55 protein-coding genes and 1 riboswitch are annotated in these 57,671 nt (G+C 33.0%); of the genes, 20 read left to right on the top strand and 35 right to left on the bottom strand.

The window, feature by feature from the left end:
* Positions 1 to 106: 106 nt before the first annotated feature.
* Entirely contained in the window at positions 107 to 658 is a 552-nt protein-coding gene (locus tag DFR54_RS11330; protein ID WP_114290322.1) for a GNAT family N-acetyltransferase, read from the top strand.
* Between the two features lie 46 nt (positions 659 to 704).
* Here the strand turns inward: DFR54_RS11330 and DFR54_RS11335 are convergent, their stop codons facing one another.
* Together DFR54_RS11335 and metK are read right to left on the bottom strand one after the other, a co-directional pair.
* Entirely contained in the window at positions 705 to 2,174 is a 1,470-nt protein-coding gene (locus tag DFR54_RS11335) for an MDR family MFS transporter (RefSeq protein ID WP_114290323.1), read from the bottom strand.
* 66 nt (positions 2,175 to 2,240) lie between these two features.
* Positions 2,241 to 3,428, bottom strand: a complete 1,188-nt coding sequence (gene metK / locus DFR54_RS11340; protein ID WP_114290324.1) for a methionine adenosyltransferase — start codon at positions 3,426 to 3,428, stop codon at positions 2,241 to 2,243.
* Positions 3,426 to 3,509, bottom strand: a riboswitch (SMK box riboswitch). It overlaps the preceding gene by 3 nt.
* A gap of 102 nt (positions 3,510 to 3,611) precedes the next feature.
* Here metK and DFR54_RS11345 point away from each other — a divergent pair.
* From DFR54_RS11345 to DFR54_RS11355, 3 genes are all read left to right on the top strand, one after another.
* Entirely contained in the window at positions 3,612 to 4,370 is a 759-nt protein-coding gene (locus tag DFR54_RS11345) for a hypothetical protein (protein ID WP_114290325.1), read from the top strand.
* Positions 4,371 to 4,569: 199 nt separating this feature from the next.
* Positions 4,570 to 5,388 carry a MerR family transcriptional regulator gene (locus tag DFR54_RS11350; RefSeq protein WP_114290326.1) on the top strand — a complete coding sequence of 273 codons (819 nt, stop codon included), beginning with the start codon at positions 4,570 to 4,572 and terminating at the stop codon, positions 5,386 to 5,388.
* Positions 5,389 to 5,904, top strand: coding sequence for a ClbS/DfsB family four-helix bundle protein (locus DFR54_RS11355; protein WP_114290327.1), 516 nt, complete (start codon positions 5,389 to 5,391; stop codon positions 5,902 to 5,904).
* A gap of 28 nt (positions 5,905 to 5,932) precedes the next feature.
* On the opposite strand, the gene deoD is transcribed toward DFR54_RS11355, so the two are convergent.
* The 17 genes from deoD to pplA all read right to left on the bottom strand — a co-directional run bounded on the left by deoD (position 5,933) and on the right by pplA (position 23,345).
* The gene (gene deoD / locus DFR54_RS11360) at positions 5,933 to 6,637 is read right to left on the bottom strand and encodes a purine-nucleoside phosphorylase (protein ID WP_086340719.1); all 705 of its coding nucleotides are present in this window, start codon (positions 6,635 to 6,637) and stop codon (positions 5,933 to 5,935) included.
* 11 nt (positions 6,638 to 6,648) lie between these two features.
* The gene (locus tag DFR54_RS11365) at positions 6,649 to 7,464 is read right to left on the bottom strand and encodes a purine-nucleoside phosphorylase (RefSeq protein ID WP_114290328.1); all 816 of its coding nucleotides are present in this window, start codon (positions 7,462 to 7,464) and stop codon (positions 6,649 to 6,651) included.
* A 13-nt stretch (positions 7,465 to 7,477) separates the two neighbouring features.
* The gene (gene deoB / locus DFR54_RS11370) at positions 7,478 to 8,650 is read right to left on the bottom strand and encodes a phosphopentomutase (RefSeq protein ID WP_114290329.1); all 1,173 of its coding nucleotides are present in this window, start codon (positions 8,648 to 8,650) and stop codon (positions 7,478 to 7,480) included.
* Between the two features lie 73 nt (positions 8,651 to 8,723).
* On the bottom strand, positions 8,724 to 9,683 hold the full coding sequence (locus DFR54_RS11375) for an ABC transporter permease (protein WP_086340722.1): 960 nt from the start codon (positions 9,681 to 9,683) through the stop codon (positions 8,724 to 8,726).
* Complete coding sequence (locus DFR54_RS11380) at positions 9,680 to 10,756, bottom strand: ABC transporter permease (protein ID WP_282957111.1); 1,077 nt, start codon at positions 10,754 to 10,756, stop codon at positions 9,680 to 9,682. The genes DFR54_RS11375 and DFR54_RS11380 overlap by 4 nt, the downstream gene beginning before the upstream one ends.
* Complete coding sequence (locus tag DFR54_RS11385; RefSeq protein WP_114290366.1) at positions 10,749 to 12,272, bottom strand: ABC transporter ATP-binding protein; 1,524 nt, start codon at positions 12,270 to 12,272, stop codon at positions 10,749 to 10,751. The genes DFR54_RS11380 and DFR54_RS11385 overlap by 8 nt, the downstream gene beginning before the upstream one ends.
* Positions 12,273 to 12,347: 75 nt before the next feature.
* Complete coding sequence (locus tag DFR54_RS11390) at positions 12,348 to 13,406, bottom strand: BMP family lipoprotein (protein WP_086340723.1); 1,059 nt, start codon at positions 13,404 to 13,406, stop codon at positions 12,348 to 12,350.
* 48 nt (positions 13,407 to 13,454) lie between these two features.
* A complete protein-coding gene (locus DFR54_RS11395) occupies positions 13,455 to 13,856 on the bottom strand; it encodes a cytidine deaminase (protein ID WP_086340724.1) in 402 nt (133 codons plus the stop codon).
* Positions 13,857 to 14,351: 495 nt separating this feature from the next.
* Positions 14,352 to 15,653: a pyrimidine-nucleoside phosphorylase gene (locus DFR54_RS11400; protein ID WP_114290330.1), complete on the bottom strand. Its 1,302-nt coding sequence runs from the start codon at positions 15,651 to 15,653 to the stop codon at positions 14,352 to 14,354.
* A gap of 121 nt (positions 15,654 to 15,774) precedes the next feature.
* Complete coding sequence (locus DFR54_RS11405) at positions 15,775 to 16,773, bottom strand: LacI family DNA-binding transcriptional regulator (protein WP_086340726.1); 999 nt, start codon at positions 16,771 to 16,773, stop codon at positions 15,775 to 15,777.
* A gap of 147 nt (positions 16,774 to 16,920) precedes the next feature.
* Positions 16,921 to 17,133, bottom strand: coding sequence for a zinc ribbon domain-containing protein (locus DFR54_RS11410; protein ID WP_114290331.1), 213 nt, complete (start codon positions 17,131 to 17,133; stop codon positions 16,921 to 16,923).
* 80 nt (positions 17,134 to 17,213) lie between these two features.
* Entirely contained in the window at positions 17,214 to 17,876 is a 663-nt protein-coding gene (locus tag DFR54_RS11415; protein ID WP_114290332.1) for an L-fuculose-phosphate aldolase, read from the bottom strand.
* 27 nt (positions 17,877 to 17,903) lie between these two features.
* The gene (locus tag DFR54_RS11420; RefSeq protein WP_114290333.1) at positions 17,904 to 18,959 is read right to left on the bottom strand and encodes an S-methyl-5-thioribose-1-phosphate isomerase; all 1,056 of its coding nucleotides are present in this window, start codon (positions 18,957 to 18,959) and stop codon (positions 17,904 to 17,906) included.
* 12 nt (positions 18,960 to 18,971) lie between these two features.
* On the bottom strand, positions 18,972 to 20,174 hold the full coding sequence (mtnK, locus tag DFR54_RS11425) for an S-methyl-5-thioribose kinase (protein WP_114290334.1): 1,203 nt from the start codon (positions 20,172 to 20,174) through the stop codon (positions 18,972 to 18,974).
* A 67-nt stretch (positions 20,175 to 20,241) separates the two neighbouring features.
* Entirely contained in the window at positions 20,242 to 21,183 is a 942-nt protein-coding gene (gene menA, locus DFR54_RS11430) for a 1,4-dihydroxy-2-naphthoate polyprenyltransferase (protein WP_114290335.1), read from the bottom strand.
* Between the two features lie 13 nt (positions 21,184 to 21,196).
* Positions 21,197 to 22,312, bottom strand: coding sequence for an FAD:protein FMN transferase (locus DFR54_RS11435; protein ID WP_086340732.1), 1,116 nt, complete (start codon positions 22,310 to 22,312; stop codon positions 21,197 to 21,199).
* Between the two features lie 109 nt (positions 22,313 to 22,421).
* On the bottom strand, positions 22,422 to 23,345 hold the full coding sequence (gene pplA / locus DFR54_RS11440; protein ID WP_086340733.1) for an extracellular electron transfer flavoprotein PplA: 924 nt from the start codon (positions 23,343 to 23,345) through the stop codon (positions 22,422 to 22,424).
* 285 nt (positions 23,346 to 23,630) lie between these two features.
* On the opposite strand from pplA, the gene DFR54_RS11445 reads away from it, so the two are divergent.
* The 5 genes from DFR54_RS11445 to DFR54_RS11465 all read left to right on the top strand — a co-directional run bounded on the left by DFR54_RS11445 (position 23,631) and on the right by DFR54_RS11465 (position 30,214).
* Positions 23,631 to 25,544, top strand: a complete 1,914-nt coding sequence (locus tag DFR54_RS11445; protein WP_114290336.1) for an NAD(P)/FAD-dependent oxidoreductase — start codon at positions 23,631 to 23,633, stop codon at positions 25,542 to 25,544.
* A gap of 142 nt (positions 25,545 to 25,686) precedes the next feature.
* A complete protein-coding gene (locus DFR54_RS11450; protein WP_114290337.1) occupies positions 25,687 to 26,211 on the top strand; it encodes a Gx transporter family protein in 525 nt (174 codons plus the stop codon).
* A gap of 29 nt (positions 26,212 to 26,240) precedes the next feature.
* Positions 26,241 to 27,227, top strand: coding sequence for a polyprenyl synthetase family protein (locus DFR54_RS11455; RefSeq protein ID WP_114290338.1), 987 nt, complete (start codon positions 26,241 to 26,243; stop codon positions 27,225 to 27,227).
* Positions 27,228 to 27,480: 253 nt separating this feature from the next.
* The gene (locus DFR54_RS11460) at positions 27,481 to 28,422 is read left to right on the top strand and encodes a sortase domain-containing protein (protein ID WP_114290339.1); all 942 of its coding nucleotides are present in this window, start codon (positions 27,481 to 27,483) and stop codon (positions 28,420 to 28,422) included.
* 166 nt (positions 28,423 to 28,588) lie between these two features.
* A complete protein-coding gene (locus DFR54_RS11465; protein WP_114290340.1) occupies positions 28,589 to 30,214 on the top strand; it encodes an ABC-F family ATP-binding cassette domain-containing protein in 1,626 nt (541 codons plus the stop codon).
* A gap of 60 nt (positions 30,215 to 30,274) precedes the next feature.
* On the opposite strand, the gene DFR54_RS11470 is transcribed toward DFR54_RS11465, so the two are convergent.
* The 14 genes from DFR54_RS11470 to dnaA all read right to left on the bottom strand — a co-directional run bounded on the left by DFR54_RS11470 (position 30,275) and on the right by dnaA (position 45,596).
* Positions 30,275 to 31,015 (bottom strand): C39 family peptidase, encoded by a 741-nt coding sequence (locus DFR54_RS11470; protein ID WP_114290341.1) that lies wholly within the window; start codon positions 31,013 to 31,015, stop codon positions 30,275 to 30,277.
* A gap of 85 nt (positions 31,016 to 31,100) precedes the next feature.
* Positions 31,101 to 31,973, bottom strand: coding sequence for a DegV family protein (locus tag DFR54_RS11475; RefSeq protein WP_114290342.1), 873 nt, complete (start codon positions 31,971 to 31,973; stop codon positions 31,101 to 31,103).
* A gap of 80 nt (positions 31,974 to 32,053) precedes the next feature.
* Positions 32,054 to 33,346: an adenylosuccinate synthase gene (locus tag DFR54_RS11480; RefSeq protein WP_114290343.1), complete on the bottom strand. Its 1,293-nt coding sequence runs from the start codon at positions 33,344 to 33,346 to the stop codon at positions 32,054 to 32,056.
* A gap of 119 nt (positions 33,347 to 33,465) precedes the next feature.
* The gene (gene dnaB, locus DFR54_RS11485) at positions 33,466 to 34,827 is read right to left on the bottom strand and encodes a replicative DNA helicase (RefSeq protein WP_086340742.1); all 1,362 of its coding nucleotides are present in this window, start codon (positions 34,825 to 34,827) and stop codon (positions 33,466 to 33,468) included.
* 23 nt (positions 34,828 to 34,850) lie between these two features.
* Positions 34,851 to 35,303 (bottom strand): 50S ribosomal protein L9, encoded by a 453-nt coding sequence (rplI, locus tag DFR54_RS11490; RefSeq protein ID WP_114290344.1) that lies wholly within the window; start codon positions 35,301 to 35,303, stop codon positions 34,851 to 34,853.
* Between the two features lie 145 nt (positions 35,304 to 35,448).
* Positions 35,449 to 35,691, bottom strand: a complete 243-nt coding sequence (gene rpsR, locus DFR54_RS11495; RefSeq protein ID WP_086340744.1) for a 30S ribosomal protein S18 — start codon at positions 35,689 to 35,691, stop codon at positions 35,449 to 35,451.
* Between the two features lie 21 nt (positions 35,692 to 35,712).
* Positions 35,713 to 36,237, bottom strand: coding sequence for a single-stranded DNA-binding protein (ssb, locus tag DFR54_RS11500; RefSeq protein ID WP_114290345.1), 525 nt, complete (start codon positions 36,235 to 36,237; stop codon positions 35,713 to 35,715).
* A gap of 45 nt (positions 36,238 to 36,282) precedes the next feature.
* Positions 36,283 to 36,585 (bottom strand): 30S ribosomal protein S6, encoded by a 303-nt coding sequence (rpsF, locus tag DFR54_RS11505; RefSeq protein WP_086340746.1) that lies wholly within the window; start codon positions 36,583 to 36,585, stop codon positions 36,283 to 36,285.
* Positions 36,586 to 36,944: 359 nt separating this feature from the next.
* A complete protein-coding gene (gene gyrA, locus DFR54_RS11510) occupies positions 36,945 to 39,431 on the bottom strand; it encodes a DNA gyrase subunit A (protein WP_114290346.1) in 2,487 nt (828 codons plus the stop codon).
* A gap of 22 nt (positions 39,432 to 39,453) precedes the next feature.
* Complete coding sequence (gene gyrB / locus DFR54_RS11515) at positions 39,454 to 41,400, bottom strand: DNA topoisomerase (ATP-hydrolyzing) subunit B (protein WP_114290347.1); 1,947 nt, start codon at positions 41,398 to 41,400, stop codon at positions 39,454 to 39,456.
* 2 nt (positions 41,401 to 41,402) lie between these two features.
* Entirely contained in the window at positions 41,403 to 42,524 is a 1,122-nt protein-coding gene (recF, locus tag DFR54_RS11520) for a DNA replication/repair protein RecF (RefSeq protein ID WP_114290348.1), read from the bottom strand.
* Between the two features lie 4 nt (positions 42,525 to 42,528).
* Complete coding sequence (yaaA, locus tag DFR54_RS11525; protein WP_086340750.1) at positions 42,529 to 42,762, bottom strand: S4 domain-containing protein YaaA; 234 nt, start codon at positions 42,760 to 42,762, stop codon at positions 42,529 to 42,531.
* Positions 42,763 to 42,967: 205 nt separating this feature from the next.
* The gene (gene dnaN, locus DFR54_RS11530) at positions 42,968 to 44,098 is read right to left on the bottom strand and encodes a DNA polymerase III subunit beta (protein ID WP_086340751.1); all 1,131 of its coding nucleotides are present in this window, start codon (positions 44,096 to 44,098) and stop codon (positions 42,968 to 42,970) included.
* Between the two features lie 154 nt (positions 44,099 to 44,252).
* Positions 44,253 to 45,596 (bottom strand): chromosomal replication initiator protein DnaA, encoded by a 1,344-nt coding sequence (gene dnaA, locus DFR54_RS11535; RefSeq protein ID WP_114290349.1) that lies wholly within the window; start codon positions 45,594 to 45,596, stop codon positions 44,253 to 44,255.
* A 469-nt stretch (positions 45,597 to 46,065) separates the two neighbouring features.
* On the opposite strand from dnaA, the gene rpmH reads away from it, so the two are divergent.
* From rpmH to mnmG, 8 genes are all read left to right on the top strand, one after another.
* The gene (rpmH, locus tag DFR54_RS11540) at positions 46,066 to 46,200 is read left to right on the top strand and encodes a 50S ribosomal protein L34 (RefSeq protein ID WP_086340753.1); all 135 of its coding nucleotides are present in this window, start codon (positions 46,066 to 46,068) and stop codon (positions 46,198 to 46,200) included.
* Between the two features lie 121 nt (positions 46,201 to 46,321).
* Entirely contained in the window at positions 46,322 to 46,660 is a 339-nt protein-coding gene (gene rnpA, locus DFR54_RS11545) for a ribonuclease P protein component (protein WP_086340754.1), read from the top strand.
* Positions 46,661 to 46,674: 14 nt separating this feature from the next.
* Positions 46,675 to 47,493, top strand: a complete 819-nt coding sequence (locus tag DFR54_RS11550; RefSeq protein WP_114290350.1) for a YidC/Oxa1 family membrane protein insertase — start codon at positions 46,675 to 46,677, stop codon at positions 47,491 to 47,493.
* 36 nt (positions 47,494 to 47,529) lie between these two features.
* Positions 47,530 to 48,267, top strand: coding sequence for an RNA-binding cell elongation regulator Jag/EloR (jag, locus tag DFR54_RS11555; RefSeq protein ID WP_114290351.1), 738 nt, complete (start codon positions 47,530 to 47,532; stop codon positions 48,265 to 48,267).
* Positions 48,268 to 48,594: 327 nt separating this feature from the next.
* Positions 48,595 to 50,289 carry an arginine--tRNA ligase gene (gene argS / locus DFR54_RS11560; RefSeq protein WP_114290352.1) on the top strand — a complete coding sequence of 565 codons (1,695 nt, stop codon included), beginning with the start codon at positions 48,595 to 48,597 and terminating at the stop codon, positions 50,287 to 50,289.
* A 62-nt stretch (positions 50,290 to 50,351) separates the two neighbouring features.
* The gene (locus DFR54_RS11565) at positions 50,352 to 50,786 is read left to right on the top strand and encodes a GNAT family N-acetyltransferase (protein ID WP_114290353.1); all 435 of its coding nucleotides are present in this window, start codon (positions 50,352 to 50,354) and stop codon (positions 50,784 to 50,786) included.
* Between the two features lie 151 nt (positions 50,787 to 50,937).
* The gene (gene mnmE, locus DFR54_RS11570) at positions 50,938 to 52,335 is read left to right on the top strand and encodes a tRNA uridine-5-carboxymethylaminomethyl(34) synthesis GTPase MnmE (RefSeq protein WP_114290354.1); all 1,398 of its coding nucleotides are present in this window, start codon (positions 50,938 to 50,940) and stop codon (positions 52,333 to 52,335) included.
* 14 nt (positions 52,336 to 52,349) lie between these two features.
* Positions 52,350 to 54,236: a tRNA uridine-5-carboxymethylaminomethyl(34) synthesis enzyme MnmG gene (gene mnmG, locus DFR54_RS11575; RefSeq protein WP_114290355.1), complete on the top strand. Its 1,887-nt coding sequence runs from the start codon at positions 52,350 to 52,352 to the stop codon at positions 54,234 to 54,236.
* Positions 54,237 to 54,268: 32 nt separating this feature from the next.
* Here the strand turns inward: mnmG and DFR54_RS11580 are convergent, their stop codons facing one another.
* Entirely contained in the window at positions 54,269 to 54,628 is a 360-nt protein-coding gene (locus tag DFR54_RS11580) for a hypothetical protein (protein ID WP_114290356.1), read from the bottom strand.
* A gap of 196 nt (positions 54,629 to 54,824) precedes the next feature.
* Entirely contained in the window at positions 54,825 to 55,070 is a 246-nt protein-coding gene (locus DFR54_RS13415; RefSeq protein ID WP_227289537.1) for a hypothetical protein, read from the bottom strand.
* A 162-nt stretch (positions 55,071 to 55,232) separates the two neighbouring features.
* Here DFR54_RS13415 and rsmG point away from each other — a divergent pair, with 162 nt between their 5' ends.
* Genes rsmG through DFR54_RS11600 form a run of 3 tightly spaced genes read left to right on the top strand, consistent with a single transcriptional unit; the run spans position 55,233 to position 57,631 of the window.
* Positions 55,233 to 55,952, top strand: a complete 720-nt coding sequence (gene rsmG, locus DFR54_RS11590) for a 16S rRNA (guanine(527)-N(7))-methyltransferase RsmG (RefSeq protein ID WP_114290357.1) — start codon at positions 55,233 to 55,235, stop codon at positions 55,950 to 55,952.
* 37 nt (positions 55,953 to 55,989) lie between these two features.
* Complete coding sequence (locus DFR54_RS11595) at positions 55,990 to 56,757, top strand: ParA family protein (protein WP_086340764.1); 768 nt, start codon at positions 55,990 to 55,992, stop codon at positions 56,755 to 56,757.
* Positions 56,744 to 57,631, top strand: coding sequence for a ParB/RepB/Spo0J family partition protein (locus tag DFR54_RS11600; RefSeq protein ID WP_114290358.1), 888 nt, complete (start codon positions 56,744 to 56,746; stop codon positions 57,629 to 57,631). Before DFR54_RS11595 ends, DFR54_RS11600 begins: the two co-directional genes overlap by 14 nt.
* Positions 57,632 to 57,671 lie beyond the last annotated feature (40 nt).

Genomic DNA, 57,671 nt, shown 5'->3' on the forward strand with positions numbered 1-57,671 from the left:
ACGGATGACCTCTATCTGCTTAATACAATTCTAAAACACAAAGTGATTTGAATATACATAGAATCAAAAAATGATTCTAATAATACTATACGAGGAGGTCGTTCTTATGAAACACCGTTTAACATTACCTGTAGCAGAGAATATTTTCTTTGTTCAACCAACGATTCAAATGGCTGAGGAGCTTTTTAATTTAGTAGATAGTGATAGAAAGCATTTAGGGAAATTTTTAGATTTTGTCGAATTAACAAAATCTGTAGAAGATGAAGCTGATTTTCTAAAAATGAAAATCACTGGCGAGGGATTAGGAACTGATCGTTTCTTTTTAATTTATTATAAAGACCAATTAGCAGGAACTATTGACTTACATATGATTGACTCAAAAAATAAGCGTGCTGAAATTGGTTACATGATCCATTCTTCTTTTGCTGGTAAAGGGATTATGACCAAAGCAGTTCGTAAAATTACTGAAATTGCCTTCGATGATTTAGGCTTAAACAAAGTAGCAATTATCGCTATTGTAGAAAATATTGCCAGTAACAAAGTAGCTCAAAAAAGCGGCTTTGAATTTATAGCAACTTTAAAAGAAGAGCAATTTTTATATGGTGAGTTTAGAGATATTAATCGATATGCTTTATTAAAAAGAGATTTTGAAAAATAATAAAAAGGGTGTGACAAAAGCTGAACACTTCTGCTACAACCTTTTTTTATGATAATGTTTCTTCTCTTTGGAAATAGTTTAAAATAAATGAAATAGCTACTAAAGTAATACCTACTAGGTAAACTTGATGTAAGTTATTAAATAAAATCTCTCTTAAATCGCCTACTAAATTACTTGGTAGTGACTTAACAGTTTGCGGATTAATCAATTTATTCATCATGTCTTTTGTCACGCCTAAATCACTTTTAGCTTCTAAACCTTTGTTCATTGAAGCATTTAAAACTAAGCCAAAGATCGAAATCATAATGGTCTGACCAATCGTACGAGATAGTGTGAAGAATGATGTAGCAACACCAATATGTTCATTATCAACTGACGTTTGAGCTAACACAGTTAAAATCGTCATTGTCATTCCAAAACCAATTCCTAAAACAGCTGAGTAGGCAAAAAACATGCCATAAGGTGTATCAATTTTAGAAAAAGCTAAACAAATCGCCCCCACTAAAACTGGTAACATACTAATAAAAATTGCCTTTTTAGCTGACCATTTTTGCATTGCTTTTCCACCAGTGAAAGAACCAACCATCCAAATAACAGACATTGGTGCTAACACAATACCACCTAAAGCTGCAGGTTTCCCTAAAATTCCTTGCATCCACATTGGAATGTAAACTTCTACTCCCATTAAGAAACCACTAATTAGAGCTGCAATTAAGTTTACAATGACATACGTTCTATTTTTAAATAATTCTAGTGTAATAATTGGATCTACTGCTCGCTTTTCCACTTGAACAAACAAGATAAAACCACTAATAAAAATAATAAATGACACAATCGTTACAAAGCTGAATCCTTCACTTACTGTTTGGAAACCATAAAGTAAAGCTAACAACATAAAGACTAAACAAATACTTCCTAAATAATCAATTGATGCTTTTTCAACTTCTTTTTTCTCTTCGTTTAGATACATCCAAACAAGTAACATTAACACTAAACCAATTGGCACATTGATTAAGAAAATCCAGTGCCAGCTAAGAGCATCTACAATAAATCCACCAGCAAGAGGTCCTACTATACTCGCAATTCCCCAGGCTGCACTATTCAATCCTAAAATACTTGCTCGTTTTTCAACGGGATACATGTCAGCAATAATAATTAAGGACACTGGTACAATTGAACCAGCCCCAATTCCTTGAATAGCCCTAAAAATAATTAACTGAATCATGTTTTGACTGATACCAGAAAGTGCCGAACCGATAATAAAAATAATAATTCCGATTAAGAAAATTGGCTTACGACCAATCTTATCTGCTAACTTCCCGTAAATAGGTGTCATCATAGCATTTGTTAATAAATAAATTGAAAATACCCAGTTCATAATAGAAATACCTTCTAAAGAACCGACAATAGTTGGCATCGCTGTTGATACGATTGTTCCTTCGACAGCCGTCATAAATGTAGCTATAAACACACAGGCTGTAATAATTTTAATGCTTGTTTCTCTTTGTTTTATCATCATTTACCTCCCAAAACTTATAAAAAAACTCCTTGCTAGAGAAATATCTCTAACAAAGAGCGCTTTCTACTTACCTAAACTCGTTTTTAAATCTGCTACTTTATCTAATTTTTCCCATGTAAAGTCAGCATCTTCACGACCAAAATGACCATAAGCAGCTGTCTTTTGATAAATTGGACGTTTTAAATCTAGCATTTCAATAATTCCGACTGGTGACAGGTTAAAGTTTTCTCTAATAGCTTTAATTAAATCAGCCTCAGATACTTTACCAGTCCCAAAAGTTTCAACTGAAATAGAAACAGGTTGTGCAACACCAATCGCATAAGCTAATTGAACTTCACATTTATCTGCTAATCCTGCTGCTACAATGTTTTTAGCAATGTATCTTGCAGCATAACTTGCTGAACGGTCAACTTTAGTAGCATCTTTTCCTGAGAAAGCTCCACCACCATGTCTTGCGTAACCACCGTAAGTATCAACGATAATCTTACGGCCTGTTAAACCTGAATCTCCTTGAGGTCCACCAATTACAAAACGGCCTGTTGGATTAATAAAATATTTAGTATTTTCATCAAGTAATTCACTTGGAATGACTTCATTGATGACTAATGTTTTCACATCATTAATAATCTTTTCTAAAGTAACGTGCTCATCATGTTGTGTACTAACCACAATCGTATCAACTCTAACAGGTTTTCCTGCTTCATCATACTCAACTGTTACTTGAGATTTAGCATCTGGACGTAAATACTCTAGCGTCTCATTTTTTCTAAGTTCTGCTAACTTTTCAGTAATTCTGTGACTTAAGGCAATTGGTAAAGGCATTAATTCTGGTGTTTCATTAATTGCAAACCCAAACATCAACCCTTGATCTCCTGCACCTAAATCTTCTTGCTCAGCTTTTGTTTCTCTTTTTTCAAAAGAAGCATCCACACCTTGAGCAATATCTGGTGACTGCTCATCAATTGCTACCATAACAGCACAAGTATCGCCATCAAAGCCATATTTCGCTCGTGTGTAGCCAATTCCTTTAATCGTTTCACGAACAACTTTTTGAATATCCACATAAGCAGTTGTCGTAATTTCTCCAAATACAAGAACTAAACCTGTTGTAACAGAAGTCTCACAAGCCACTCTTGCCTCTGGATCTTTTGCTAGAATCGCATCTAAAATCGCATCACTGATTTGGTCAGCAACCTTATCTGGATGTCCTTCTGATACTGATTCTGATGTAAATAATTTTCTTTCTAACATTTCTATTCCCCCTAAAGTATTAGTCGGTTACAAGGAATCTTTACGCGTATAGTAAATCCTATCGGGAATCTTGCAACATTGACAGTATAACAGATAAAAATCTTTTTACCTACCTAAATATATTGACCTTTCTTTCTTCTTACAATAAAGTAAAGTCATAAGACTAAAAAAGAGGTTAGTACATTGAACAAGACTAAAAAAAATCTATTCACTTTGCCGTTTTTAATCATAACTATGTTGACACAAACTCTTATCTCCCTCTTACCAGGAATTCTTTTTTTAAGAGATAGTAGCCGAGGTCCATCGATTTTAACTTATATGGTGATTTACTTATTAATAAGTGATTTTTTCCATTTAATTGGGAAATCCTCCTACAAAAAAGGCTCTTTCATTTCACTTCCGGTTTATGGAGTTAAGCTGATTATTGCCACAATACTGATTTTTCTAATCGCCAAACAAACTGCCTATCAATTTGCTGTGATTTTAATTGCCTATGAGGCTTTCCAGTTACTTATTTTTTCAAAACAATTTTTCTATATTGACTCAATTCTTTATTCCTTACTAAATGCTTTTTTCAAAGGAATTGTGTTTAATCAACTATTAACAATTAATTATCCTTTTGATTACAAGTTTGATTTAGTTAAACCATTTATTTTTTCCTTTGTTTTAATTTTGTTTATTACCATTTTAACTCAAGGGATGTATTCATTCTTAAAAAGACATGGCTGGTTTTTACTCCTAGCTGCACTATGTTTGATCTTACTTTACTATCTACTCTTTACCCAATATGCAGCTCATGAAACAGCTCTTTGGAAAATCATTATTTTTATTCTATGCAATGTCAGTGCGATTTATTTCTTCATTAAATCAAAAGATAGTCAGAAAAAGGAAGTCGTTCTTAACTTATTTGCACTTGCAAGCTTGTTTATTTACTATTTCTAATTTAAAGGAGTACTAATAAATGGATAAGAAAAAAGAAATAATTATCCGTGTGGTTTCTCTAACCATTGGAATTATTATTGCCTTACTAATTTTAAAATATTTTTAACTGAAAAAGAAAATTCCGGATGGGATTTTCTTTTTTTATTGACCTTAACACAGTGTTATCCTTTATAATATATATTAATGGAGGGAATAACAAATGAAAATAAGTGATTTTTCAAAGCTCTCAAATACAAGCACACGCATGTTACGTCACTATGAAAAAATGGGTTTATTAAATGTCGAACGAACAAATACTAATAATTACCGTGACTATGCCCCAGAAGAATTAAAAAGAGTGGCTAACATTAAGTTCCTACAGGCTTTAGGTTTTTCACTAGCAGCCATTAAAGAAATTTTAAATGCCGAAACATCTGAAGAAATGTCTATTTACTTTGAAAAGCAAAAAAATGAGTTACAAACTGCCTTAGAGAAAGTTCAATCTCAGCAAAGTTTACTGGATTCTATCGCAAGTACATTAGCTGACAATACTAAACATCTAGACTATTATGTGAGTTTAAAAGAAATTCCTGAAAGACAAGTCATGAGTTTAAGAGAAGTTGTTTCAACTTATGAAGAAGAACAAACTCTTTGGCAAAAATTGTACCAAGAATTTGTCCGTCAAGAAGTTATTTTTGCTAATCCTCCACTAGGTATTAGTTTATACCACAATGATAGCTACGAAGAACAAGATATTGATATTGAAATTCAAAGTAGTATTATAGGCTATTACCAGGATACCGATGAAGTTATTTTTAAAACTGTTCCTAAAATGACAGTTGCTACCACAACATTTCAAGGTGATTTTTCTCAAATGCCACTTGTTATGGAGGCAATCGGTTTTTGGCTTGAGGCTAACAAATTAGAAATTGCTGGACCTATGATTAATATTTTCCATGTTACTGCAGCAGTTGACCCAAATCCTGACAATTGGATTACAGAGGCTTGCGTTGTTATTAAAGAAAAGGAGCTGAATTAAATGGCTAGACCACAAACCAAAGATGATTTACTAGAACAAGCACAAACAAATTACGACAAATTAATCAATTTAACCAATTCACTTTCACCAGAAGAACAACTTAGTGAGTTTCCTTTTGAAGGACGTGACCGTCAAATAAGGGACTGTTTAGCTCATCTCTACGAATGGCACCAACTCTTTATAGTATGGGTTGAGAAAAATCAACAAGGAGAACTGACTCCTTTCCTACCAGCACCGTATAATTGGAAAAATTATCCTGAAATGAACCAAAAATTTTGGGAGAAACATCAAGATACTTCTTTAGAAACAGCGAAGGAACAACTTGCTGAAAGTCATTTAGCCTGTTTAAAGATTATCAAAGAATATACTAATGAAGAACTATTTACTAAGAAATACTTTAACTGGACTGGTACAACAAGTTTAGGTAGCTACGGTGTTTCTGCAACTTCCTCTCACTACGATTGGGCACTTAAAACCATTCATAAATATAAAAGAAGTCTACCAAAAAACGATTAGGGGATAATCCTAACCGTTTTTTAGTTTACTATTTAATTAGTGTTTCAAGACCTACAATCATCATCTCATCAAATGTTGATTGACGCTCTTCTGATGTTGTTTCCTCACCAGTAATCATATGGTCACTTACAGTCATTAAAGCTAATGCTTGAACACCATATTTAGAAGCTAGATAGTACATTACTGCAGCTTCCATCTCAACACCAAGTACTCCGTGTTCACCTAATTTAAATGTGTCTGATAAATCATCTTTATAGAAACTATCATCAGATAATACATTTCCAACATGAATATTAAAGCCATGCTCTTTAGCAATACCATAAGCTGTTGATAATAATTCATAATCAGCAATTGGTGCAAATGTATGATTTGGGAAATCAGCTTTCATAAAGTTAGAATTTGTTACTGCTCCTTGAGCTAAAACTAAATCACGAACATGAACATCCTTTTTAAGAGCACCACATGTTCCAACACGCATTAATTTTTTCACATCATATTCACGAATTAATTCATTCACATAAATAGATGCTGATGGAATTCCCATACCAGTTCCTTGAACTGATACTTTAACTCCTTTGTAAGTTCCTGTATAGCCTAACATTCCACGAACTTCATTATAACAAACTGGATTGTCTAAGAATTTTTCAGCAATATATTTTGCTCTTAAAGGATCTCCAGGTAATAAAATTTTATCTGCAATCTCGCCTTTTTTGGCTCCAATATGTACGCTCATTTAAACTCTCCTTAAATTCTTTCTAAAGTGATTTTAACTAACTCTTTAAATTCTGCCTTAACACGTTCAGTTGTTTCAACAACTTCTTCATGATTTAAGTTAGCTTGCATACCTGCTGCAAGGTTTGTAACACAAGTAATTCCTAAAACACGCATTGACATATGTTTAGCAACAATAACCTCAGGAACAGTAGACATACCTACAGCATCAGCTCCTAAAACACGTGACATTCTAATTTCAGCTGGTGTTTCATAAGTTGGTCCAGAATATCCCATGTAAACACCTTTTTGTAAAGTAATTTTAAGTTCTGCTGCTACTTTTTTAGCTACTTCACCATATGCTTTATCATATGCTTCAGACATATCAGGGAAACGTGGTCCTAATTCATCTTCATTTAAACCAATTAATGGATTATCTCCAGTATAGTTAATTTGATCTGTGATTAACATTAAATCACCAGGTGAGAATGATGTATTCACTCCACCAGCAGCGTTAGTTACGATTAAAGAATCAGCTCCTAAAGCTTTCATTACACGCACTGGGAAAGTAACTGTTTGCATAGAATGTCCTTCATAGAAGTGGAAACGTCCTTGCATAGCTAAAACTGTTTTTCCTGATAATTGACCATATACTAATTGACCAGCATGTCCTACGACAGTCGATACTGGGAAGTTTGGGATTTCTTCATAAGGAATGACAATTTTATCAGTAATTTCATCGGCTAATTCACCTAATCCTGATCCTAAAATTAAACCAAAATCAATTGATTTTACCCCTTTACTTTGGATATATTCTGCTGTTTCTTTTAATTTTAAACTTAATGTCATTTGTCAAAACTCCTTATTTTAATTGATTTAAAAAACTAATTCCGTTTTCTGTTGCAGGTACTCCAAAGTTTTCAGCAATAGTTGCTGAAATATCTGAAAAGTGACCTTGTTTGATTTTTCCTTGACCTGTCATTTGTTTGCTATAAGCTAACAATGGCACGTACTCTCTCGTATGGTCTGTTCCTGGGAAGGTTGGATCATTACCATGATCTGCTGTGATTAATAATAAATCATCTTCACCCATAGCTTCATAAATCTCTGGTAAGCGTGCATCAAACTCTTCTAACGCATTTCCATAACCTTCAACATCACGACGATGACCAAACAACGCATCGAAGTCTACTAAATTCGTGAAACTTAATCCAGTAAACTCTTTTTTCATGACGTTTAATAATTGATCCACACCGTCCATATTTGACTTGGTACGAACAGCTTCAGTCATTCCTTGACCATTAAAGATATCATTGATTTTACCTACAGCAATGACATCTTTTCCAGCTTCTTTTAATGAATCTAAAACTGTTTTTCCAAATGGATCTAGGGCATAATCATGACGATTTGGTGTACGAGTGAAGTTACCAGGTTCACCAACGTACGGACGAGCAATAATACGACCAATCATATAAGGATCATCTTTTGTGATTTCACGTGTGTATTCACAGATTTTATATAATTCTTCTAAAGGAATAATATCCTCGTGAGCTGCGATTTGTAACACTGGGTCAGCTGATGTGTAAATAATCAAGGCACCAGTTTTCATTTGTTCTTCACCAAAATCATCAATAACCGCTGTTCCACTATAAGGTTTGTTAGCTCCCATAATAATTTCGCGACCTGAGAATTCAGTAATTTTATCTAATAACTCTTTTGGAAAACCTTCTGGAAACACTCTAAAAGGTGTTTGAATATTTAAGCCCATAATTTCCCAATGACCTGTCATTGTGTCTTTACCAACTGAAATTTCTTCAAGCTTTGTTGCATAGCCTTGATGAGTTTCAACTGCTTTAACTCCTTTTAAAGGTTCGATTGTTCCAAGTCCTAATTGTTCCATATGAGGCACATTTAATCCGGCAACTTCTGCGATATGGCCTAGAGTATGACTACCTACATCTCCAAATTTCTCTGCATCTGGTGCTTCTCCGATTCCTACTGAATCTAATACTACTAAATGAACTCTTTTAAACATAAAGGTCCGCCTTCTTCCAAAAAATTTTGTTTATAACAAACGTGCCAAAGATGTTTCCTTGGCACGTTCATAATTATTTTGATTTCACATAAGTTTTACCAATTGCTTTTGGTCCTTGTGATTTACCAATAAATATTACTAGTACAAGTACTGTTAATACATATGGTGCTGCTTGTAAATAAACTGATGGTAATTCTCTAATACCTGGAATTAAGTTTCCGATTACTGCTAAACTTTGAGATAATCCAAAGAAAATCGCTGCAAACATAACACTAATTGGATTCCATTTACCAAAAATCATTGCGGCCATGGCGATGAAACCTTGCCCTGCAATTGTTGAAACTGAAAACTGACCAGAAATTGATTGAACAGCTACAGCTCCGCCCATACCACCTAGGAAACCTGAAATTAAAACACCTGCATATTTCATTGCATAAACATTAATACCTAATGTATCTGCCGCTTGTGGGTTTTCACCAACAGAACGTAATCTTAAACCAAATTTTGTTTTAAAGATAATAAAATATGAAAGGAATGCTACTAAAATAGCTACATAAGCTGGTGCTGATGTATCTTTGAAAAAGATTGGTCCAAGTAATGGAATATCTTTTAAAATTGGAAAACTAAATTTACCAAATGTTTGTCTTAGTAAGTCAGTTTGTCCATGACCATCAAACATCATTTTTGTTAAGAATACTGTTAAACCTGGTGCCATTAAGTTAATAACTGTACCAGAAACAATATGATCTGCTCTTAAATTAATTGTTGCTACAGCATGGATTAAAGAAAATAGTAATCCAATAAAACCACCAAATATCATAGAAATCCATGGTGTCATATGTCCAAATGTTGATGCCATAGAAAGGTTAAACACTGCAGCACTGAAAGCTCCTACAGTCATAATACCTTCTAACCCAACGTTTACTACACCACTTCTTTCTGAAAATGTTCCACCTAAAGCTGTAAAAATTAAAGGAGCTGAGTACACAAGTGAGGATGAAACAATAATAGCAATCATCGAAATCATATTTATGCATCTCCTTTCTTAGCAGCATCATTTTTACTAGGCATTTTATCAAGTAAATATTTAATCGCGTAACTGATACCAATAAAGAAGATAATTGACGCAATTACAATTTCTACAATTTCATTTGGAACTCCAGCTCCACCAGGCATACTTAATCCACCAATTTTTAGAACTCCAAATAATAGAGCTGAAACTAAAATACCAATTGGATTACCGCCACCAAGTAAGGATACCGCCATACCGTCAAATCCGATAGTTGGTACTCCACCTAATACATAAAGGTTTTCAAATGTTCCTAATCCTTCAATAACGCCACCCATACCAGCTAAACCACCAGAGATTAACATCGCTAATACAATATTTTTCTTAGCATTCATACCAGCATATTCAGAAGCATCTGGATTTAAACCTACTGAACGTAATTCAAAACCTACAGTCGTACGATTCATTAATACCCATACAACAAAAATCATCAAAATTGCTAGGAATATTCCTAGATTCAGACGAGAACCGCCTGTCATTTGTGTTAAAAAGTCAGCACGTAAGCTTGCATTGGCTGAAATTTTTGGTGTTGCATCTGCATCATTTGTTAAGACATAACGAACCAAGTGATTACTAATATGTAAAATTGTGTAGTTCAACATAATTGTTACAATAACTTCACTTGTTCCAAATTGCGCTTTTAAGTAACCAGCAATTCCGGCCCAAATAGCACCTGCTATTGTTCCTGCAATAATACATAATGGTAAAAGAACCATTTTGGGTAAATCTGGGAATAACATAGCTAACCAAATAGAAACAATCCAACCTGATAAAGCTTGACCCGATAAACCAATGTTAAAGAATCCAGCAGCATAGGCTACAGAAAATCCTAAACCAGTTAAAATAAGTGGTGTTGCTAAACGAATAACCTCACCAATATTATATGGCCTACCAAATGCTCCGTTTAACATAGCACTGTAACCTGCAATTGGATTATACCCAAATGCGATCATAATAATAGCTCCTAATACCAAACCAAAGAATACAGAAAGTACTGGTACGGCAATACTTTTCAATAATGATTGACTCTTATTCACCAAGTCCAGCCCCTTTCCTTACTTCTTCTAATGGCACACCAGCCATTAATAAGCCAAGTTCTTGTTCATTTGTTTCTTTTGCATCAACAATCCCTGTAATATTACCATCAAACATTACGGCAATTCTATCTGATACATTTAAAATTTCATCTAATTCAAAACTAACAACTAATACACCTTTACCGTTATCTCTTTGTTCAATCAAACGCTTATGGATGTACTCGATTGCACCTACGTCTAAACCACGAGTTGGTTGAGCTACCATTAACATATCAGGGTTACGATCAATTTCACGAGCAATAATTGCTTTTTGCTGATTTCCTCCTGATAATGCTCTAACTGGTACTAACTCATCTGTGGTACGAACATCAAATTCTTTGATCAATTTTCTTGCATGTGCATTAATCTCAGAGTAGTTTAGTAAACCGTTTTTACTCAATGGTTCTTTGTAATATGTTTGAAGTGCAATATTCTCTGCTACTGTCATTGGTAAAACTAAACCAAAACGATGTCTATCTTCTGGCACATGACCCATACTGTTTTCAGTATTTTCTCTTGGAGATTTATTAGTCATGTCTTTACCATTGATCTCAATTGTTCCTTGTTCTACCTTACGCATTCCAGCAATAGCTTGTAATAACTCACTTTGACCATTTCCATCGATTCCAGCGATTCCCAATACTTCTCCTGCACGTAATTCTAAGTTTAGGCCTTTAACAGCATCTAAACCACGATTTTCTTTAACGACTAAATCAGTAATTTTAAGTACTGGCGTTGTTGGATTTGATGGTCCTTTCGGTGTCTTAAATGACACCGAACGACCCACCATTAAATCTGCTAGCTCTTGTTGAGTTACATCTGCCACATTTACTGTGTCAATACTCTTACCGCGACGGATAACAGTACAACGATCTGCAACAGCTTTAATTTCATCTAATTTATGGGTAATCAAAACAATTGATTTACCTTCTTTAACTAAACCATGCATAATTTCAATTAACTCATCAATTTCTTGAGGTGTTAATACCGCAGTCGGCTCATCAAAGATTAAAATTTCTGCTCCACGGTAAAGAGTTTTTAAAATCTCTACACGTTGTTGCATCCCAACAGACACATCACCTACAAGGGCCTTAGGATCTACTTTAAATCCATATCTATCCGAAACAGCCATGATGTCGTCAAAAGCTTTCTTTTTATCGAGAACTCCTGCTTTTGTCGGCTCACTCCCAAGAACGATATTTTCTTCTACAGTAAAATTATCAATCAACATAAAATGCTGATGCACCATACCGATTCCTAGTTTATTGGCAACTGTTGGATTAGAAATTTTTTCTTCTTTTCCATTAATCTTAATAGCTCCTGAAGTAGGTTCTAAAAGACCTGATAAAATATTCATTAACGTTGATTTGCCGGCACCATTTTCCCCCAACAAAGCGTGAATTTCACCTTTTTTAACTTTTAAGTTAATATTGTCGTTGGCTTTAAATGTTCCAAAAGCTTTCGTTATGTTCTCCATTTCGATCACATATTGTGACTGATCCACTTTCTTCACTTCCTAACTATTTCGGATAAATTTATTTCAAATTTTTAATTAAGGTTTTTCTGGAACTTCAACGTCACCAGAAATAACTTTTTCTTTAGCTTCGTCAACAGATTTTTGTACTTCATCGTCTAATTGACCTTTAGTTAAGTCAACACCACCATCTTTAAGACCAAAAATGATTGTTTCTCCACCAGGGAATTCGCCTTTTTGAGCTTTAGTTGCTAAGTCGTTAACAGCTGTTCCTACACCTTTAAGTGTTGAAGTTAATGTTACGTTTCCGCCATCATATTCACCTTCAGCTTCTTGATCACGGTCAACTCCGATAACCCAAACTTTTTCTTCAGGTTTAGTTTTCATAATGTCTTTAGCTTCAGCAAACACACCATTACCAGTATCACCTGATGCATGGAAGATTACGTCTACACCACTCTTGTACATTGCAGCAGCGATTGATTTACCTTTAGCAGCATCACCAAATGATCCAGCGTATTGGCTATCAATTTTAATATCTTTGTTTACTGATTCAACACCAGCTTTAAATCCAGCTTCGAAACGTCCGATAACTTCACCCTCTTGTCCACCAACAAATCCAACTTTATTTGTTTTAGTTGTTTTTGCAGCAGCAATACCTGCTAAGTAAGCAGCTTCGTTATCTTTAAAGATTACTGAAGCAACATTGTCTTGTCCTTCAATAACTGAGTCAATAATAACAAATTCTGTATCTTTATTAGCTGGAGCAATTTCTTCTACAGCTGGTTGTAATTTAAATCCAATACCAAAAATAGTACTGAAACCATCATTGATAGCTGTGTTTAAGTTAGGAGAAAAATCTGAGTCTGAGTTAGATTGGTAATAGTTAAATCCACCAGTTCCTTTTTCTTTTCCGTTATCTTTACCCCATTCTTGTAAACCTTCCCAAGCTGATTGGTTAAATGATTTATCATCAATACCACCTAAGTCAGTTACTAAAGCAGCAGAGTAGTCTCCGCCTTCTTTTTTAGTTTCATCCTTAGCAGCTCCGCCTTTATCTTTGCTACCACCACATGCAGTTAGAGTAAGCGTTAAAGCTACAGCTAAACCTGCTTTTAATAAAGTACTTTTCTTCATTGTGTTATTCCCTCCAGAATTTTTTTATGTAAATTTTTAACACCGTAATTAATTATCCATTTGATCACTTTCAAATGAATAAGGTAGAAGACCAGAAACAGTTGTTTCCTTCACGTCTCCTTTTTTGTTAATCAGTGTCACAGGCATATCTGGCTTACAAAATTCAACCATGACCTGACGACACGCTCCACATGGAGAAATTGGCTCTTCGGTTTCTCCTGCAACTACTAAATGACTAAATGAAACGTTACCTTCAGAAACTGCTTTAAAAAAGGCAGTTCTTTCTGCGCAGTTGGTTAAACCAAATGACGCATTTTCAATGTTACATCCTTGATAAACTTCACCTGATTCAGTAATTAAAGCTGCCCCTACTGGGAATTTTGAATACGGGACATAAGCCTTATCCATTGCTTCAATTGCTGTATCCATCCATTCTTGTTTTGCTAACATAATCAGAGATTCCTTTCTTAAATAAAAGACTTTTTTCAGCGCTATAGTTAATTTTTGTGTTTAGTAAAACAGTTAACTATACCTGTTTTACGTAATTAGGAAATCTTGTTCACAAAACATTCCTAGATAATAGATGATAAAGTAACAAACATCTCTGTCTGGCTTTCATTTATTCAGAATGATTTGAAACTCAAATACTAACGAATGTTTAGCCTCCTTTCGTTTTTTAAAGCCCTCTCAATTTTACCATTTTTTTCTGCAAGATACAGTAAAATTCAAGACAAAAACGTTATGACTCTTTATTTATAATAAAGCTCTAATTATTAACATTAAAAAACTTACTTTATTAAATAAATTATCGACTAACCTAACTTCAATTAGGTAAAAAAGACTTTTAAACAAAACCTTAGCACTAGAAATAAAGATACTATTTTTAGTAACATTTTTCAATAGTTTCAGCAATTATTGTGAACATTATATTGGAAAACAATTCTATTATTCGGTAATAACCTTATGAATAAGTGTTGGTTCTTTTCCACTTTCGCCAATTTCAATGTTTTCATAGAGAACTTGCTTCACATCTTCAACATCTTCACGGTTAGCATAAATTGTTACTAATGATTCGCCTTCTTTAACAATATCACCCACTTTTTTATTCAAGTATAAACCAACAGCATAATCGATTGTTTCTTCTTTAGTTCTACGACCTGCTCCAAGCATCATTGCAGCAATACCAATTTGATCTGCCACCATTTTTGAAACGACACCAGATTCTTTAGCTGGTACTTCAAAAACATATTTAGCCTGTGGTAATTTTTCAGGATGGTCTACAATTGAGTCATCTCCACCTTGATTTCTAATCATTTCTTTGAATTTCTCTGTCGCTTTACCATTTTTTATATTTTCTTCAAGCATTTGACGAGCTTCTTCTAAAGTTTCAGCTTTTTTAGCTAAAACAACCATTTGGCTACCTAGTGTATAAACCATTTCCATTAAATCTTCTGGACCTTCTCCTTTAAGAGCATCAATGGCTTCAACTATTTCATTAGCATTTCCAATCGCATTTCCTAATGGTTGAGACATATCAGAAATAATTGCCATTGTTTGACGATTTGCTAACTTACCAATACGAACCATTGTATGTGCTAAGCGTTCAGCATCTTCTAAACTCTTCATGAAAGCTCCATCACCAGTTGTTACATCTAATACAATGGCATCTGCTCCTGAAGCAATTTTTTTACTCATAATCGAACTTGAAATTAATGGAATCGAATCCACAGTTGCTGTTACATCTCTTAAAGCATATATTTTTTTATCTGCTGGAGCTAAATCTCCTGACTGACCTGTTACAGCTACAAAACTTTCATTAACTAAACGTATGAAATCATCATTTGGTATTTCAACTTGAAATCCAGGAATTGCTTCTAATTTGTCTATTGTTCCACCAGTATGACCTAAACCACGACCACTCATTTTAGCAACTGCTGCACCAACTGATGCTACTAAAGGTGCTAATACAATTGTTGTTGTATCTCCTACTCCACCAGTTGAATGTTTATCTACTTTAATGCCATCAATTTCAGATAAATCAATCACATCTCCTGAATGACTCATTGCCATAGTTAAACAAGTAATTTCCTCATCTGTCATATCCTCAAAATAAATAGACATTAAAAGAGCACTCATTTGATAATCAGTAATATCTCCAGAAGTATAACCTGATACGATGAAATTAATTTCTTCTTTGGAAAGAACCCCACCGTCTCGTTTTTTCTGAATCAAATCTACCATTCTCATGAATAAAAACCTCACTTCTTTTTTAGTAAACCGTTTTACAAGCTATCTTTAGTAAATCGTTTTACGTTTAGTTGTTTTTGTTTAATAGCGCTTTCAAAAAGAATTGTAACACACTTTTAAATTATCTGTCAACTGACTTTGTGCTACCTCTAATAATAAATTCTGTTTCGAAGGTTTTATTAGGTATTTTAATGCCTGGATTTTTAATTGATTGAAACAAATACGTTGCTGCTGTATAGCCAATTTCAAAAGCTGGTTGGGCAACTGTTGTTAGTGGTGGATTTAAATAAGATGAAATTTCTAAATCATCAAATCCAATAACTGATAAATCATTGGGAATATTTAAACCTAATTCATAGGCTGCTCTGTAAGTTCCAATTGCCATTTGGTCATTTCCACAACAAAGTGCCGTAATATTTGTTCTTGATAATAAACGTTTAGCAGCTTCATAGCCACCTTCAATCGTTACTGGACCATCTTCAATGTACTCTGGACAATAAGTAATTTGATTATCTTTCAAACACTGACGGTAAGCATCATAGCGATCTGTCATTTCGTAATAACCTAATTCATTGGTTAGCATCCCTATTTTCGTGTGACCACTATCAATTAAATATTGAACTGACTGATAGCCACCCTCATATTCTTTCACCAATAAGTTACCTTCATTCCTTGTGTTCAATCCTCTATCAATTAAAAGGTAAGGACTTGATTGTAAACTTGTCTCAAGTTCAAGTGAGTTGGGACTTGCCAAAATAATACCTGCCACTGAACGATTTAATAATTGTTTAATATAATCTTTTTCCATTTCATTTGAGTGATTCGAATTACATAATAAAATCATGTAATCTTTTTGGGTTAAATAAGCTTCAACACCTTCAATGACTTTAGAGAAAAATAAATCAGTAACATCTGGAACAATCATCCCAATAGTTTTTGATTCTCTTTTTATTAAGTTTTGCGCAAAATAATCTGGATTGTAATCATGGTCTTTAACCGCTTTCAAAACTCGTTGTCTTGTTTCTTCACTAAACCTTTGACCTTTATTATTTAGTATTTGGGAAACTGTTGTAATGGATACTCCCGAAATTTGGGCAATATCTTTAATGGTCGGCTTCATTAGTTTAGCCCTCCTTCGTTTTCAAAAATCATCATATCAAAGATTTGTAAAAAAAGGTAGCGTTTTTATGAATAAAAAAAACGAAGACACAAGTTTTAACCTGTATGTCATCGTTTCTTAATTTCAAATAAATTTTGTAACTTCCTTCTAGCCACCAATTAAAAAGTCTAATACGTTCCAACCATCTGATGTTTCAGCGCGGTACAATTCTGTAAATCCACATCTTGCACAACTTACTGTAATAAATTTTTTGTTTTGGACATCAAAAATTTTAGCAAAGTTTCCACCTGTTGCTTGGAATTGATCTGATACATAATGATTATGTCCACATTTTTCACAACTAAACTGTTTCTTTTCCATTTTAAATCTCCCTCATTTCTTATAAAAAGAGTGTATCATCCAAAATAAAAAAACTCTATCCGTCTCTAGACTCAACTTTATTATGACTTTTGGCCCTTAATTCGATCTTGTCCGTAAGTTCCAAACTTTTCAATAACTTCCTCTAATTGCTCATTTTCTAATAAGACTGGTGTGCCAATTGATTTTGCTCTGTAATAAAGTTTTGCAATAAATTCAATATCTTTTGCTACTGAAAATGCTGAGGCCAAATCTTCGCCTACCGTTAATACACCGTGATTACCTAATAAAATTCCTTTGTCATTTTTCATTGCGTCATAAGCCACTTCTGCTAATTTTTTAGTCCCGAAAGTTTCATACGGACAACATCTAATTCTTGTTCCAACTGAACCAATAATATAGTGAAGCGGCAATATATCTTCATGTAAGCAAGCAAAAACTGTAGCATAGTCTGAATGTGTATGAACAACAGAATTAATAGTTGGTGTTCTTTCGTAAAAAATACGATGCATATCATATTCACTTGATGGTTTACGATTTCCCTCTAAAACGTCCCCTTCTAAAGTCATTAAAACAATGTCTTCTTCTGTTGTTTCATGATAAGGAATTCCACTTGGTGTAATTAACATCACATTATCTTTTCTAATAAAAATACTTAGGTTACCACCAGTATCAGTTGTTAAACCTTCAACTAATAATTGTTTACCAAAAGCTACTAGTTCTTTTCTCTCATTTTTATATCTCATGGCTTTTCTCCTTTAATCTGATGAACTTTAATAAAATCTTTCTTGTTCTGTTTCAAAATAACTGTCTAAATCATAGGGAGAGTACACGCCTTTATCAGTCACTATGCCACTGATTCTAGATGGTGCTGTAATATCAAATGAAGGATAAATTCCTTGAACACTTGGTAAAGTATTTGGAATTCCTCGATATTCTAAAACTTGTTTAGGGTCACGTTCTTCAATGACAATATCTTTTCTTGAAAATTTATCACTATCTGGAATTCCTGTTACAAAATAAGGAACTCCATAATGTTGAGCTAAGATAGCAATCTGATTTGTGCCTATTTTGTTAGCAATATGCCCATCTCTGGCAATTGTGTCTGCTGCAGAGGTAAACACATCGATTCCCTTGTTCTCCATTACATAAGCCACCATATTGTCTGTAATAACTGTTGTTTGAAAGCCTAAGTCTGCGGCACAACTTGAAGTTAATCTAGCTCCTTGAAGATACGGTCTTGTTTCAGCACAGTAAACATGCAAGTCATAATTTTCCTCTTTTGCTGCTCTAAGAAGCGTTCCCACAATTGTTTCTCCAAAACATTGAGTTAGAATATTCGCTTTTTTCGGTATTTTTTTCAAAAGAGTTCGTCCCACACCATCCATAATGCTATAACGACGATTCAAAGAATCAATAGTTGTTTGAAAAATAGCTTCAATAGGTGATTCATCACTATTAATTGCTGTTTTTCCAACATTTAAACAGTTCATTGTAATCTGAGTCATTCGGTTAGCTGTTGTTGGTCTAGCATAACCAATTGTCTTAGCTGCTTGTTCTAAAAATTCAATTTGTTTGTCTTTTGGTAACTCTTTAGATTCATACGCTGCTAGAGCCATACCCATACCTGCTGCTGTATAAGGTCCTGCACTTTGGGTTACCATATCAGTAATAGCCTGAGCTACCTCAGCATGAGTTGAACATTCTACAAATTTAATTTCTGTAGGATAAATTCTACGGTCTAAAATTCTAACTTTTCCTTCTTCATACCAAGCCACGTTTTCATATTGTAGTAAAAACGGCATATTATAATCTGCTCTTTGTCCCATAGATAGTTTCTCCTATTCTTTAATTAAGTCGTATAAATTAAGTAGTTCAGCACCTGCTTTTATCTCGTGACGTTTCAGAATTAATTCACTACCTAATAATAATAAATTTCTCTCCATTTGAACACGCTTCTCTCCTACCGGGGCAGTTGCCACTTCTCTGACCCGTGCATCTCCAATTGTACGGCGGATAATTTCAGTTCCAGCATAACCTAAAGTATCAGATATTACTTCATTAATATAATTTTTAATAAAGTATGAATTCAAATAAATATCCAAGGTTACTTGTTTATTGAATTCTCTAATCAATTTTTCTTTGACTAAATCGATTATCTGACTAATAGTTTCTCTTAACCACTGTGTAAATTGACTACTTCCTTCATACATTTCTGTTTTAATTAAAGGAAAAAATAAATTGCCAATAACATTACCGATGTCATATCCCATAGGTCCATAAAAAGCAAACTCTGGATCGATTACTTTCATGCCTTCTTGATTAATAAAAATAGAACCTGAATGTAAATCCCCGTGAAGTAACGATTGAGCATTATTCATATAGTTATTTCGAAGTTTTCCAACTTCCCCAATTAAAACCTCATTTTGATAAAGATATTTCTCAACAAATTTTTGATTTTCCTTTGAAATGATATTTCGGTTTTTATAATCATTATAAGGTTCTGTGAACACTAAATCTTCACTAATATCACACATATCACTATTAATAAATTGTTGCACTCGTTCCTTTTTAATTTGTGGTTTTAAAATCAAATCAGTTGTTGAAAGTAGTGTCTGTACTAAAAAAGTACTGATATCATCAGCAAATTTTGGAAATATTAGTTGATTTTCTAACTCATATCTTAAATTTTTAAATGCTGAGATATCTTCCATGATCAGAACTGCCATTATTTCATCATAGGCATAAATCTCAGGGACATATTTTGGGACTAGACTGTATTGGAGAATCAAAGCCTCTGCTTCTATTTTGTTACGTTCAATATCAAGAGCTCGACCAGAGGAGCGTAGTACTTTATCGGCTTGTTTAAGTACAACGCTTTTTCCTGATTCTAAATCTTTAACCAGAAAAACATAGTTAATGTTACCATCACCAATTTCTGTTACTGAAAGGTTTACCTTTTCATCAAATAAATCTACTTGTTCTAAAACATATTCCTTCACTTCTTCATGATTCATTAAAAAATGTGTTCTAAATCTTCCCATTACTTTTCCCCTAAAAAAAGAAGCTCAACTGAAAAATAAGTCCAGCTAGCTTCTATTATTTTGTCATTTATTTTAGTAATAAACTAATTAACAAACCTATTACTTGAGCTCCATTAAACATAATTAAATTTTTAATTGAGATACTAAAAGTTGTCGCTTTTTCTTGTTTCCCACTAAAGGTTTTAACATTTTGATTAATTTTAGGGAAAGTCAGTAAGACTACTAACATTGCCCAATGATAAAAGCCTAAAATAACACCACCTATAGTAAATGTATAGCAACTATACATTAATAATTGGAATAATTTAACACCATTTTCTCTGCCAATATAGTAAGGTAGTGTGTAACGATGATTACTAATATCTTGTTCTAAATCACATAAATTATTTGCTAGCATAATATTAGCAATAGTAAAAATCATGGGTACCGATGCCCAAATAATTGCGATTAATGCTTTGATTTGAATATGTAATAATATTTGACCATCTCTAATAATAAAATCTAAAATACCTAAATCAAAGATATTTAGATAAATTGTAATAAAGAATATTCCAAATCCCATTGTAACACCACTAAAAATTTCTCCAAGTGGCATACGTGACAATGGCACTGGTCCAAAGGTATAAAAAATACCAATTAAAAAACATAGACCACCCATTGCTAGTAATAATAAACTTGTTTTATAAGTTAAATATAAACCTACTAAACTAGAAAAAGTAATCATTGAATAAATCAAGTAGGATACTTTTTTCTCACTTAATTTAGCAACACCTAAAATATTTGTATTTTCTTGATAATCATCATTTTTAGCTTTTTTAAAGTCCATTAAATTATTAATTGCTGTTGTTGCCATATCAAAGACAAGCATGGCTAAAAAGAACAATATCATGTTTTCTCCATTAACTTGACCAAAGAAAAAGGCAGAAAATAATAAACCAACTAAAAACGGAAACAGACTAGCTAATTTTGTTCGAATTTCAACTAATTCAAAAAAAACTTTCATTGTCATTTTTATACCCTCACTATTTCAAATCCTTAATATCTTTTACTTGATAAGGAGAATCTTCATTTAATACAAAGCGATCCTGAACACCACTACTTAAATAAATATGGTCTTCTTTAGTTACAAAAATAGCATCTATATCTTTTCTAGCTTCAACGTATTCCATCCCATTTTTGACACCCATTGCAAAAACACCAGTTGATAAACCATCTCCTGCAGTTGACGTTTCAGAAATAATTGTCACACCTGCAATTTCATTTTCAAAAGGATAACCTGTTCTTGAATCAAATAAATGGTGATATAATTTACCATCTACTTCTAAGTTTCTTTCATAAATACCAGAAGTTACTAGAGACATATCTTTATTAGTGACTGAACCAACAATCGTATTTCTAGCTTCATTTGGATCTTGGATTCCAATTTTCCAATTGCCATCTTTACTCTTAGGACTATCTCCTAAAACATAAATATTTCCACCTAAATCAACAATTCCAGATGTCACTCCATTATCAACTAATACTTGAACAGCCTCGTCTGTAATATAACCTTTAGCAATAGCTCCTAAATCCAGACGCATTCCTTTTTCTTCAAGGAAGACAGTTTTTTCTTTTTCATCTAATTTTACTTTGTGATAGTCCACTAATTTTAAAGCTTCATCAATTTCAGATTGCTCCGGTTTTCTAGCGTCATCAAAACCAATATGCCATAATTCAGTGATTGGTCCAATAGTTAAGTCGAACCCACCCTTAGAATCTTCACTGTAATAAAGAGAATCTTCAACTAAACCATATACGTCATCAGAAACTTTAACAGGCTTTATACCAGCTTGGTCATTAATTTCTTCAATCTCAGAACCAGAGCCTTTTTCATTCACAGTAATTTTTTTATCTAATTCTTTAATACGATCAAATGTTTTTTCTAAAACATCTTCTTTACCTTCATCAAAAATTTGAACTCTGACATAAGTTCCCATTAAAAATTCTTCTTTTTTATATGGTTCTTTTAAAAGAGTAACGTTCTCTGTTGTTTCTTTTTTAGTCTTAGATTCCTTTGAATCTGAACTACAAGCACCTAAAGTAAGTGACATAGCAGCGACAGATAAAAGCATTAAAACACTTTTTTTGTTTAACTTCATTCGTCTACCTCCATTGTTCTATTCTTTTTAATTTAACTACAATTCCCAATCAATTTCAAATAAAAAAGGCAGCAAGTCAACTGACTTGCTGCCTTTTTAAACTGACTAATTATTTACCAAATACAATGTTATCAACTTCGATTTTAGCAGTGTCGCCTTTTTCTGCAGCGTTGATTAATTGTTCAGCATACATTTGGAATGAATGAGTTGAATGAGTTGCCCCAGTCACTACGTCCATTTCAGATGGTTTTTGTTTTTCAACTAATGCTTTGTTTAATTCTGGAATGAATTTTTCTGGGCTGTTACCAGCTTTTTCTTCCATCATTTTGTTATAGTCAGCATCTTCTGTTTTTGATTTTCCTTCAGCGTTGATGTTGTCATATTTAGATTCTGCAATTTTTCCATCTTTAACAACTAAAGTAAATGCTGTACGGTAACCATTAGATTCATTTTTCTCTTCTAATGTGTATTCACCGTCTTTTAAGTCAGCTCCGTTATCGATTTCGATTTTATCTGTTTTACCAGCTTGAGCAGCTTGAATTAATTGTTGTGCATAGTTTTTGAATGATTCTGTAGAATGAGTTGCTCCTGTTACTACGTCTACTCCATCAGCAGATTGTGCAGCTAAGAAAGCTTCGTTTAATTCTGGGATGAATTTTTCTGGTTTGTTACCAGCTTTTTCTTCCATCATTTTATTGTATTCAGCGTCTTCAGTTTTTGATTTTCCTTCAGCGTTGATGTTATCATATTTAGATTCTGTGATTTTTCCGTCTTTAACTACCATTGTGAATACAGCGCGGTAACCATTGTTTTCGTTTTTCTCTTCTAATGTATATTCACCGTCTTTTAAGTCGCCACCTGCGATTTTTTCAGCTGGTGCTTCTTCTTTTTCCTCACTTTTAGCTACTTCTTCAGTTGAAGCTGCTGATGAATCTTTAGTATCTTTATTGTCTTTTCCGCCACCACAAGCAGCTAATAATAAAGTAGACATTACTAAAATTGTAGTTCCTGTGATTAATTTTTTCATTTTCATAATATAAACCATCCTTTATTTTTTTATTAAAAATATGTGAACTATTTTACATAATTAATTTTATAACATTGTTGAACAAATTGCAACGCTTTTTTAGTCACTTATTCATTTTTTCACAAATTTTTAATGAAAGCCGATATTCCTTAAAAAATATCCCAAAAGATGAAATTTTGTTAGACTTTTAACCTATCTAGCTTTATAATAAAATACGATTGTGTATTTTATTTCACGTAATCATTTTTCTTATTATTATATTTTATCTACGAAAAGGGGAGACTTATAATTATGGCTAAAACAGAGATTGTTGTAGTCGGTGCTGGGTATTCTGGTATAGCTGCAACAAAAATGTTGTCAAAAAAGTTAAAAAGTAATAATGATATTCATATTACTTTGATTGATCGTCATTCTTATCAAACAATGATGACTGAGCTTCACGAGGTTGCAGGTGGACGTGTAGAACCTGAAGCCATTCAATATGACTTACAAAGACTATTTTGTAAGAGAAAAAATGTTAGTATTGTAACAGATTCTGTTGTCAACGTTGACAAAGAAGGAAAAGTAGTTAAAACAGAGCGTGGTTCTTACGCTTTTGATTACTTAGTATTAGCAATGGGTGGAGAGCCTAACGACTTTGGTACTCCAGGTGTTAAAGAGAATGGTTTCACTTTATGGTCAATGGATGACGCTATTAAAATCCGTGAACATATCGAAAAAACTGTTACTTTAGCTTCTATGGAACCTGATGCTGAAAAACGTAAAGCAATGCTTAACTTTGTTGTCTGTGGTTCTGGATTTACTGGAATCGAAATGGTCGGAGAATTAATCGACTGGAAAGACATTATTGCTAAGAAAAATAAACTTGATCCAAGCGAAATCAACTTAATGGTAGTTGAAGCGGCTCCAACTATTTTAAATATGTTAGACCGTAACGATGCTGGAAAAGCTGAAAAGTATTTAATTAAAAAAGGTGTTAAAATCTTAAAAGATACACCTATCGTTGAAGTTGCAGCAGATCATATTGTTCTTAAATCTGGTGAAACTATTCCTACTCATACTTTAATCTGGACTGCTGGTGTTAAAGCTAACAGTGATGCTGAAGAGTTTGAAATGGAATCAGCTCGTGCAGCTCGTTTAGTAGCTAATGAGTATATGCAAGCTAAAGGTTATGAAGATAAAGGTATCTACGTAATCGGAGACTTAGTTTACTTTGAAGAAAAAGAAAATATGCCTACACCTCAAATCGTTCAAGCAGCTGAGCAAACAGGTCACTGTGCAGCTAAAAATATTTTAGCTGAAATTAACGGTACTGAAAAAGAAGCTTATAAAGGTAAATATGATGGATTCATGGTTTCTATTGGATCTAAATATGCTGTTGCTTGTGTCTTTGACAAGATTCACATGAGTGGATTCTTCGCTATGTTAATGAAACATATTATCAACCTACGTTACTTCTTTGATATTCGTTCAGGTTACTATATGTTCCAATACATCATCCATGAATTCTTCAGAATTGGTGATGAAAGAAATATTATGCGTGGTCATACTTCACGTAACAGTAACGTTTTATGGTCAGTACCATTACGTGTTTTCTACGGTTCTGTATGGTTAGTAGAAGCAATGAAGAAAATTGTTGGTAATGGTAAATTATTCAGCCCAAGTACTTGGTTTGGTGAAGGTTCATGGTTTACTGATAGTGTAGCTTTCCCATTCCCATGGTTACAACAAGCTGCTGATGCAACAAGTGGTGCAAGTGCTGCTGAGGGTGCTGGTGACGCTGTTGCTGCTATTGCAGATCCTGTATTTGGTTTAAGTTATGCCTACGGTGAAGAACCTATGACAGTCTTTAAAGAAATGCCAGGTTGGTTCTCAAAAATTATGGAATTTATGATGCCTAACACTGAAGTTGCATTATTCATGCAAAAATTCATGACAATTTTTGAAGTTGCTTTAGCCTTAGCAATTATCGTTGGTCTATTCACATGGTTAGCAAATGCGACAACTATTGTCCTAGTTATTATGTTCTGTTTATCAGGTATGTTCTACTGGGTTAATATTTGGTTCCTATTTGTAGCCTTTGCTTTAATGAATGGTTCAGGACGTGCCTTTGGTTTAGATAAATGGGTAATTCCATGGATTCAAAGAACTGTAGGTAAATGGTGGTATGGTGATGTTAAATCACGCTACGGTGAAAATGCCTAAACTATAACTTTTTAGAGGTTGACCAATAAGTGTCAGCCTCTTTTCATTTATATAGTCACTTTATTTTTTCGATACTACTTTTATTTTCAGTTGATTTCCGTTATATATAATAGTATTCTCACTATGATAGGAGATTTTTAACATGAATAAAAATAAAAGATTAATATACATCTCATTACTTGTTGCTCAAGGTGTCATTATTGGTTTATTAGAAAATATGATTCCTTTTCCCTTTGCATTTGCTCCTGGAGCCAAATTAGGTTTAGCAAATCTCATTACGATTATTGCTATTTTTACAATGCCAATGAAAGATAGTTTTTTATTAGTCATTTTAAGATTATTCCTAACAACTCTTTTAGGTGGAACACCTTCTACTCTTTTATATAGTGCTGGTGGAGCTATACTGAGTTACTTTGGAATGCTGTCACTTAAACAGCTTGGACCTAAACGAATCAGTACCATTGGAATTAGTGCCTTTGGTGGTTTTCTACATAATGTAGGACAGTTACTTGTTGCTAGCTGGATAGCTCGCTCTTGGAATGTACTACTTTATCTACCAGTCTTATCTTGGATTGGAATATTAGCAGGTATTGCTATTGGAATTGCTGCTAATTATGTCATGACTCATGTTAAAACCATTCAAGAATTTAAACTCAATTATGATTAAGGAACAAACCTTTAAAGAGGAGCTTACTTATGAACATTCATCCAATGTGGGATAATTATCCCTCAATAAAAAAAGACCTGAAAAAAACACTTGAACTTATGTCATCTTCTATTGATTTACCTAATAAAGAAATAGAAAAAACAATTCTTGAGTTGTTTCATTCAGGTGGTAAATTACTAAGACCTGCTTATTTATTATTATTTGCAGAACTTGGCAAAAAAACAGATAAGAAAAAAAGCATCGCCTTAGCTGCTGCGATGGAAACTCTTCACACTGCGACTTTGATTCATGATGATATTGTTGACGAGGCAGATCTTAGACGTGGTGTTTCCACACTTCAAACTAAATTTGATAAAGATGTAGCTGTTTATTCAGGAGATTATCTTTTTATTGTTTGTTTTAAATTATTAGTTCAATACACAGATTCATTAAAAAGCGTGAAATTAAATACAACTAGTATGGAAAAAGTATTACTTGGTGAATTAGGCCAAATGAATACACGTTATCATATGGATGTAACAGTTGATGAATACATCCAAAATATTTCAGGAAAAACAGCAGAGTTGTTTGCTTTAAGTTGCTTCCTTGGCTATTACGAAAATGGAGGTTCATCAAGAATAGCTTCCACTTGCCGCGAAATCGGTAAGTCAATAGGAATTGCCTTCCAAATTGTTGATGATATTCTAGATTACTCTCAATCAGAAGAATCAATTGGAAAACCTGTTTTAGAAGATGTTAAGCAAGGTGTTTACAGTCTTCCTTTAATTTGTGCCATCGAAGAAAATAAAGCTTATTTCGAACCTTTATTATCTAAAAAAGAAATGATGACTGATGAAGATGCTCAATTAGTTCATCAAGGTGTTGTTACTTACAATGGTGTCAAAAAAGCCTATGATTTAGCTGATAGCTATACTCAAAATGCACTATCTCTAATAAAAAAATTACCTGATAATAAAGAAAATACAAAAGATACTATTTATGAAATCACCAAAAATATTTTAATAAGAACCAATTAAAAAAAGATTTAGACAAGTAGTCTAAGTCTTTTTTTTTCGTTTTTTTCACATATATAAGAAAATATTGAATTATCGCTATAACCCTTGATACATACACCTTTATTTATATTTTATACTACGTAATCTATAAAAGGTAATAAATTTATACACACGTTTCTTTTACTTCGTTTTATGATAAATCTATAGAAAAAAGAAGATTTTAATTTTATCGATAAATGCGAAATCTCACCATTAAATATATGGAGGGATTAGTATGAAACAAAAATTAATTATTGGATTTGCTACTTTATCACTTTTGGTAGGTGTTGCCGGAGCCCTATCAGAATATAAGGTAAAAGAAATAAACGTTGTTGCTGCCACTGTATCTTCAACAGATAGATTAGCTAATTTACCTGTTACTAAAAAAAGTAATCCTATTATTTTAGGTCAAAAAAATTGGGATGTTTTCCAAAATGATACAATTGATGTTTTAGATGGAGTTTCTGCTACTGATAGTCACGGAGAAACAATCAAAGTTACTGCTAGTGAATTTTCAACTAAGGAGGTAAAACGTCAAACAGTTACCTTAACAGCCACTGACAAATATGATAATGAAACAAAAGAACTTATTACAGTTAATGTAAAACCTAAAAAAATAATTGAACAACCTCAAGAAACTGTTGTTAATATGTCAGCACCTGTAGAAGAGGCTACTGTTAATAATCTTGTTGCTCCTGTAGAAGAAGCACCTACTGAAACACAAACAGTTACTTATAAAGAAAAACCAGCTCAACCAACTTGGCTCCCTTACACAATGTATCTTGGTGGCATTAGTATTCCTTATCAAAATGCTGGTGAAGGAAGTGGTCAAGCTGTCATTGATAGTAATCGAAATATGGTTGCTACTTTTGGTGGGGCTACTGTTCAATCACCAAATGATGGCGTTAATACACACTTTATTGGTCACAATCCTGGCATTTTTAATATTCTTTTCTCATTAAGTGTTGGAAGTGAAGTTACTGTGACTGATGCAAATGGAACACCAGCCACTTATATAGTAGGTAATATTTTCCAAGTTGATGATTATGGAACTAATATTGCAACTAATGAAAACTGGGTAGATTATATTCTTGATCCTGGAACAGAAGAAAGAATCACTCTTCAAACTTGTGTTAATGATGATATTAATTTAGTTGTAGTTGCTTTTCCAGCTTAATAAGAGAAGAGTTTCATTTATAATTTAATGAAACTCTCTCTTTTTGCTTATTTATATTATGCGTATTCCATCACAATCCTTGTTACTTTCTTGCATTCCCATGACAAGCTCTATATAATCAATAGCGACACACTAAAAAGTGAAAATAAAAAAAGTGAGGGATTCCATGATTACTGTATCAAACGTAAGTCTACAATTTCCAGATAGAAAATTATTTGAAGATGTAGATATTAAATTCACTCCTGGGAACTGTTATGGATTAATCGGTGCTAATGGTGCTGGTAAATCAACATTCTTAAAAATATTATCTGGTGAAATTGAACCATCAACTGGTAATGTGACTTTAGGACCAGATGAGCGTTTAGCAACTTTAAAACAGAACCACTTTGACTATGAAGATCAAACAGTTTTACATACTGTTATGATGGGACATAAACGCCTTTATGAAGTCATGCAAGAAAAAGACGCTATTTATATGAAACCTGATTTTTCTGATGAAGATGGTATTAAAGCTGCTGAACTTGAAGGTGAATTTGCCGAATTAAATGGATGGGAAGCTGAACCTGAAGCATCAAGCTTACTTCAAGGATTAAATATTCCAGAAGAATTACATGATTTAAAAATGGCTGAATTAACAGCTGGACAAAAAGTGAAAGTTTTACTTGCCCAAGCTTTATTTGGACAACCTGATGTTTTACTATTAGATGAGCCAACAAACGGTTTAGATCGTGATTCTATTGCTTGGTTAGAAGAATTTTTAATTAACTCAGAAAATACAATTATTACTGTATCCCATGACCGTCACTTCTTAAATAAAGTTTGTACTCACATGGCTGACTTAGACTTTGGTAAAATCAAATTATTCGTAGGTAACTATGATTTTTGGTTAGAATCAAGCCAATTAGCTGCAAGATTACAAGCTGACCAAAATGCTAAAAAAGAAGAAAAAGTAAAAGAATTACAAGACTTTATTGCAAGATTTAGTGCTAATGCTTCTAAATCCAAACAAGCAACGTCTCGTAAAAAAATGTTAGATAAAATTGAGTTAGATGATATTCAACCATCTTCACGTCGTTACCCATTCGTTGGGTTTAAAGCTGAACGTGAAATTGGAAATGACTTATTACAAGTTGAAAATATTTCTAAAACAATTGATGGTAAGAAAATTTTAGACAATGTGTCTTTCACTCTTAGAAAAGATGATAAAGCTGCCTTTATTGCTAAAGATGATATTACTACGACTATTCTTTTCAAAATCATTATGGGTGAAATGGAACCTGATTCTGGTAGTGTTCGTTGGGGTGTTACTACAAGCCAAGCTTACTTACCAAAAGATACATCAGATGAATTTGATACAGATCAATCAATTGTTGATTGGCTACGTCAATACGCTTCTAAAGAAGAATCAGACAATACATTTTTACGTAGTTTCTTAGGTCGTATGTTATTCTCAGGTGAGGACGTACTAAAATCAGTTAACGTTCTTTCTGGGGGAGAAAAAGTTCGTTGTATGTTATCTAAATTAATGCTTTCAAAAGCAAATGTTTTAGTTTTAGATGATCCAACAAATCACTTAGACTTAGAATCAATTACAGCATTAAACGATGGGTTAATTGCTTTTAACGGTTCTATTCTATTTGCTTCTCATGACCACCAATTCATTCAAACAACAGCAAACCGTATTATTGCAGTTTCAGACAACGGTGTTGTTGACCGTGCTGAAACAACTTATGATGAATTCTTAGATAATGAAACAGTTAAAGAACAATTAAAAACAATTTTTGGTAAATAAAAAAATGCTGTGACTTAGTTTAGTCACAGCATTTTTCAATTTTTTGAAAGTAATAAATTTTTAATAAATTGCCCAATACCTTAAAGCTTCTTCAGTTAAAATATCTTCTGAGAAAGCTTGTTCAGCATGACCTTTTTTTTTCGTGTCACTTGGATTATTAATCCAGAAAGTATTATTTGTTTCATCATAACCAGTTAAAACCATAATGTGTCCTACTTCAGTAAAATAACCTGGTTTAACGGAAACAATAACTGGATGAGATTTTTTTAAATGCATTTTCACTAGCTCTTTTTGATCGACTAAATCCTCATATTGATATTTTTTTTCCTTAGCAAATTCACCAAAAATATGCCAATCCGTTCCTGTTTCTTTTTCAAAATATGCATTACCAGACCAGTCAAGAATATCTAAAGGACTCTGAAACTCTTCTTCTAAATAAGAACTTACCATAGCTAAAGAAGCTATTGCACATCCATTAATAGCTATCGTATTCTGTAGAGGCTCTTCATTAGGAACGCCGTAAAAAACCTCACGCCAAGGTTCCTCTGTTTGTATAATCAAAGGCACAGACATCCGGTTATCAAATTCTTTATTGTTAATTTTATCATTCATTTTTTCTTGATAAGTTCTTTTAGCAAGCTTTTGAGCTGCTTGTTCTTCTTTTTTTCTTTCTGCTTCAACAATTTTAGCAGCTTCCACTCTTTGATTTGTTACAAAACGAGTTAAATAAACTGTAAAAAAGAGTGAAATAATTGCTAGAGTACTTAACACTAATAACAGTTCGGGAGACTTCTTTTTCAACTAACCACACCTTTTTAAACGTTTAATACCTTTATTATGCCATAAAACAGAAAAAATACAAAAAAATCGCTAAAAAGCGATTTTTTTATTTATTAATTCCATAAGAAAAGATAGCAATCGCACCATATCCTGTATGGCTTGCAATTGTTGGACCCATTGGTAATAATTCAATACCTTTTATAGGAATATTTTTTTCTATTAATTCTTTTACATGCTCAGCAGCTTCTAAATCTCCTGCATAAGCAACTAATAACGTTTGCTCTTCACTATTTTCAATCGTTCTTTTAGTTTCTGAAACAATTTTTTCTAGTGATTTATTACGACCACGAGTTTTTCCAACATTAACTAGTTTCCCATTCTTATCAACGTTTATAATTGGTTTAATCTTTACTAAACTACCAATAGCAGCACTGGTTTTAGATATTCTACCACCTCTTTCTAAGTGGTTTAAATCATTAACAGTCACCCAAGAATGCACACGATTAATATTATTTTCTAACCAATTAATTGCTTCATCAATTGTTTTTCCATCAGCTCTTTGTTTAATCATTTCTTTAACTAATAACCCTTCACCTAATGAGGCCGCTTTTGAATCAATAATTTTAATATTCACAGATTCATTTTCTTCTTCTAAGAGTCTTAATGCTGAATAAGCATTTCTTTGAGAGCCACTTAATTCCGATGAAAATGCTACGTATAATAAAGGAATTTCTGAGTTAATATATTTTTTAAATACTTCACTGTAAGCACCAATATTGATTTGAGACGTACTTGGCATTTCACCTAACTTTAATTGATCCATAAACCAGTTATAATCAAAGGTTTTTCCTAAATCATCAACATATTCTTTATAATTTAAATTAATAATCATACTAACAAGTTCAACATTATTTTCTTTTAGGTAATCAAATGGTAAATCACAACATGAATCAACTAATAAATCAAATTTTTTCATCATTCTCACACTCCTTCTCATATCTTACTATTATTTTAGAAAAAAAAGAAGAAGAAGCATTCAAACTTCTTCTTCAAAAATTATTAAATTTGTGCCCAAACACTTTCTAATACATTTGTTTGAGTTCTATCTGGACCTACTGAGAAGGTAGAAATTCTAACACCTACAAGTTCAGAAATACGATGAACATAATTTCTAGCGTTTTCTGGAAGTTCAGCTAATGTCTTACATCCAGTAATATCTTCTGACCAGCCAGGTAATTCTTCATAGATTGGTTTACAACGTGACAATTCTTTTAAGCTTGCTGGATAGTGGTAAATTTTTTCTCCATCTAACTCATATGCTGTACAAATTTTAACAGTTGGTAAACCTGTTAAAACATCAATTGAGTTTAGTGATAAGTTAGTAATTCCTGATACACGTTTTGAGTGACGCATGACAACTGTATCAAACCAACCAACTCGGCGTGGGCGACCTGTTGTCGTTCCATATTCACGACCAACTTCACGAATTTGTTGACCTGTTTCATCAAACAATTCAGTTGGAAATGGTCCATCCCCTACACGAGATGTGTAAGCTTTACAAACACCAACAACTTTATCAATTTTCGACGGGCCTACACCACTACCAATGGTTACTCCACCCGCTACTGGATTAGATGACGTTACAAAAGGATATGTTCCTTGATCGATATCAAGCATAACTCCTTGAGCACCTTCAAATAATACACGTTTACCTTGATCTAGAGCATCATTTAAGATCACTGAAGTATCAGTTACATATTTCTTAATTTCTTGTCCATATTGATAGTACTCTTCAAAAATATCATCAAAAGATAAACTTTCTGAATCATACATTTTCGTAAATTGACGATTTTTTTCTTCTAAATTAATTTTCAAACGCTCTGCAAAAATTTCTTTATCTAACAAATCAGCAATACGAATTCCTACACGAGCCGCTTTATCCATATATGCTGGGCCAATCCCTTTAATAGTTGTCCCAATTTTGTCTTCGCCTTTAGCATCTTCTTGTAATTGATCTAATTTAATATGATACGGTAAAATAACATGAGCACGATCTGAAATTCTCAAATTATCTGTTGAAATATCATGATCTGCTAAGTATTGTAATTCTTTAGTAATTGATTTAGGGTTAACAACTACTCCATTACCGATAACACTGATTTTATCTTTATAAAAAATACCTGATGGAATTAAATGAAGTTTATATGTTGTCCCATCAAATTGAATTGTATGACCTGCATTATCTCCACCTTGGTAACGTGCAATTACTTCAGCATTTTCACTTAAAAAATCCGTAATTTTCCCTTTTCCTTCGTCGCCCCACTGTGTTCCTACTACTACAACTGATGACATATCTTAACACTCCATTCTTCTATTGGTATTACTTAACTATTTTAACAAAAAAAACTGTTATTCGCAATAAAACCGAATGTTATTTAATTATTAATGTTATATAACATTAATAAACGAACTTAAAACTCTTCGCGAGGAGAAACAGATGAAAACTTGTTGTATTCTTTTATAAATAATAATTCAACTGTTCCCCTAGCACCACTTCTGTTTTTCTCAATAATAACTTCAATCACATTATTATTCTCTTGCGGTTCCTCATCTTCTCCTTCTTCACTACGATAGTAATCATCACGGTAAAGAAAAGCCACAATATCTGCATCCTGCTCAATTGATCCAGATTCACGAATATCACTTAATACTGGTCGTTTATCTTGTCTTTGTTCGACACCACGTGATAACTGAGATAAAGCTATAACAGGTACTTTTAATTCCTTAGCTAATTTTTTTAACTGTCTTGAAATCTCAGATACTTCTTGTTGTCTGTTTTCTCGTCCAGTTCCTTCAATTAACTGTAAGTAGTCAATTAAGACTAATCCCAAGCCACCTTGTTCTTGATGAAGCTTACGGCATTTAGCTCGAATCTCAGAGATTTTAATACCTGGTGTATCATCAATAAAGATATTAGCTTTTGACAAACTTCCCATTGCGACAATAATATTATCCCATTCTTCATCTGATAATTGACCCGTTTTTAAATGTCCAGCTTCTACTAAACCTTCAGAACATAACATACGGTTAACTAATGACTCCGCACTCATCTCTAAACTAAAGATAGCTACAGATTCATTCGTTTTAGTTCCTACGTTTTGCGCAATATTTAAAGCAAAGGCTGTTTTACCTACCGCAGGACGAGCAGCTAATATAATTAACTCTTCGGCTTGCAAACCTGCTGTCATTTTATCTAATGCATGGTAGCCAGTAGGTAATCCTGTAATAGCTTCACCTTGCTGAGATAATTTTTCAATTGTATTAATTGAATCTCCTAATACATCTGCGATAGCTAAGAAACCACTTCGATTTCTTTTTTCTGAGACCTCTAATATTTTTCTTTCAGCCTCATCTAAAATACTCTCAACATCTTCTTCTTGCTCAAAACCACTTGATACAATATCAGTGGCTGTTTGGATTAAATTTCGTAGTAACGACTTTTGTTCTACAATCTTTGCATAGTAACCAACGTTAGCCGCTGTTGGTACACTTAAGGTTAGTTCTGATAGATAACTAACACCACCAATATCTTCTAACATATTTTTTTGTTCTAAATGTTCTTTAATAATAATCGCATCTATAGCTTCACTTCGATTATTTAGATCAATCATTATTTGAAAAATAGTTTGATGGCTTCTACGATAAAAATCCTTAGCTTCTATATATTCCATTGCTTCTACAATAGCATCTGAGTCCAAAAAAACAGAACCTAATACTGCCTGTTCTGCTTCAACACTTTGTGGTGGTATCCTATCTTGCTGGATAAGTTCCATTTCTTATTCCCCTATCCTAACTTTTATTCTGCAATAACGTGAACACGTAATTTTGCAACAACATCTTTATGTAACTTAGTAGGTACATTAGTGTAACCTAATGCTTTAATTGGTTGTTTTAAATCCATTTTTCTTTTATCAACTTTAATGTTATGTTGTTTTTCTAAAGCATCCGCAATTTGTTTTGATGGGATAGATCCGAATAAACGACTATCTTCACCAGCTTTTGATTTAATAATCACTTCAAATTCTTCTGCTTCAATAATTTCTTTTAATTTTTCTGCTTCTGCTAAAACTTCAGCATCTTCTTTATTTTTAGCATTTGTTTTACCTCTTAATTCACTCATTGCTTGCGGAGTTGCTTCTACTGCTAATCCTTTTTTTAATAAAAAGTTTTGTGCATAGCCAACTGCAACCTCTTTTACTTCACCTTTTTTACCTTTACCTTTTACATCTTGTAAAAAAATTACTTTCATGAAGAAACACTCCTTATCTATAGTTAAACTTTCATTAATTACTCTACTATTTTAACACATTTATGATGTTACATGAAATGTTAATATAAATGTTTCACGTGAAACAAAAAAAGACATTCATTACTTAAATGAATGTCTTTATCTATTATTGCTCTTCACCAACGAATGGTAATAAGCCCATAATTCTTGCACGTTTAATTGCAATAGTTAATTTTCTTTGATGTTTTGCACAAGTACCAGTCACACGACGTGGTAAAATTTTACCTCTTTCAGAGATAAATCTTGATAGTAATTCAACATCTTTATAATCGATATTATCAATATGGTTAGCTGTAAAGTAACATACTTTACGACGTTTTCTTCCGCCTCTTCTTTGTTGAGCTGCCATTTTTGCTCCTCCTATTCTGTTTTAGAATGGTAAATCATCATCCGAGATATCAATTTGTGATGAGCTTCCAAAAGGATCGCTATCACGATCGAAATTCGGCATTTCATTTTTACTTGAAGATTGGCCGCCAAATGATTGATTGTTTTGGTTTTGAGAAAAACTATTGAAGTTATTTCCCACATCTGACTGTCCAAAGCCACCTGATTGTTGTCTTTGTTCAGACACATTACGTGATTCTAATAATTGGAAATTATCACATACTACTTCTGTCACATATACTTTTTGACCTTGTTGATTTTCATAATTACGTGTTTGAATACGGCCTACAACACCTAGTAATGTACCTTTTTTGGCATAATTAGCTAATGTTTCAGCAGGTTTTCTCCAGATTACACAATTAACAAAATCTGCTTCTCTCTCCCCACTTTGGTTAGTGAAGTTACGATTTACAGCCAAGTTAAAAGTTGCTACAGCTGATCCGTTAGAAGTAAATCTAAGCTCTGGATCTCGAGTAAGTCTTCCTACTAGCACAACGTTATTAATCATTTGTCGTTCTCCCCTCGTTTTTTAATGTTTCACGTGAAACATTGATTAGTTTTCTTCTTTAACAATCATGTGACGTAAAATATCGCCATTGATTTTAGCTAAACGATCAAATTCACTGATTGCTGCTGCATCTGTTGCTGAAGAAACTTTAACGATATGGTAGATTCCTTCACGGAAATCTTGGATTTCGTAAGCTAGACGGCGTTTGCCCCATAACTTAGATTCCAATACTTCTGCACCGTTATCTTTCAAGATTGAATCAAAACGATTTACAAGAGCAGTTTTTGCTTCCTCATCAATGTTTGGACGGATAATATACATAATTTCGTATGTGTTTGCCTGTTTCATTGATTTTCACCTCCTTATGGACTAAAGGTTCCTATTCAGTAATAGGAACAAGGAGAGTAAGCTAAAAATAGCTTACTCACAATACAATATTATACAACTTATTTCCAACTAAATCAACAGAAATTATTATTTTTTCAATATTTCTCACATGTTCTATAACTAAAATACGCTTTATTTCTTGTATCTTTTTATTTCTAAAAATTTTAATCAATAATTACGACTTAAATAACTCTAGTTAGCAAATTTAAAGCTTCTAGAGAGTGTCTAAGAACTATCTCCTAAACTTATTCACTTATTAGTATTAATGGCTTAAATAGGCTTAAAATGCCTTTTCAAAAGTAAAGAAAAAACTGAGTCGATTAAGACTCAGTTTGCTCAGTTGTTTCTTCTGATGATTCTTCTGCTTTTTCGGCTTCTTCTTTAGCTACTTTAGCCATAGTAGAAACAATCGCGTCTTCCTCTAAACGAATTAAACGAACTCCTTGTGTTGCTCGTCCAGTTTGAGATACAGATTCAATATCAAAACGAATAATAACACCTTTATTCGTAATTAACATAATATCCTCTTCACCAGTAACAGTCGTTAATCCAGCTAAATTACCATTTTTCTCAGTAATATTGACTGTCTTAATTCCTTTACCTCCACGTCCTTTAACTGCATATTCTTCTGCAGCAGTACGTTTTCCGTAACCTTTTTCTGTAATAGATAAGACTTCTGATTCAGGATGTAAGATGTCCATTCCGACAACATAATCCCCTTCACGTAGTCTAATCCCCCTAACACCAGCAGCACTACGTCCCATTGAACGAACAACTTCTTCGTTAAATGTTACTGAGTAGCCTTGATGAGTTCCAATAATAATATTCTCATGACCGTTTGTCAGTGTGACATTAATTAATTGATCATCATCTTTTAGACCAATGGCTTTTAATCCATTCGTACGGATATTAGAAAACTCAGTTACAGAAGTTTTCTTAACTGTTCCAAGACGAGTTGAGAAGAATAGGTATTGATTCTCTTCAGCTTTTCCTTCTACATTGATAATTGCTTCAATGCTTTCTGAAGAATCAATTCCTAGTAAGTTAATGACTGGAATTCCTTTTGCAGTACGACCGTATTCTGGAATCTCGTAACCTTTAGCTTTATAAACTTTACCAGTATCAGTAAAGAATAACAGGCTATCATGAGTTGAACATGATACTAAGTTTTCAACAAAGTCGTCATCATGAACTCCCATACCTTGAACACCACGTCCACCACGGTTTTGTGTTCTAAATTCTGTACTTGGCAAGCGTTTGATGTAACCATTGTGAGTTAGAGTGATAACAATATCCTCTTCCTCGATCAAATCTTCATCTTCTAAACTTAATACTTCACCAACTAACAATTCAGTACGTCTTTCATCACCATATTTACGTTGTATTTCATCTAATTCAGTACTAATGATTTCAAGAACTCTGTCATGATTAGCTAAAATATCTTTCAAATCAGCAATCAGTTTCAATAATTCTTGATATTCATTTTCGATTTTATCTCTTTCTAATCCTGTCAAACGACGTAAACGCATGTCCAGAATAGCTTGTGCTTGACGGTCAGATAAATCGTAGTTATCAATTAAAGCTTGTTTAGCAATCTCATCTGAAGCTGATGAACGAATTGTTTTGATAATTTCATCAATATGATCTAGAGCAATTCGTAAACCTTCTAAGATATGAGCTCTGGCTTCTGCTTTATTTTTATCAAATTCAGTTCGTCTAACAATAACTTCTTCTTGATGTTCTAAGTAATTTTCTAAAATAGATTTTAAACTTAATACTTTAGGCACACCTTTTACAATAGCTAACATATTAAAACCAAAACTTGTTTGAAGTGATGTTAATTTGTATAAATTATTTAAAACAACTGAGGCACTTACATCGCGACGAACCTCAATTGAAATGCGCATACCTTCACGAGAAGACTCATCACGTAAATCAGTAATACCTTCAACACGTTTTTCGCGGTGTAATTCTGCAATACGTTCAACTAATTTTGCTTTATTAACCATATAAGGAATTTCAGTTACAACTATACGTTCCTTACCATTTTTCATCTCTTCAATATGAACTTTGGCGCGGACAATAATCTTTCCTTTACCAGTTTCATAAGCACGACGAATACCTGATTTCCCCATAACCAAACCACCCGTTGGAAAGTCTGGTCCAGGTAAAACCTCCATTAATTCTGCAGTTGTTGCTTCACTGTTGTCCATTAAAACTTTTAGTGCATCAATAACTTCTGTTAAGTTATGTGGTGGAATATTAGTTGCCATCCCTACAGCAATACCAGTTGTTCCGTTAACTAAAAGGTTAGGGAAACGTGCTGGTAAAACTTCTGGTTCACGCTCTGTTTCATCGTAGTTATTTTGGAAATTAACTGTATTTTTGTTAATATCACGTAACATCTCAACAGCAATTTTACTCATACGTGCTTCTGTATAACGCATCGCAGCAGCTCCGTCACCATCCACAGAACCAAAGTTACCATGACCATCTACTAACATGTTACGGTAACTAAATGGTTGCGCCATACGCACCATAGATTCATAAATCGCACTGTCACCATGTGGATGATATTTACCCATTACATCCCCAACAATACGCGCTGATTTTTTATGAGCTTTATCAGGTGTCACACCCATTTCATTCATCCCGTATAAAATACGACGGTGAACAGGTTTTAACCCATCACGTACATCAGGTAAGGCACGAGAAACAATAACACTCATGGCATAATCAATAAACGATTCTTCCATTTCATCTGTTAGATTTATATCTTTAATATTTTCAATTATTTCCTCGGACATGAACAATCCCCCTTATCTCTTTTTAGATATCTAAGTTTTTAACATAATGAGCATTGGCTTCAATGAATTCACGTCTAGGCTCTACTTTATCTCCCATTAACATTTCAAAGACAGCATCTGCTTTAATAGCATCTTCTACACTCACACGTAACATCGTTCTCTTTTCTGGGTCCATTGTTGTATCCCATAATTGATGATCATCCATCTCTCCAAGACCTTTATAACGTTGAACACTTGGTTTTGGTGTTGCAGGTAATAATTCAACTACATCAGCTAATCTCTCATCAGCATCTTTTCCTGGCTGAATGTAAGTAATATTTTTACCTTGTTTAACACCATATAAAGGTGGTTGCGCAATATAAACATACCCAGCTTCTACAACAGGTCTCATGTAGCGATAGAATAGGGTTAAAAGAAGCGTTCTAATATGAGCACCATCCACATCGGCATCGGTCATGATAACTAATTTATGATAACGAGCTTTAGAAATATCAAAGTCACCTCCAAAACCAGTTCCCATAGCTGTAAATAATGAACGAATTTCTTCATTTGCTAAAATACGATCCATAGTTGCTTTTTCAACATTTAAAATCTTACCTCGAATTGGTAAAATTGCTTGCGTACGACGGTCACGACCTGTTTTAGCAGATCCTCCGGCAGAGTCCCCTTCGACGACAAATAATTCACATTCTTCAGGAACACGACTTGAACAGTCAGCTAATTTACCAGGTAAACTACTGATTTCAAGAGCACCTTTACGACGAGTTACTTCACGGGCACGCTTAGCAGCAAGTCTTGCCTTAGACGCTAAAATTCCTTTTTCAACTACTTTTTTAGCTGTGTCTGGATTTTCTAATAAGAACTTATTAAAAGCTTCAGAGAATAAACGGTCAGTTACCGTACGAACTTCTGAGTTACCTAATTTCGTTTTAGTTTGACCTTCAAATTGAGGCTCAGGATGTTTTATTGAAATAATCCCTGTTAATCCTTCACGAACGTCATCACCACTTAGATTTTCTTCGTTTTCTTTAATTAATTTTTGTTTTCTAGCGTAATCATTAATCACACGTGTTAAAGCTGTACGGAAACCAAATTCATGAGTTCCGCCTTCATAAGTGTGAATGTTATTAGCGAAACTTAGAAGATTTGTATGATAGCCATCAGTATATTGGATAGCTACTTCAACAGAAATCCCTTGTTGCTCACCATCAGTATAAATAGGTGTGTCAAAAAGAACTGTTTTATTCATATTTAAGAATTCAACGTAACTTTGAATTCCGCCTTCATAATGAAAAGCTTCAAATTTAGCTTGATCTTCACGCTTATCTTCAATAGTTATTTTCAAACCACGATTTAAGAATGCAAGCTCACGAATACGTGTTGCTAATTTGTCGTATTCAAAAATTGTTGTTTCAGTAAAAATTTCAGCATCAGGTTTAAAATTAATAGTTGTCCCGCGGTGATCTGTGTCACCAATTACTTTTAAGTCAGCACAAATTTTTCCACGTTTAAACTCTTGGAAATGGATTTTACCATCTACATGAACTTTTACAGTTAATTGTTCAGATAACGCATTAACTACAGATGAACCTACTCCGTGAAGTCCCCCAGAAACTTTATAACCGCCACCGCCAAATTTACCACCAGCGTGAAGAACAGTTAAAACAGTTTCAACAGCAGGACGACCCGTTTTTTCTTGAATCCCAACTGGAATCCCACGACCATTATCGACAACAGTGATACTATTATCTGCTTCAATCGATACATTAATCTCAGTACAGTAACCAGCTAAAGCCTCATCAATTGAGTTATCAACAATTTCCCATACTAAATGGTGTAATCCTTGAGGGCCTGTTGAACCAATATACATCCCTGGTCTTTTACGTACAGCCTCTAATCCTTCTAAAACCTGAATCTGACTAGCGTCATAAGCCTTAGAAGTTTCATTATTTTTCATTTCTTCTGTCAAAGTTAGTCACTGTTCCTTTCTACTATTCCTTGAGAAATATTGAATATTTCAGGTGTAATTTTTAGTTTATTCTCCAAATGAGTCAAACTAGTTGTTGTTAAAAAAGTTTGGAGTTTATTTTCAATGTATTCCATTAAATGAATTTGACGATCGTCATCTAATTCACTTAAAACATCATCTAATAATAAAATAGGGTATTCCCCTATTTCGTCATTAATTAATTCAATTTCAGCTAATTTTAAACTTAAAGCTGTTGTTCTTTGTTGGCCTTGAGAGCCAAAATTTTGAACATTTTTACCATTTACAAAGAAAAGTAAATCATCTCTATGTGGACCAACTGAAGTTGTTAATTGTTTTAAATCTTTTTCAGTTGCTTGTTTTAGTTCACTTAATAACATCTCATAAAGCTCTTTTTCACTCATTGTTTCTTCCAAGTTTAATGAGCTTTTATATTCAATAGTTAATGCTTCTTTGCCATAAGTTATTTTTTGATGGATAGTATTGGCCCATTCTTCTAACCGTTTAATAAAATGAAGACGATGATACAATACAAGGCTACCTGTCTCAGCTAGTTGTTCTGATAAAACGTCTAAATAAACCAAATCTTTATTACCGCTAAAAGCTATTTTTTTTAAGTATTGATTTCGCTGCTTTAATACAGTTTGATACTTACTTAAATTATATAAATAGTTAGCGTTGATCTGACCTATCTCCATATCTAAAAAACGTCTTCTTGTTTGAGGAGAACCTTTAACAAGAAGTAAATCTTCTGGTGCAAATAAAATAACATTCAAATGACCAACATAATGACTTAATTTATTTTGTTCTAAGCCATTAATTTTTGTTTTCTTTCCTTTGTTAGAAATAATCATTGTTAAGTCTAAGGTACTATCATGTTTCTCGATTTTCCCTTCGATTCGCGCAAACTCCTGCTCCCACCTAATCATCTCTTTTTCATTATTGCTTCGATGGCTCCTAGCAAAAGAAAGAACATAAATACTTTCCAACAAATTGGTCTTACCTTGAGCGTTTTCTCCTAAAAAAACATTAAGTCTTGGAGAAAACGACAAGTCAAGAGTGTCATAGTTACGATAAGAACGTAACGATATTTCTTTAATAATCATTTCTTTATTCCTTATCTTCTGGCATTTTAGCCATAAAAAAAGTACCTAGATCAGGTATTTCAATCATCATTTCTGCATATAGTTTACGTCCACGGCGATTTTCCAACTCACCATCTACATAAATAGCATGCTCTTGTAAGTACCATTTAGCCATACCACCACTAGAAATGACATCAACTTCTTTTAAGAATTGGCCTAAGGTTATGTAGTCAGACGTTAATAAAAAACTTTTTTTCACAAATTTTCACCTTCTTTTTCAAGGTCTATTTATAGATATTATACCTGTTTTAATCTTTAAAAACAAATTTTCTTTACATTTAAGCATATTTCAATCAAATAGGTACTTTTTTCATTTTATAGGCTTTCTTCCTTAAAACGTAAAAATAAGGCTAATTATTTAAAATGCATAAAAAAAACTATCCGAAGATAGTTTTCAAAAATAATTAGTTCGTTCTAACTGGTGTAATCAATTGAATAAAGTTAACTTCATCATCATTAGGTTGTAATGTGAACGGTCTAATTGGTGAGATAAACTTAATAACCACATCAATATTACCAAAAGATTTTAATGATGCTTTCATGTAGTCTGGGTTAAAAGAGATATCTAAAGGTTCACCTGTAACAGATGTGTAGTTTAATGATTCTTCTACATTACCAATTTCTGGTGAGTTACCATAAATAATAACTTGCTCAGAATTAATAGATAATTTAACAATGTTGTTTCGCCCTTCATGAGAAAGTAAAGAAGCTCGATCAATTGCTGCTAATAACTCAGGAACATTAAATTCAATTTCAGTAGAAAATGTTGTTGGAATTAATCTATTTGTATCAGGATAGTTACCTTCTAATAAACGAGAATAAAAATGCATACCTTCTGTTTTAAATAGAACTTGGTTTTCCATAATTGAAATTTCAACAATTTCTTCTTCATCTTTAAATGAACGAGATAATTCTTGTAAACTTTTTCCTGGTACTACAATATCAAAAGCATTATTTGATTCAGATATTGTAATAACACGTTGGCTTAGTCTATGACTGTCTGTTGCAACTGCTAATAATTCATTATTTTCTAAAATAAAATGAACACCAGTTAAAATCGGACGACTTTCATGTTGTGAGACAGCAAAAACAGTTTCACTAATTAATTTGTTTAAAACACGAGCTGATAATTTAAACGTATTTTGATTATCAATAATCGGTAAATGTGGATAATTTTCAGAGTTTAAGCCATTTACATTAAATAATGCTTTTCCTGAAGAAATAATGACTTGATTATTTTCTATTAATTCCAATGTTAATGTACTTTCTGGCAATTTGCGAATAATTTCATTGAAAAATCTAGCTTGTAAAACAATCGATCCTGTTTTTTCAATTAACATATTTGCTTTTTCATCATTAACACTTAAAAAAGTTTCAATGGAAATATCTGCATTACTTCCTGTTAAGGTTAATCCGTTTTCAGTTAAGTTTAATTTAACACCAGTTAAAATTGGGATTGTTGTTTTTCCAGAAATAGCTCTTTGAACAGTTGCTAATTCATCTAAAAAAGCATTTCTATTTAATGTTACTTTCATTGGTTTCTCCTTTTAAATAATAATAATAAATATAGTAATAGTAGTAGGGCCTGTTAGTACTGTGGATAAGTTAGTTTAGCTTAAGAAACGTATAAAAAATAGCATGTTAATAACATGTGGATAACTCCTAGGTTAAAAATAAAGATATCCACACCTAAGATATTAACAGATTTTTAAGTTCTCCAACTTCTTTTTGAATAATTGGATCATTCTCTAATAATTGTTGAATTTTTTCATGAGCATGAATCACAGTTGTGTGATCTTTACCACCAAATTCAGCTCCAATTTTCGGTAGTGAATTATCAGTCATTTCTCTTGAAAGATACATAGCAATTTGGCGAGGAACTACGATTGTTTTTACTCGTTTTTTCCCTTTTAAATCTTTTAATTGTAAATGGTAGTACTTACAAACTTCTTCTTGAATCAATAAAATAGAAAGTTCACTTTTTTGTTTTATTGGTTTTAAACTCTTCAAAGCATCAGCTGCTAAACTTGTTGTGATGTCATTGCCATTCATTGTGGCATAAGCTTGTACACGAACAAGAGCTCCTTCTAATTCTCTAATATTTGAATCAATTTGTCCTGCAATATAAGAAAGGGCATCATCAGGAATTTCTAAACCTTCAGCATTAGCTCTTTTTCTTAAAATAGCAATTCGTGTTTCTAAGTCTGGTGGTGTTATGTCAACTGATAGTCCCCAAGCAAAACGAGAAACAAGTCTTTCTTGCAGTTTAGGAATTTCATTTGGCAAACGATCACTTGTTAGAACAATTTGTCTTCCTTCATTATAAAGAGTATTGAATGTATGGAAAAATTCTTCTTGCGTTCCCTCTTTGTCAGCAAAAAATTGAATATCATCAACTAATAGTAAATCTACGCTACGGTATTCCTGTCTAAAAGCTTCAGAAGTTCTATTTTGAATAGAGTTAATGAAGTCATTAGCAAAACTTTCACTAGTAACGTATTTTATTTTGGCATCAGGCTGATTTGTTAACATCTGATGGCCAATAGCATGCATTAAATGGGTTTTTCCTAAACCTACACCACCATAGAAAAAGAGTGGATTATAAGTAGCTCCAGGATCTTCAGCAACAACTAAAGCAGCTGCGTGAGCCATTTGATTTCCTTTACCAATAACAAAAGTGTCAAAAGTATATTTGGAATTCAGTAATGCTTTTTTACTACTTTGCTTAACGATATCAGGTAGTTCAGTTTGAATTACCTCTTTATTTTTTTCAGGTTCTTTTATCTCATTTTCAATAATAAAAACAGGAGTAACTTCTTCTCCTGTTAATTTAAAACCTGTTTCGACAATTTTGGCAGCAAGATTTTTTTCCCAATACTCTCTGTGTAATTCGGAAGGAACTTCGATTGTTAATAAGTTATCCACTAAACTGATGGGCTTAGCTTGTTCAATCCAAGCATTAAAACTTGGAGGTGTTAATATCTTTCGATAGTCATCCTCCAATTCTTTCCATATATAGTCAATATTGGGCATAACGATCCCCCTAAAAATTAGTTTCTAGTCTATTCTAGCACTTTTAAAAAAAGTTTTCCACTGAATTTTATGATTGTGGATAGTAAATTAACAGATGTGTAAAAAAATTTTCCACAAGGTTAAAATTTATGTTAATAACTTTTCTTTATTTTTGGTTATCCATAAAGTTATCAACAAATACGGTTGTGTTAACATCAAACTTTCAGAGAGTTATTAACATGTTTTTTTATATCTGTTGATAACTTAATAACCTATTGTTAACCTGTTGATAACTAAAGAAGAAATAAAGAACAACTTTTTTGTGGAAATTTGAATAAACAGATTTGTGGATAGTTTTTATAGAGATGTGCATAAGTTTTAAGAAGAAAAAATACGATATTGAGTTGACAAATTCAGTGATTTGTTTGTATAATACTATAGTCTGTCTAAGTGATTTAGAAAGCATATCTAGTTTTAGGAGGTGGATTGAATGAAAAGAACATATCAACCAAAAAAACGTAAACGTCAAAAAGTTCATGGTTTCCGTAAACGTATGAGCACTAAAAACGGTCGTCGTGTATTAGCAAGTAGACGTCGTAAAGGAAGAAAAGCATTAGCAGCATAAATCACTGAATCTTTGAGTCAGTGATTTTTTTTTATAAAAAAATGAAAAAAATAGCTGCTTTATGCTATGATAATGATGTTATTAAGAAAGAAAACTTATAGAATTTAAAGGGTTGGATATTATGAAAAAATCCTATCGCATAAAAAAGGAAAAAGAATTCCAAAAAATTATTTACCACAAAGACTCTTATGCCAATCGGAATTTTGTTGTCTATATTCTACCTGCAGAAGAAAATACTCATTTTAGAGTAGGTTTATCTGTTGGGAAAAAAATCGGAAATGCTGTAGCACGTAATAAAGTAAAGCGTTTAATGAGAACTTCTTTATATGATTTAAGAGATTCAATTAAACCTAGTTACAATATAGTGTTAATTGCACGACCAAAAGTAGTTGATTTGTCATTAGATGAGGTAAAAAATAATATAGAGCATGTGTTTAAATTAGCAAATATAATAGAATAAGTGAGGGTATACGAGTGAAAAAGATGAAAAAATGGCTGCTACTCCTTAGTATGTTTGGATTAGTATTCTTATTAACTGCTTGTGGAACAGGAGATGTTAGTACATCAAGTACTGGTCTTTGGGATCGTTACATTGTTTATTATTTTGGGCAAGCAATTAAACTACTATCGTTTGGTAAAAATTACGGAGTAGGTATTATTCTATTTACAATTATTATCCGAATAATTTTAATGCCGTTAATGCATTATCAAACGAAGAGTATGCGTAAAACACAAGAATTACAACCTAAAATGAAAGAGTTACAAGAAAAGTATGCGTCTAAAGATGCTGAAACAAGTAGAAAACTACAAGAGGAACAACAACGTCTTTATAGTGAACATGGTGTGAATCCATTATCTGGTTGTTTACCAATGTTAGTTCAAATGCCAATTATGATGGCATTATGGCAATCAATTTCAAGAACGCCTGAGTTGAGAACAGGAACTTTCCTTTGGTTAGAACTTGGAAAAATTGACCCATACTACATTTTACCAGTTCTTGCGGCAGTCTTTACTTTTGCAAGTACTAAATTAACATCAATGGGACAATTGGAAGTTCAAGGTTCAATGAAAGTAATGAACTACATGATGCCAGCTATGATTCTTTTCATGGGTATCAACTTAGCCAGTGGTTTATCTCTATACTGGGTAATCTCAAATGGATTCCAAGTGATCCAAACATTATTAATTAATAATCCATTCAAAATTAGAAATGAACGTGAAGCAGAAGCTAAACGTAAAAAAGATTTAGAAAAGGCTCTTAGAAAAGCCAACCAACCAAAGAAAAAAAGATAAAGCTTTAATCATTTACTATAATAGGGGGTTCTGATCATGCCAAAATATTCAGGTGAAACCGTAGAAAAGGCCATTAACGCTGGTTTATCTGCACTTCAAATAGCTAAAGAGAACGCGACAATTGAAGTTATTCAAGAAGGAAAAAAAGGGTTTTTAGGATTTGGTAAACAAGAAGCGATAGTTGTTGTTGAAAAAATTCAAGCAACTGAAGTAGTCGCTGATGAAGTTACTAAAGAAGAAATTATTGAAGATGACGTAGAACAAGTTGTAGCAGAAAAAGAAGAAGTTATTTCTGAAATAACTGAGCTTGTAGATCTAACTGATGACGAAGCAGTAACAGCTTTAGCTGTATACTTAACTGATATCACAAGAGATTTAGGTGCCCCTTCGATGGTAAAAGTTTCAAGAGCCAAAGGTATTATTACTTTTAATCTTGAAACTGAGAAAAAAGGTTTATTGATTGGAAAGCATGGTAAATTAATCAATGCTATCCAATATTTATCTCAAGTTTATATTCATCGAATTGCTAAGAATCGTTTATCAATTGTTGTTAACGTTGGTGATTACCGTGAGAGACGTAAAGCAATTATCGAGCGTTTAGCTAAACAAACATTAAGAAAAGTTAGAGAGACTGGTCAACCAGTTTTCTTAGAGCCAATGCCTGCTTTTGAACGTAAGCAAGTCCACTCAATTCTTTCATCAGAATCAGATATTTCAACTCATTCTGAAGGAAATGAACCACATCGTTATTTAGTGGTAGAATTAAAAAATTAAACTCTTAAGAAATCTTATCATTTGAAGATAAGGTTTCTTTTTTTATAGAATTCTGTAAATAAATTTGATATACTACGAGAAGTAGTCTAAGTACTTACTGAGAACAACATTGTTTTAGCGAGTTTGGGAGAGTGAGAGCCAAACCAATGCTTAGAAGGAATCGCAACTACCTAACATTTAAACTTAAATATTAAAAAATAAAGTGGTTGAAATATCAACAACAAGAGTGGCACCGCGGATCAAGTCAATTCGTCTCTTATTACTATAATTTGCTTAGTAATGAGGGGCTTTTTTATGTAATTTTATAAAAAAACAGGAGGATACAAAATGGATTATAAGAATCAAATCGTTAATGATTTACAAGTTGCAATAGGAGATGTATTAGGTGCAGAAGAATTATATAATTTTTTAGAAGTACCTAAAGCAAGTTCTCATGGGGATTTTGCTTTTCCAGTTTTTTCTTTAGCAAAAGTTTATCGTAAAGCACCAAATATGATTGCAGAAGAGTTAATCGAAAAATTAGATAAAACTCATTATGAAAACATTGTAGCAGTGGGTGGTTATATTAACTTCTTCTTGAAAAAAGGGATTGTAAGTCATGAAGTTTTAACAACTATTTTAACTGAAAAAGAACACTACGGAGATGCTGAGATTGGAAAAGGTGGTAATGTGCCAATCGATATGTCATCACCTAATATTGCTAAGCCGATGTCAATGGGACATTTGCGTTCAACAGTTATTGGAAATTCGCTAGCTCAATTATCAGATAAATTAGGATATAACCCGATTAAAATTAATTATTTAGGTGACTGGGGAACTCAGTTTGGTAAATTAATTGTGGCTTTTAAAAAATGGGGTAGCGAAGAAGCAGTTCGTGAGAATCCAATTTCAGAATTACTAAAATTATACGTTCAATTCCATGACGAGGCTGAAAATGATTCATCTTTAGAGGATGAGGGTCGTGCTTGGTTTAGAAAATTAGAAGAAGACGATGCAGAAGCAGTCCGTTTATGGACTTGGTTCAGAGGTGAGTCATTAAAAGAATTCCAAAAAGTTTATGATATGCTTGGTGTGACTTTTGATTCTTACAATGGAGAGGCTTTCTTTAATGATAAAATGGAACCTGTTATTGAAGAATTACAAGAGAAAAACTTACTTGTATCAGATCAAGGAGCAGATATTGTTTCTTTAGAGAAATATGACTTAAACCCAGCTTTAATTAGAAAATCCGATGGTGCAACACTTTATATGACGCGTGATTTAGCTGCAGCTAATTATCGTCATGATAACTACAATTTTGTTGAATCATTATATGTAGTAGGAAATGAGCAATCAATTCACTTCAAACAATTAAAAGCTGTTTTAAAAGAAGCAGGACATGACTGGTCAGATGATATTAAACACATTCCTTTTGGCTTGATCACATCAGGTGGTAAAAAATTATCTACTCGTAAAGGAAATGTTATTTTACTTGAAGAAGTTTTAAACGAAGCCATTACAGCAACTAAAAAAGGAATCGAAGAAAAAAATCCTAGTTTAGAAAATAAAGATGAAGTTGCTCATCAAGTAGGTGTTGGAGCTGTTATCTTCCACGATCTTAAAAATGACCGTATGAATAATTTTGACTTTAGTATTGATGAGTTAATCCAATTTGAAGGAGAAACTGGTCCTTACGTTCAATACACACGCTCAAGATGTGAAAGCATATTAGCTAAAGCAGACTGGAAAGTTGAAGACTTTAAAGGTGTTGCTCAATTAGATGATCCAGATTCTTGGGAAGTTGTTAAATTATTAAATATTTTCCCAGATAAAATCCAAGAAGCATACCGCAAATATGAGCCATCAGTAATTGCTAAATATGTTATTGATCTAGCTCAAAAATTCAATAAATACTATTCTAAACACAAAATTTTAACAGATGATGCTGGAAGAGATGCAAGATTAAGTCTAGTTTATTCCGTTTCAACAGTTATTAAAGAAGGTTTACGCTTATTAGGTATTGAAGCACCAGATAAAATGTAATGAATAAAGCACATGACTCTTAATGGAATCATGTGCTTTTCTCTACAGAAAGAGGGATTAATATGGAGATTAGTGTTAAAGAAATCAGCGAATTATCTGCAAAAGAAATGATTGAAATTTTTTATGAACGAGTAAAAGTATTTGTTGTTGAGCAAAATTGTCCCTATCAAGAAGTAGACGAAGCAGATTATTTAGCAAAACACGTTGTGTTAAGAGAAAATGGTGAAATTTTAGGATACACAAGAATTATTAACCGCAAAGCAGATGTTACTTTTGGTCGTGTTTTAATAACTGAAAACGCAAGAAAAAGAAGACTAGGAAAACTTTTAGTAGAAACGACACTAAAAGAAATTGCAGAAAGTTATCCTCAAAAAGCAGTAAATATTTCAGCACAACATTATTTACTAGGATTTTATGAATCCTTTGGTTTTGTTGCGACAACAGATGTTTATCTAGAAGATGATATACCCCATATTGGAATGACATTAAACAAATAAAATTGTCAAAATCTTGAGATTATGCTATTATTTCTAATGAATATAATACGGATAGCAGTCAAAGTGCGTATCCACTTTTTTTTGAGTTGTCAAAAAAGGGTGGAGTAGGCACTTTTTTATATGGATTTTTTTAGAAAGGACCTAAAAAGATATGAATAATATAACCAAAGAATTTGATACAATTGCAGCCATTTCAACACCACCAGGTGAAGGAGCTATTAGTATTGTCCGCCTAAGTGGGGATGATGCAGTTGTGATTGCTGATAAAGTAAATGCTTATGCTCAGAAAAAATTAATAGATGTCGCAAGTCATACGATTCACTATGGTCATATTAAAGACCCTGATACAGAACAAGTATTAGATGAAGTGATGTTTTCAGTCATGTTAGCTCCAAAAACATTTACAAGAGAAAATATTGTTGAGATTAACTGTCATGGGGGAATGGTAGTAGCTAATCAAGTCTTGCAATTACTTTTAAGGCAAGGTGCCAGATTAGCAGAGCCTGGGGAATTTACGAAACGTGCTTTCCTAAATGGTCGGATGGATTTATCACAAGCAGAAGCTGTGATGGATTTAATTCAAGCTAAAACAGATGAATCAATGAAACTTGCTTTAAATCAATTAGATGGTAAATTATCAATTTTAATTCGCGACTTACGTCAACATATTTTACAAGCTTTAGCTCAAGTAGAGGTTAATATTGATTACCCTGAGTATGACGATGTGGAAGAGATGACAACTAAGTTAATGAAAGAAAAAGCAGAAGAAGTTAAGGCCTCAATTGATCATTTACTTTTAACTGCAAGACAAGGGAAAATCTTAAGAGAAGGTCTTTCGACAGCGATTATTGGTCGCCCTAATGTTGGGAAATCAAGCCTTTTAAATTATTTACTTCAGGAAGACAAAGCGATTGTTACAGATATTGCTGGAACTACACGAGACGTGATTGAAGAATATGTGAATGTACGCGGTGTACCACTTAAATTAATTGATACAGCAGGTATTCGTGAGACAGAAGATATTGTTGAGAAAATTGGTGTCGAAAGAAGTCGCAAAGCCTTACAAGAGGCTGATTTGATTCTTTTAGTATTAAACCAAAGTGAAAGTTTAACACCGATGGATAAAGAGTTACTTGAATTAACTCAAGGAATGAACCGAATTATCCTTTTAAATAAAATGGATTTAGAAACACAACTTGATTTAGCCGAGTTAGAGACTTATTTAAACAATGAAACAGTTCTTTCTATTTCGGTAACCTCAAGTGAGGGAATTGAAAGCCTAGAACAAAGTATTAAAGACACATTCTTTACTAATTCAGGTAAAGAAAAAGACGCAACATACATTTCGAATTCACGTCACATTGCTTTGTTAGAACAAGCTAACATGGCATTAGATGAGGTTTTAAATGGGATTGAGATGGATATGCCAGTAGACCTATTGCAGATTGATATGACACGTTCATGGGATTTATTAGGTGAAATTATTGGTGATAGTGTTCAAGATGAGTTAATTACTCAATTGTTTAGTCAGTTCTGTTTAGGAAAATAGTAGGAGAGAAAAATATGGAAAAACAACAATATGATGTCATCGTTGTCGGTGGTGGACATGCAGGTTCAGAAGCCTCATTAGCCGCAGCTCGTATGGGCATGAAAACATTATTAGTTACTTTAAATTTAGATATTATTGGTTTTATGCCTTGTAACCCTTCAATTGGCGGACCTGCTAAAGGTGTTGTCGTTCGTGAGATTGATGCATTAGGTGGTGAGATGGGTCGCAATATTGATAAGACTTATATCCAAATGCGTATGCTTAACACAGGAAAAGGCCCTGCCGTTAGAGCTTTACGTGCTCAAGCAGATAAATATGAATACCAAAATGAATTGAAGAAAACTTTAGAAAACACTGAAAATTTAGATTTGAGACAAGGAATTGTTGAGAAATTAATTGTAGAAGATAATGTTGTTAAAGGTGTTCAAATTAGTACAGGAACTCAATTTTTCAGTAAAGCGGTTATTATTACTGCTGGAACTGCTCTTCGTGGTGAAATTATTATTGGGGAATTAAAATATTCTTCAGGGCCTAATAACTCACTACCTGCTATTGGTTTAGCAGATCACTTAAAAGAGTTAGGTTTAGAGATTGAACGATTCAAAACAGGAACACCTCCTCGTGTGAAATCAAGTTCGATTAATTATGATGTAACTGAGATTCAACCAGGAGATACTACGCCTAATCATTTTAGTTTTGAAACTTTAGATGAGTCTTATAAACAAGAACAATTACCTTGTTGGTTAACTTATACTAACTTAGATACTCACGGAGTTATTCGTGAGAACTTACACCGAGCACCTATGTTTACTGGTATTGTTGAGGGTGTGGGAGCTCGTTATTGTCCATCTATTGAAGATAAAGTAGTTCGCTTTAGTGATAAACCGCGTCACCAAATCTTTTTAGAGCCAGAAGGAGCTAATACAGAAGAAGTTTACGTTCAAGGTTTATCAACATCATTACCAGAAGATGTGCAACATGAGATGATTCATAGTGTTGCGGGACTTGAAAATGCAGAAGTTATGCGTAGCGGGTATGCTATTGAGTATGATGTAGTTGTGCCTCATCAATTACGTCCAACACTAGAAACAATGAAAATTGACGGACTTTATACAGCAGGTCAGACTAATGGTACATCTGGTTATGAAGAAGCAGCTTGCCAAGGATTAATGGCAGGAATAAATGCCGCATTAAAAATTCAAGGTAAAGAACCATTTGTCTTAAAAAGAAGTGATGCTTACATTGGTGTATTAATTGATGATTTAGTAACTAAGGGAACAAATGAACCTTATCGTTTACTAACATCTCGTGCCGAATACCGTTTGTTATTACGTCATGATAATGCTGATTTACGTTTAACAGAAATGGGGCGCTCAATTGGTTTAGTGAACGAAGAGCGTTTCTCAGAATATGAAACGAAAAAAGCGATGATTGAAAGTGAGATGGCTCGCTTAGAAAAAATCCGCTTAAAACCAACTAAAGAATTACAAGCTTATTTAGCTGAAAAAAATAGTGCGGCCTTAAAAGATGGTATTTTAGCAGCAGATTTATTGAAACGTCCAGAGTTAAACTATTTAGATATTGCTAAATTTATTGAAACACCTGAAGTTGAAGTGCCTCGTTATGTTTATGAGCAAGTTGAAATCCAAGTGAAATACGCTGGTTATATTAAAAAGGCTAATGATAAAGTAGATAAATTAAAGCGTATGGAAGCTAAAAAAATTCCAGACAATATTGATTACACAAAAGTGAACAGTTTAGCAACAGAAGCCGTTCAAAAGTTAGAAAAAATTAGACCAGAAACAATTGCTCAAGCAAGCCGTATTAGTGGAGTGAACCCTGCTGATATAAGTATCCTAATGGTTTATATTGAACAAGGTAAAATAGCGAAAAGAGATTAATAAAAAAAGGCTTAGTGATAAGCCTTTTTTATTTATGAAAATTTATGTTTTCTTTCTTCAATGAAATTTGTTATTGTATCGATAAAAAGTTTTTTAGAAATATCTTTTGTTAGATATACTGTTTCAATTGGAAAATCATTACTAAAAATCTCAATAGAAATAGAAGCGGTTAGCTCGTAGATATACGGACTAGCATAATGAATAGGATCTATTGTACAAAGACGGATATTTTCCATTTTATCTGGATTACTTTTATTAATAATTTCTATTAAAAAAATGAGTGTTTCATTTTGTTTTATTGACTCATCTAAATTGTTTTTAGAATTAGAAACAAAACCATCAATAGTACCTGGAACAAAAGTATAGTTAGATTCATCTATAGTATTAGCCATTAATTTATTCTCCTTTTTTTATTTTTCATCTCCTTTTTAAATACATACCACGGCTTTTAGGCCAAGTATCTATAAAGCCAAATTGGGAGTATAGTTTATAAGCTTCTCATCAGCAATTAAGTTGACATAGGCTTGTTCATCCACTTTTTTATGAATGTACTGAACTAGTTCTTTAACAATTAACTTTCCTAAACCCTTACCTTGATAAAGCTGGATCAACAACAATATCAACTACTTGAAAAACCGTACCACCATCACCAACTATTCTTCCCATACCTATCAATTTATTGTTATCTCTAATAGTAACAGAGTAAAAGCTATTCTTTAACCCTGTCTTTGCACCATCTTTACTCTTAGCTGATAAACTGCCTAATTTTCTTAAAGTAAGATATTCTTCTACAGTAGGAATTTCCTTTATTGTAGTAAATTTAGTTTCTTTCATATAAGTGCTAACTTTCTTTTTTGTGTAACAAATTAAAATGTTTCACATGAAACATCTTTTTTCTGTTCATTATAGTGGATATTCATTGAATTTTTTGTTTTTTTGCGTTAGAGTAGAGATATCTGTGAAACATTTTTTTGTTTCACAATAAGGAGAGTAAAGATGAAACCAGAAATATTTAGACAAGAATTAGCTAAAATTGGTATTGATTTATCGGAACAACAAATGAATCAGTTTAAAATGTATTATGAACTACTAGTTGAATGGAATCAAAAAATTAACTTAACAGCTATTACAGAATTAGAAGAAGTTTACTTAAAACACTTTTATGATTCAATCACTTTAGCAACAACTATTGATTTAAGTAAAGAAAACTATTCTTTATGTGATGTAGGTGCTGGTGCTGGTTTTCCTAGTATTCCTTTAAAAATTGTGTACCCTAACTTAGAGGTTTCAATTGTTGATTCATTAAATAAGCGTATTAACTTTTTAAAATTATTGTGTGACTCATTAGAATTAGAGAATGTTCATTTGTATCACGATAGAGCAGAAACATTTGGACAAAATAAAGCTCACCGTGAAAAATTTGATTTAGTCACAGCTAGAGCAGTAGCTAGATTAAATGTATTAGCAGAGCTTTGCCTACCTCTTGTTAAGAAAAATGGTCAGTTTTTAGCATTAAAAGCTGCTAAAAGTGAAGAGGAAGTTATCGAAAGTAAAAAAGCTATAGCTACTCTAGGTGGTAAATTAGTTAATGAAACAGAAGTCTCTTTACCATTTAGTGAAGATAAACGTTATATAGTAGCAATTGAAAAGAAAAAAGAAACACCAAATAAATATCCAAGAAAACCAGGAACACCAAATAAAAAACCATTAGTATAGAAAGACAAAGTCAATTGGAAAAATTGGAGGAAAGATAATGGCACGGGTAATATCAGTTGCAAATCAAAAGGGCGGTGTTGGTAAGACAACAACAACTGTCAATCTAGGAGCCTGTTTAGCAGATGCAGGTAAACGTGTTCTGCTTGTTGATATGGATGCACAGGGAAACGCGACAAGTGGTATTGGCATTAAAAAATCAGATGTCACTAATGATATTTATGATGTTTTAGTTAATGAAGTTCCGATTAAAGAAGTGATTCAACAAACAGCCAGAGAAAGATTAGATATTGCACCGGCAACTATCCAATTATCAGGAGCAGAAATTGAATTAACCTCTATGATGGCAAGAGAATCACGTTTGAAAACAGCTTTAAGTGATATCACAGAAGAATATGATTATGTATTAATTGATTGCCCACCTTCATTAGGACATTTAACAATTAACTCATTTTCAGCAAGTGATTCAATTTTAATACCTGTTCAATGTGAATATTATGCTTTAGAAGGTTTAAGTCAATTACTAAATACAATCCGCTTAGTCCAAAAACATTTCAATGCAGATTTACGTATTGAAGGAGTATTGTTAACGATGTATGACGCAAGAACTAATTTAGGTTCTGAGGTTGTTGAGGAAGTTAGAAAATACTTTAGAGAACGAGTTTATGACACAATCATCCCACGAAACGTGAGATTATCAGAAGCTCCAAGTCATGGACAATCAATTATCGACTATGATCCAAAATCAAAAGGTGCCGAGAATTATCATGCTTTAGCAAAGGAAGTGATGAATCGTGACGAAAACTAATAAAGGTTTAGGTAGAGGAATTGACGCTTTATTTAAAGATTTTTCAGAAATTGAAGAGGTAGATGAGCAAAAAGATGTCGTCTCAGAGATTCCATTAGAGGAATTGAGACCAAACCCTTACCAACCAAGAAAAACCTTTGATGAGCATGCTTTACAAGAATTAGCGGAATCAATTAAACAATCAGGTGTTTTTCAACCAATTATTGTTAGAAAATCGACTATCAAAGGTTATGAAATTATTGCTGGTGAACGCCGTTTTAGAGCTTCAAAATTAGCTGGTAAAACAACTGTTCCTGCCATTATTAGAGAGTTTGATGAAGCACGTATGATGCAAATCGCGGTACTTGAAAACTTACAACGTGAAGATCTAAGCCCAATGGAAGAAGCAGAAGCTTATGAGATGTTAATGAAAAATTTAAAATTAACTCAGGTAGAACTCTCTGAGCAATTAGGAAAAAGTCGTCCGTATATCGCGAACTATTTAAGACTCTTAACGTTACCTCAAGTAGTTAAAGACTTAGTTCAAAAAGAACAACTATCAATGGGACAAGCTAGAACTTTATTAGGTTTAAAAGATGAGAAAAATATTATCCCTTTGGCTAATCGTGTATTAAAAGAAGGATTAACTGTTCGTCAACTAGAACAAATTGTTTCTGAGATGAATGATAAAGAATCTTTAACACCTAAAAAGGCAAAACAAGTGACACCAAAACCTTACTACATAAGAAGTAGTGAAGACCGTTTAATGGATAAATTTGGTACAAGTGTTGCGATTAATGAGAAAAATGGTAAAGGGAAGATTGAAATTGAATATCTATCCCAAGCCGATTTAACAAGAATATTAGATATTTTAGAAATACAATTTGATGATTAGATAAAAGAAAGAGGTTGTGACAAAAGTGTTCAGCTTCAAG

Origin of the sequence: Vagococcus fluvialis (assembly GCF_003337315.1) — a bacterium.
GTDB lineage: Bacteria > Bacillota > Bacilli > Lactobacillales > Vagococcaceae > Vagococcus > Vagococcus fluvialis.

Excerpts from the sequence above, each read along its gene's own strand:
- rpmH (WP_086340753.1), top strand. The coding sequence starts at position 46,066 with ATGAAAAGAACATATCAACCAAAAAAACGTAAACGTCAAAAAGTTCAT.
- DFR54_RS11415 (WP_114290332.1), bottom strand. The coding sequence starts at position 17,876 with ATGAGATATAAAAATGAGAGAAAAGAACTAGTAGCTTTTGGTAAACAA.
- rplI (WP_114290344.1), bottom strand. The coding sequence starts at position 35,303 with ATGAAAGTAATTTTTTTACAAGATGTAAAAGGTAAAGGTAAAAAAGGT.
- dnaN (WP_086340751.1), bottom strand. The coding sequence starts at position 44,098 with ATGAAAGTAACATTAAATAGAAATGCTTTTTTAGATGAATTAGCAACT.
- dnaB (WP_086340742.1), bottom strand. The coding sequence starts at position 34,827 with ATGGAACTTATCCAGCAAGATAGGATACCACCACAAAGTGTTGAAGCA.
- deoD (WP_086340719.1), bottom strand. The coding sequence starts at position 6,637 with ATGAGCGTACATATTGGAGCCAAAAAAGGCGAGATTGCAGATAAAATT.
- menA (WP_114290335.1), bottom strand. The coding sequence starts at position 21,183 with ATGACAATGAAAGTTTTTTTTGAATTAGTTGAAATTCGAACAAAATTA.
- mtnK (WP_114290334.1), bottom strand. The coding sequence starts at position 20,174 with ATGGGAAGATTTAGAACACATTTTTTAATGAATCATGAAGAAGTGAAG.
- DFR54_RS11435 (WP_086340732.1), bottom strand. The coding sequence starts at position 22,312 with ATGAAGTTAAACAAAAAAAGTGTTTTAATGCTTTTATCTGTCGCTGCT.
- DFR54_RS11410 (WP_114290331.1), bottom strand. The coding sequence starts at position 17,133 with ATGGAAAAGAAACAGTTTAGTTGTGAAAAATGTGGACATAATCATTAT.
- rpsR (WP_086340744.1), bottom strand. The coding sequence starts at position 35,691 with ATGGCAGCTCAACAAAGAAGAGGCGGAAGAAAACGTCGTAAAGTATGT.
- DFR54_RS11480 (WP_114290343.1), bottom strand. The coding sequence starts at position 33,346 with ATGTCATCAGTTGTAGTAGTAGGAACACAGTGGGGCGACGAAGGAAAA.
- mnmG (WP_114290355.1), top strand. The coding sequence starts at position 52,350 with ATGGAAAAACAACAATATGATGTCATCGTTGTCGGTGGTGGACATGCA.
- mnmE (WP_114290354.1), top strand. The coding sequence starts at position 50,938 with ATGAATAATATAACCAAAGAATTTGATACAATTGCAGCCATTTCAACA.
- jag (WP_114290351.1), top strand. The coding sequence starts at position 47,530 with ATGCCAAAATATTCAGGTGAAACCGTAGAAAAGGCCATTAACGCTGGT.
- DFR54_RS11365 (WP_114290328.1), bottom strand. The coding sequence starts at position 7,464 with ATGACATTAAGTTTAAAATTAAAAGAAACAGCAGAATATATCCAAAGT.
- DFR54_RS11330 (WP_114290322.1), top strand. The coding sequence starts at position 107 with ATGAAACACCGTTTAACATTACCTGTAGCAGAGAATATTTTCTTTGTT.
- metK (WP_114290324.1), bottom strand. The coding sequence starts at position 3,428 with ATGTTAGAAAGAAAATTATTTACATCAGAATCAGTATCAGAAGGACAT.
- DFR54_RS11455 (WP_114290338.1), top strand. The coding sequence starts at position 26,241 with ATGAACATTCATCCAATGTGGGATAATTATCCCTCAATAAAAAAAGAC.
- DFR54_RS11580 (WP_114290356.1), bottom strand. The coding sequence starts at position 54,628 with ATGGCTAATACTATAGATGAATCTAACTATACTTTTGTTCCAGGTACT.
- DFR54_RS11395 (WP_086340724.1), bottom strand. The coding sequence starts at position 13,856 with ATGTTAGCAAAACAAGAATGGATGGATACAGCAATTGAAGCAATGGAT.
- DFR54_RS11405 (WP_086340726.1), bottom strand. The coding sequence starts at position 16,773 with ATGAAGCCGACCATTAAAGATATTGCCCAAATTTCGGGAGTATCCATT.
- DFR54_RS11450 (WP_114290337.1), top strand. The coding sequence starts at position 25,687 with ATGAATAAAAATAAAAGATTAATATACATCTCATTACTTGTTGCTCAA.
- DFR54_RS11465 (WP_114290340.1), top strand. The coding sequence starts at position 28,589 with ATGATTACTGTATCAAACGTAAGTCTACAATTTCCAGATAGAAAATTA.
- recF (WP_114290348.1), bottom strand. The coding sequence starts at position 42,524 with ATGATTATTAAAGAAATATCGTTACGTTCTTATCGTAACTATGACACT.
- rnpA (WP_086340754.1), top strand. The coding sequence starts at position 46,322 with ATGAAAAAATCCTATCGCATAAAAAAGGAAAAAGAATTCCAAAAAATT.
- rsmG (WP_114290357.1), top strand. The coding sequence starts at position 55,233 with ATGAAACCAGAAATATTTAGACAAGAATTAGCTAAAATTGGTATTGAT.
- DFR54_RS11445 (WP_114290336.1), top strand. The coding sequence starts at position 23,631 with ATGGCTAAAACAGAGATTGTTGTAGTCGGTGCTGGGTATTCTGGTATA.
- DFR54_RS13415 (WP_227289537.1), bottom strand. The coding sequence starts at position 55,070 with ATGAAAGAAACTAAATTTACTACAATAAAGGAAATTCCTACTGTAGAA.
- DFR54_RS11350 (WP_114290326.1), top strand. The coding sequence starts at position 4,570 with ATGAAAATAAGTGATTTTTCAAAGCTCTCAAATACAAGCACACGCATG.
- DFR54_RS11595 (WP_086340764.1), top strand. The coding sequence starts at position 55,990 with ATGGCACGGGTAATATCAGTTGCAAATCAAAAGGGCGGTGTTGGTAAG.
- DFR54_RS11565 (WP_114290353.1), top strand. The coding sequence starts at position 50,352 with ATGGAGATTAGTGTTAAAGAAATCAGCGAATTATCTGCAAAAGAAATG.
- DFR54_RS11475 (WP_114290342.1), bottom strand. The coding sequence starts at position 31,973 with ATGATGAAAAAATTTGATTTATTAGTTGATTCATGTTGTGATTTACCA.
- deoB (WP_114290329.1), bottom strand. The coding sequence starts at position 8,650 with ATGTTTAAAAGAGTTCATTTAGTAGTATTAGATTCAGTAGGAATCGGA.
- pplA (WP_086340733.1), bottom strand. The coding sequence starts at position 23,345 with ATGAAAATGAAAAAATTAATCACAGGAACTACAATTTTAGTAATGTCT.
- ssb (WP_114290345.1), bottom strand. The coding sequence starts at position 36,237 with ATGATTAATAACGTTGTGCTAGTAGGAAGACTTACTCGAGATCCAGAG.
- DFR54_RS11355 (WP_114290327.1), top strand. The coding sequence starts at position 5,389 with ATGGCTAGACCACAAACCAAAGATGATTTACTAGAACAAGCACAAACA.
- DFR54_RS11460 (WP_114290339.1), top strand. The coding sequence starts at position 27,481 with ATGAAACAAAAATTAATTATTGGATTTGCTACTTTATCACTTTTGGTA.
- DFR54_RS11400 (WP_114290330.1), bottom strand. The coding sequence starts at position 15,653 with ATGAGAATGGTAGATTTGATTCAGAAAAAACGAGACGGTGGGGTTCTT.
- gyrA (WP_114290346.1), bottom strand. The coding sequence starts at position 39,431 with ATGTCCGAGGAAATAATTGAAAATATTAAAGATATAAATCTAACAGAT.
- DFR54_RS11390 (WP_086340723.1), bottom strand. The coding sequence starts at position 13,406 with ATGAAGAAAAGTACTTTATTAAAAGCAGGTTTAGCTGTAGCTTTAACG.
- rpsF (WP_086340746.1), bottom strand. The coding sequence starts at position 36,585 with ATGAAACAGGCAAACACATACGAAATTATGTATATTATCCGTCCAAAC.
- dnaA (WP_114290349.1), bottom strand. The coding sequence starts at position 45,596 with ATGCCCAATATTGACTATATATGGAAAGAATTGGAGGATGACTATCGA.
- DFR54_RS11335 (WP_114290323.1), bottom strand. The coding sequence starts at position 2,174 with ATGATAAAACAAAGAGAAACAAGCATTAAAATTATTACAGCCTGTGTG.
- DFR54_RS11385 (WP_114290366.1), bottom strand. The coding sequence starts at position 12,272 with ATGGAGAACATAACGAAAGCTTTTGGAACATTTAAAGCCAACGACAAT.
- DFR54_RS11420 (WP_114290333.1), bottom strand. The coding sequence starts at position 18,959 with ATGGGACAAAGAGCAGATTATAATATGCCGTTTTTACTACAATATGAA.
- argS (WP_114290352.1), top strand. The coding sequence starts at position 48,595 with ATGGATTATAAGAATCAAATCGTTAATGATTTACAAGTTGCAATAGGA.